The sequence below is a fragment of the Mesorhizobium sp. M8A.F.Ca.ET.218.01.1.1 genome, assembly GCF_004791165.1.
Classification (GTDB): domain Bacteria; phylum Pseudomonadota; class Alphaproteobacteria; order Rhizobiales; family Rhizobiaceae; genus Mesorhizobium.
The window spans coordinates 1-57,671 of record NZ_SRUZ01000005.1; the positions used below are offsets into that span (position 1 = coordinate 1).

At 61.7% G+C, this 57,671-nt stretch carries 49 protein-coding genes (1 of these 49 running past the window's edge); 25 read left to right on the forward strand and 24 right to left on the reverse strand.

Annotated elements, in window-relative coordinates; translation table 11 throughout:
- From EN861_RS18735 to EN861_RS18745, 3 genes are all read left to right on the forward strand, one after another.
- Positions 1-2,705: VCBS domain-containing protein (locus EN861_RS18735; RefSeq protein WP_189343677.1), on the forward strand; the 2,705-nt coding region annotated here is incomplete at its 5' end.
- A gap of 64 nt (positions 2,706-2,769) precedes the next feature.
- Positions 2,770-4,464 (forward strand): type I secretion system permease/ATPase, encoded by a 1,695-nt coding sequence (locus tag EN861_RS18740; RefSeq protein WP_135864898.1) that lies wholly within the window; start codon positions 2,770-2,772, stop codon positions 4,462-4,464.
- 19 nt (positions 4,465-4,483) lie between these two features.
- Complete coding sequence (locus EN861_RS18745) at positions 4,484-5,821, forward strand: HlyD family type I secretion periplasmic adaptor subunit (protein ID WP_135864900.1); 1,338 nt, start codon at positions 4,484-4,486, stop codon at positions 5,819-5,821.
- A 166-nt stretch (positions 5,822-5,987) separates the two neighbouring features.
- Here the strand turns inward: EN861_RS18745 and EN861_RS18750 are convergent, their stop codons facing one another.
- From EN861_RS18750 to EN861_RS18775, 6 genes are all read right to left on the reverse strand, one after another.
- Positions 5,988-6,455, reverse strand: coding sequence for a metallophosphoesterase family protein (locus EN861_RS18750; RefSeq protein WP_135864903.1), 468 nt, complete (start codon positions 6,453-6,455; stop codon positions 5,988-5,990).
- Between the two features lie 10 nt (positions 6,456-6,465).
- Positions 6,466-7,374, reverse strand: coding sequence for an MBL fold metallo-hydrolase (locus EN861_RS18755; protein WP_135864905.1), 909 nt, complete (start codon positions 7,372-7,374; stop codon positions 6,466-6,468).
- Positions 7,375-7,442: 68 nt separating this feature from the next.
- Positions 7,443-8,255, reverse strand: coding sequence for an SDR family oxidoreductase (locus EN861_RS18760; RefSeq protein WP_135864907.1), 813 nt, complete (start codon positions 8,253-8,255; stop codon positions 7,443-7,445).
- Positions 8,256-8,371: 116 nt separating this feature from the next.
- Positions 8,372-8,875 (reverse strand): SRPBCC domain-containing protein, encoded by a 504-nt coding sequence (locus tag EN861_RS18765; RefSeq protein WP_135864909.1) that lies wholly within the window; start codon positions 8,873-8,875, stop codon positions 8,372-8,374.
- A gap of 3 nt (positions 8,876-8,878) precedes the next feature.
- Positions 8,879-9,478, reverse strand: coding sequence for an NAD(P)-binding domain-containing protein (locus EN861_RS18770; protein WP_135864911.1), 600 nt, complete (start codon positions 9,476-9,478; stop codon positions 8,879-8,881).
- Positions 9,479-9,578: 100 nt separating this feature from the next.
- Positions 9,579-10,313, reverse strand: coding sequence for an SDR family oxidoreductase (locus EN861_RS18775; protein ID WP_135864914.1), 735 nt, complete (start codon positions 10,311-10,313; stop codon positions 9,579-9,581).
- A 276-nt stretch (positions 10,314-10,589) separates the two neighbouring features.
- On the opposite strand from EN861_RS18775, the gene EN861_RS18780 reads away from it, so the two are divergent.
- Positions 10,590-11,486, forward strand: a complete 897-nt coding sequence (locus EN861_RS18780) for a LysR family transcriptional regulator (RefSeq protein WP_135865392.1) — start codon at positions 10,590-10,592, stop codon at positions 11,484-11,486.
- Positions 11,487-11,642: 156 nt separating this feature from the next.
- Here EN861_RS18780 and EN861_RS18785 read toward each other — a convergent pair whose 3' ends face one another.
- Entirely contained in the window at positions 11,643-12,668 is a 1,026-nt protein-coding gene (locus tag EN861_RS18785; RefSeq protein WP_135864917.1) for a LacI family DNA-binding transcriptional regulator, read from the reverse strand.
- A 193-nt stretch (positions 12,669-12,861) separates the two neighbouring features.
- Between EN861_RS18785 and EN861_RS18790 the strand changes: the two genes are divergently transcribed.
- The 5 genes from EN861_RS18790 to EN861_RS18810 all read left to right on the forward strand — a co-directional run bounded on the left by EN861_RS18790 (position 12,862) and on the right by EN861_RS18810 (position 17,843).
- On the forward strand, positions 12,862-13,893 hold the full coding sequence (locus EN861_RS18790) for a Gfo/Idh/MocA family oxidoreductase (RefSeq protein WP_135864919.1): 1,032 nt from the start codon (positions 12,862-12,864) through the stop codon (positions 13,891-13,893).
- Positions 13,890-14,798, forward strand: coding sequence for a sugar phosphate isomerase/epimerase (locus EN861_RS18795; protein WP_135864922.1), 909 nt, complete (start codon positions 13,890-13,892; stop codon positions 14,796-14,798). Before EN861_RS18790 ends, EN861_RS18795 begins: the two co-directional genes overlap by 4 nt.
- Positions 14,799-14,896: 98 nt before the next feature.
- Positions 14,897-15,910: a substrate-binding domain-containing protein gene (locus EN861_RS18800; RefSeq protein WP_135864924.1), complete on the forward strand. Its 1,014-nt coding sequence runs from the start codon at positions 14,897-14,899 to the stop codon at positions 15,908-15,910.
- A gap of 86 nt (positions 15,911-15,996) precedes the next feature.
- Positions 15,997-16,794, forward strand: a complete 798-nt coding sequence (locus EN861_RS18805) for an ATP-binding cassette domain-containing protein (protein ID WP_135864926.1) — start codon at positions 15,997-15,999, stop codon at positions 16,792-16,794.
- Positions 16,791-17,843: an ABC transporter permease gene (locus EN861_RS18810; protein ID WP_127275494.1), complete on the forward strand. Its 1,053-nt coding sequence runs from the start codon at positions 16,791-16,793 to the stop codon at positions 17,841-17,843. Before EN861_RS18805 ends, EN861_RS18810 begins: the two co-directional genes overlap by 4 nt.
- Positions 17,844-17,940: 97 nt before the next feature.
- On the opposite strand, the gene EN861_RS18815 is transcribed toward EN861_RS18810, so the two are convergent.
- The 6 genes from EN861_RS18815 to EN861_RS18840 form a co-directional block, all read right to left on the reverse strand.
- Positions 17,941-18,681, reverse strand: a complete 741-nt coding sequence (locus EN861_RS18815; RefSeq protein ID WP_135864928.1) for a ribonuclease activity regulator RraA — start codon at positions 18,679-18,681, stop codon at positions 17,941-17,943.
- A 23-nt stretch (positions 18,682-18,704) separates the two neighbouring features.
- Positions 18,705-19,868, reverse strand: a complete 1,164-nt coding sequence (locus EN861_RS18820; RefSeq protein WP_135864931.1) for a mandelate racemase/muconate lactonizing enzyme family protein — start codon at positions 19,866-19,868, stop codon at positions 18,705-18,707.
- A gap of 31 nt (positions 19,869-19,899) precedes the next feature.
- A complete protein-coding gene (locus EN861_RS18825; protein ID WP_127275491.1) occupies positions 19,900-20,997 on the reverse strand; it encodes an ABC transporter ATP-binding protein in 1,098 nt (365 codons plus the stop codon).
- A gap of 10 nt (positions 20,998-21,007) precedes the next feature.
- On the reverse strand, positions 21,008-21,898 hold the full coding sequence (locus EN861_RS18830; protein WP_127275490.1) for a carbohydrate ABC transporter permease: 891 nt from the start codon (positions 21,896-21,898) through the stop codon (positions 21,008-21,010).
- The gene (locus EN861_RS18835) at positions 21,895-22,854 is read right to left on the reverse strand and encodes a sugar ABC transporter permease (protein WP_127275489.1); all 960 of its coding nucleotides are present in this window, start codon (positions 22,852-22,854) and stop codon (positions 21,895-21,897) included. Before EN861_RS18835 ends, EN861_RS18830 begins: the two co-directional genes overlap by 4 nt.
- Positions 22,855-22,931: 77 nt before the next feature.
- Positions 22,932-24,410: a sugar ABC transporter substrate-binding protein gene (locus EN861_RS18840; RefSeq protein WP_127275488.1), complete on the reverse strand. Its 1,479-nt coding sequence runs from the start codon at positions 24,408-24,410 to the stop codon at positions 22,932-22,934.
- 183 nt (positions 24,411-24,593) lie between these two features.
- On the opposite strand from EN861_RS18840, the gene EN861_RS18845 reads away from it, so the two are divergent.
- From EN861_RS18845 to EN861_RS18865, 5 genes are all read left to right on the forward strand, one after another.
- On the forward strand, positions 24,594-25,304 hold the full coding sequence (locus tag EN861_RS18845) for a GntR family transcriptional regulator (RefSeq protein WP_127275487.1): 711 nt from the start codon (positions 24,594-24,596) through the stop codon (positions 25,302-25,304).
- Positions 25,305-25,361: 57 nt separating this feature from the next.
- Complete coding sequence (locus EN861_RS18850) at positions 25,362-26,528, forward strand: mandelate racemase/muconate lactonizing enzyme family protein (RefSeq protein ID WP_127870437.1); 1,167 nt, start codon at positions 25,362-25,364, stop codon at positions 26,526-26,528.
- Between the two features lie 58 nt (positions 26,529-26,586).
- Positions 26,587-27,945: a mandelate racemase/muconate lactonizing enzyme family protein gene (locus tag EN861_RS18855; protein ID WP_135864933.1), complete on the forward strand. Its 1,359-nt coding sequence runs from the start codon at positions 26,587-26,589 to the stop codon at positions 27,943-27,945.
- A gap of 105 nt (positions 27,946-28,050) precedes the next feature.
- Positions 28,051-28,377, forward strand: a complete 327-nt coding sequence (locus EN861_RS18860) for an NIPSNAP family protein (protein ID WP_127275484.1) — start codon at positions 28,051-28,053, stop codon at positions 28,375-28,377.
- 9 nt (positions 28,378-28,386) lie between these two features.
- Positions 28,387-29,586, forward strand: a complete 1,200-nt coding sequence (locus tag EN861_RS18865; protein WP_135864935.1) for a mandelate racemase/muconate lactonizing enzyme family protein — start codon at positions 28,387-28,389, stop codon at positions 29,584-29,586.
- Between the two features lie 110 nt (positions 29,587-29,696).
- Here EN861_RS18865 and EN861_RS18870 read toward each other — a convergent pair whose 3' ends face one another.
- The 5 genes from EN861_RS18870 to EN861_RS18890 all read right to left on the reverse strand — a co-directional run bounded on the left by EN861_RS18870 (position 29,697) and on the right by EN861_RS18890 (position 34,656).
- Entirely contained in the window at positions 29,697-30,290 is a 594-nt protein-coding gene (locus EN861_RS18870; protein ID WP_135865394.1) for a DJ-1/PfpI family protein, read from the reverse strand.
- A gap of 68 nt (positions 30,291-30,358) precedes the next feature.
- Positions 30,359-31,309, reverse strand: a complete 951-nt coding sequence (locus tag EN861_RS18875; RefSeq protein WP_135864937.1) for a substrate-binding domain-containing protein — start codon at positions 31,307-31,309, stop codon at positions 30,359-30,361.
- A 55-nt stretch (positions 31,310-31,364) separates the two neighbouring features.
- On the reverse strand, positions 31,365-32,363 hold the full coding sequence (locus tag EN861_RS18880; RefSeq protein ID WP_135864939.1) for an ABC transporter permease: 999 nt from the start codon (positions 32,361-32,363) through the stop codon (positions 31,365-31,367).
- Positions 32,351-33,943: a sugar ABC transporter ATP-binding protein gene (locus tag EN861_RS18885; protein WP_135864941.1), complete on the reverse strand. Its 1,593-nt coding sequence runs from the start codon at positions 33,941-33,943 to the stop codon at positions 32,351-32,353. The genes EN861_RS18880 and EN861_RS18885 overlap by 13 nt, the downstream gene beginning before the upstream one ends.
- A gap of 11 nt (positions 33,944-33,954) precedes the next feature.
- Positions 33,955-34,656: a GntR family transcriptional regulator gene (locus EN861_RS18890; protein WP_135864943.1), complete on the reverse strand. Its 702-nt coding sequence runs from the start codon at positions 34,654-34,656 to the stop codon at positions 33,955-33,957.
- Positions 34,657-34,807: 151 nt separating this feature from the next.
- Between EN861_RS18890 and EN861_RS18895 the strand changes: the two genes are divergently transcribed.
- The 3 genes from EN861_RS18895 (at position 34,808) to EN861_RS18905 (ending at position 38,364) form a co-directional block, all read left to right on the forward strand.
- A complete protein-coding gene (locus tag EN861_RS18895) occupies positions 34,808-36,034 on the forward strand; it encodes an iron-containing alcohol dehydrogenase (protein ID WP_135864945.1) in 1,227 nt (408 codons plus the stop codon).
- A gap of 17 nt (positions 36,035-36,051) precedes the next feature.
- Positions 36,052-37,539: an NAD-dependent succinate-semialdehyde dehydrogenase gene (locus tag EN861_RS18900; protein WP_135864947.1), complete on the forward strand. Its 1,488-nt coding sequence runs from the start codon at positions 36,052-36,054 to the stop codon at positions 37,537-37,539.
- A gap of 63 nt (positions 37,540-37,602) precedes the next feature.
- Complete coding sequence (locus EN861_RS18905; RefSeq protein WP_348629800.1) at positions 37,603-38,364, forward strand: alpha/beta hydrolase; 762 nt, start codon at positions 37,603-37,605, stop codon at positions 38,362-38,364.
- A 51-nt stretch (positions 38,365-38,415) separates the two neighbouring features.
- On the opposite strand, the gene EN861_RS18910 is transcribed toward EN861_RS18905, so the two are convergent.
- From EN861_RS18910 to EN861_RS18925, 4 genes are all read right to left on the reverse strand, one after another.
- The gene (locus tag EN861_RS18910; protein ID WP_127275380.1) at positions 38,416-39,684 is read right to left on the reverse strand and encodes an O-antigen ligase; all 1,269 of its coding nucleotides are present in this window, start codon (positions 39,682-39,684) and stop codon (positions 38,416-38,418) included.
- Between the two features lie 176 nt (positions 39,685-39,860).
- Positions 39,861-41,831 (reverse strand): asparagine synthase (glutamine-hydrolyzing), encoded by a 1,971-nt coding sequence (gene asnB / locus EN861_RS18915; RefSeq protein WP_135864949.1) that lies wholly within the window; start codon positions 41,829-41,831, stop codon positions 39,861-39,863.
- Positions 41,832-41,906: 75 nt separating this feature from the next.
- Positions 41,907-42,701 (reverse strand): class I SAM-dependent methyltransferase, encoded by a 795-nt coding sequence (locus EN861_RS18920; protein WP_127275382.1) that lies wholly within the window; start codon positions 42,699-42,701, stop codon positions 41,907-41,909.
- A gap of 199 nt (positions 42,702-42,900) precedes the next feature.
- Positions 42,901-44,181, reverse strand: a complete 1,281-nt coding sequence (locus tag EN861_RS18925; RefSeq protein ID WP_127275383.1) for a nucleotide sugar dehydrogenase — start codon at positions 44,179-44,181, stop codon at positions 42,901-42,903.
- Between the two features lie 238 nt (positions 44,182-44,419).
- Between EN861_RS18925 and EN861_RS18930 the strand changes: the two genes are divergently transcribed.
- Both EN861_RS18930 and EN861_RS18935 read left to right on the forward strand, forming a co-directional pair.
- On the forward strand, positions 44,420-45,550 hold the full coding sequence (locus tag EN861_RS18930; RefSeq protein ID WP_127870447.1) for a glycosyltransferase family 4 protein: 1,131 nt from the start codon (positions 44,420-44,422) through the stop codon (positions 45,548-45,550).
- On the forward strand, positions 45,547-46,395 hold the full coding sequence (locus EN861_RS18935) for a class I SAM-dependent methyltransferase (protein ID WP_135864954.1): 849 nt from the start codon (positions 45,547-45,549) through the stop codon (positions 46,393-46,395). Before EN861_RS18930 ends, EN861_RS18935 begins: the two co-directional genes overlap by 4 nt.
- Here the strand turns inward: EN861_RS18935 and EN861_RS18940 are convergent.
- Positions 46,392-48,200 (reverse strand): ABC transporter ATP-binding protein, encoded by a 1,809-nt coding sequence (locus EN861_RS18940; protein WP_245464227.1) that lies wholly within the window; start codon positions 48,198-48,200, stop codon positions 46,392-46,394. The genes EN861_RS18935 and EN861_RS18940 overlap by 4 nt on opposite strands.
- Before the next feature lie 138 nt (positions 48,201-48,338).
- Between EN861_RS18940 and EN861_RS18945 the strand changes: the two genes are divergently transcribed.
- The 3 genes from EN861_RS18945 (at position 48,339) to EN861_RS18955 (ending at position 52,676) form a co-directional block, all read left to right on the forward strand.
- A complete protein-coding gene (locus EN861_RS18945; protein ID WP_127275386.1) occupies positions 48,339-49,250 on the forward strand; it encodes a hypothetical protein in 912 nt (303 codons plus the stop codon).
- 135 nt (positions 49,251-49,385) lie between these two features.
- Positions 49,386-50,645 (forward strand): glycosyltransferase, encoded by a 1,260-nt coding sequence (locus tag EN861_RS18950; RefSeq protein ID WP_167531362.1) that lies wholly within the window; start codon positions 49,386-49,388, stop codon positions 50,643-50,645.
- 3 nt (positions 50,646-50,648) lie between these two features.
- Complete coding sequence (locus EN861_RS18955; protein WP_127870451.1) at positions 50,649-52,676, forward strand: O-antigen ligase family protein; 2,028 nt, start codon at positions 50,649-50,651, stop codon at positions 52,674-52,676.
- Between the two features lie 100 nt (positions 52,677-52,776).
- Here the strand turns inward: EN861_RS18955 and EN861_RS18960 are convergent, their stop codons facing one another.
- Positions 52,777-54,792, reverse strand: a complete 2,016-nt coding sequence (locus tag EN861_RS18960; RefSeq protein ID WP_167531361.1) for an acyltransferase family protein — start codon at positions 54,790-54,792, stop codon at positions 52,777-52,779.
- A 380-nt stretch (positions 54,793-55,172) separates the two neighbouring features.
- Between EN861_RS18960 and EN861_RS18965 the strand changes: the two genes are divergently transcribed.
- From EN861_RS18965 to EN861_RS18975, 3 genes are all read left to right on the forward strand, one after another.
- Positions 55,173-56,186 carry an NAD-dependent epimerase/dehydratase family protein gene (locus tag EN861_RS18965; RefSeq protein ID WP_135864959.1) on the forward strand — a complete coding sequence of 338 codons (1,014 nt, stop codon included), beginning with the start codon at positions 55,173-55,175 and terminating at the stop codon, positions 56,184-56,186.
- A gap of 158 nt (positions 56,187-56,344) precedes the next feature.
- On the forward strand, positions 56,345-56,971 hold the full coding sequence (locus EN861_RS18970) for an MraY family glycosyltransferase (RefSeq protein ID WP_245464228.1): 627 nt from the start codon (positions 56,345-56,347) through the stop codon (positions 56,969-56,971).
- A 273-nt stretch (positions 56,972-57,244) separates the two neighbouring features.
- On the forward strand, positions 57,245-57,671 hold the 5' portion of the coding sequence (locus EN861_RS18975; RefSeq protein ID WP_135864961.1) for a hypothetical protein. 110 nt of this gene lie beyond the right edge of the window; the window shows 427 of its 537 coding nt (coding positions 1-427); its start codon is at positions 57,245-57,247; its stop codon lies off the right edge, out of view.

The window sequence follows — 57,671 nt, forward strand, 5'->3', positions numbered from 1 at the left end:
TCGGCACCTATGGCACGCTGCATCTCAACAGCGACGGCAGCTACAGCTATACGCTCGACAATGGCCTGGCCTCGGTGCAGCAGCTTGCCGAAGGCGCCACCGTCACCGACGTCTTCAGCTACACCAACTCGGACAACCACGGCGGCTCTTCGTCCGCCAACCTGACCATCACCATCACCGGCACCAACGATGCGCCGGTGGCGGTGGCCGATGCGGCGGCGGTGAAGGAAGACACCAACACGCTGGCCGATCCCAATCCGGTGAGCGGCAATGTGCTTTCCAACGACACCGATGTCGACAATGGCGACACGCACAGCGTCAGCGCCGTCAACGGCTCGGCTGGCAATGTCGGCAACGACCTGGTCGGCACCTATGGCACGCTGCATCTCAACAGCGACGGCAGCTACAGCTATACGCTCGACAATGGCCTGGCCTCGGTGCAGCAGCTTGCCGAAGGCGCCACCGTCACCGACGTCTTCAGCTACACCAATGCCGACAATCACGGCGGCACCTCGAGCTCCAGCCTGACCGTCACCATCAACGGCACCAATGACGGCCCGGTCGCGGTTGCCGACATCAATTCGGTGAAAGAGGACACCGCGCCCAATCCGGTCAGCGGCAATGTGTTGACCAACGACACCGATGTCGACACCGGCGACACCCACAGCGTCACCGCCGTCAATGGCGTGACCGGCAATGTCGGCACCGATGTCACGGGCACCTACGGCACGCTGCATCTCAACAGCAACGGCACCTACACCTACACGCTCAACAATAGCCTGGCCTCGGTGCAGGCGTTGGCCCAGGGCGCCAGCGTCACCGACGTCTTCACCTACACCAATTCCGACAACCATGGCGGCTCATCGACCGCCAACCTGACCGTCACGGTGAACGGCACAGACGACGCCAGTGCAACGTTGATTTCCTCCGTCGTGGACGGCAAGCAGGGAAACAACGCCACGCCAAGCACCGTGACAATAACATTCACGTCGGCTGTCACCGCGAATTTTGCAAATCTATCGGACGTGATGCACGTCACCGGTTTGCCGAATGTCAGCGTGATCGCGGGGTCGGGAAGCTTCAATGCAGCCCACACTCAGTATACGTTCCAAGTCGACAAAGGCGCGGGGAGCAACAACGGATCGTCCTACACGCTTAATATCGACAGCGGAGCATTCACGGACACCACAGGGCATACAAACGCAGCGAAAACCACGTCAGGACTCAAACCCGCCGGCACCTCCGGCGAGCCCATCAACCTCGCCCTCACCGACCCCTCACATGAAGGCGCACTCATCACCGTCACCGTGAAGGACGTTCCCTCAGGCTGGACCATCGACGGCGCGACGCACAACGCCGATGGATCCTGGACGGTGCAGACCAACGACCTGCACGGGCTGACCGTGACCACCCCGGCAGACTTCACCGGGGCAGCCGTGCTCGACGTCCAGATGAGCTGGATCAACGCCGACGGGACCTTGGGCACTGCGTCGATCGCCGATAATGTCGAGGCCTACGCTCCGGGATCGCCGATCTTTGCCTGGTCCGGCGACGACGTGCTGACCGGCTCGCACGGCAACGACCTCTTCGTCTTCTCGCAGCCGATCGGCGCCGACACCGTGCACAATTTCGACGCCGCGGCCGACCAGATCGACCTCATCGGCTACAGTGGATTGGCAGACTTTGCCGACCTCCAGACGCACATCGCCGACGATGCCAATGGCAATGCGGTGATCGCGCTCGGCGACGGACAGTCGATCACGCTGGACGGCGTGCATTCGGGCGCACTCACGGCAAGCAATTTCGTCTTCGACCAGACACCGGTGGTCAACAATTCAGGCACCATGACGATCGGCGACGGCGCGTTGCTGCCGCTGAGCGGCATCATCAACAACAGCGGCCTGATCTCGCTCGGCTCGACCGGCAGCGATACGCTGCTGCAGGTTATCCAGCACGGCGTGACCTTGCAGGGAGGCGGGCAGATCCTGTTATCCGACAGCGCCGCCAACATGATTTCCGGCACCGGGCCGGATGTCACTCTCGTCAACGTCGACAACACGATCTCGGGCGCCGGCCAGCTGGGCGGCGGCATGCTCAGCCTCGACAATAGGGGGACCATCATCGCCTCCGGCTCGAATGCGCTGGTCATCGATACCGGAGGCAGTGTCGTCACCAACTCCGGAACGCTGGAAGCAACGGGTTCGGGCGGGCTGACGATCACCGGCGGCCTGGCGAATTCGGGCATGCTCTGGGCCAATGGCGGTGACATCGTAATCCATGGCCAAGTCACCGGCGACGGCGATGCCACCATCGGCAACTTGTCGAAGTTGGAGTTCGGCGGCGCCTCGTCGACGGACGTCACCTTCGGACACGACGCTGCCGGCACGCTGCAACTCGACGATTCCTTCGACTACAGCGGACGCATCGGCGGCATCACCAATGATGACCGACTGGACCTCGGCGATATCCTGTTCGGTGCGGGAACGACGGCCGTCTATCAGGCAAACCAGGATGGCAGCGGCGGAACGCTGACCGTTTCGGACGGCACCCATGGCGCCGCATTGCATCTGGTCGGCAGCTATGATGCGAACGCCTTCAAGCTTGCCGACGATGGCCAGGGCCATACCGTCGTTTCGTACAGTCCGGCGGAATTCACGCTGACCGGCATCGGCAGTGGGGCGATTTCGAGCGACTTGGTGGTGTGAGCGAAAAGGGCCGCCGGCTGCGGCGGCTCCCTTGACCTGACGAGTATCGAGTGGGGTTCTGGAAGTGGATAGCAAGTCTCGAATTGTGAAGGATGCGCTTCGGGCATGCCGCCGCTATTTCCTGGTTGCGGCGGCATTCAGCCTGGCGATCAACCTGCTTTACCTCGCCTCCCCACTCTACATGCTGCAGATCTACGACCGGGTTGTCACCAGCGGCAGCGAAACCACGCTGGTGATGCTGACCCTGGTGTTGCTGGCGGCGTTCCTTTCGCTGGCCGGTCTCGACCTTGTCCGCGCCTGGATCCTGACGCGTGCCAGCGCCCGGCTCGACCGGTTGCTCTCGGCAAGGATCCTCGCCGCGTCCGTGGAAACCCCATCGCCCGGCTCCTCGCCGAGCCAGCCGATCCGCGACTTCGATACGTTCAGGCAGGTCATCACCGGCAGCGGCATCCACGCCCTGTTCGATCTGCCATGGTCGCCCATCTACATCGGCATCATCTTCCTGCTGCATCCTTGGCTCGGCTTCTTCGCGCTCGGCTGCTCGCTGCTCTTGATCGGCATGGCCGTGCTCAACGAGTATCTCGTGCGCTCGCCGCTGAAGCAGGCCAACGAGCTGGCGACGAACAACTATAACTTCACCGAGATGAGTCTCAGGAACTCGGAAGTCGTTCGCGCCATGGGGATGATCGACGGTCTCATCCGCCGCTGGGGGCGCGACCGCAACTTGGCGCTGCGGCGCCAGGCGGAGGCAAGCGACCGCGCCGCCCTGATGTCGGGCCTTATCCGGTTCCTGCGGCTCACCATGCAATCGCTGATCCTCGGCCTCGGCGCCTATCTGGTGATCGAACGGCAAATTACCGGCGGCACCATGTTCGCGGCGAGTCTCCTGCTGGGCAGGGGGCTGCAGCCTGTCGAGCAGATCGTCGGCCTCTGGCGCAGCCTGATCCTGGCGCGGGCTGCCTTGGCAAGGGTCGAGAAGCTGGTCGACGGCGGCGCGCGCACCGAAAGGGCGTTCAACCTGCCCAAGCCCAGTGGCACGATCTCCGTCGAACAGGTCAGCTTTGCAATTCTCAGCCAGCAGAAGGTGCTTCTGCGGGAGGTGTCGTTTCGGCTGGAGGCTGGCGAGGCGCTCGGGATCGTTGGCCCCTCCGGCGCCGGCAAGTCGACCCTGGCGCGCCACCTTGCCGGCGTCATGCAACCCAGCCGAGGCACGGTCAGGCTGGATGGCGCCGACCTGTCGCAATGGGGGCACGACGCGCTCGGCGATCACATCGGCTACCTGCCGCAGGATATCGAACTCTTCTCCGATACAGTCGCCGCCAACATTGGGCGCTTCAAGACCAATGTCGACCAGGAGGTGATCGAGGCCGCGCGGCTCGCCGGCGTACACGAGATGATCATCCGCCTGCCGCAGGGCTACGAGACGCAGATCGGCGAGGGCGGCGCCGTGCTGTCGGGAGGATACCGGCAACGGATTGCTCTTGCCCGGGCGGTGTTTGGAACGCCGAAACTGATCATTCTCGACGAGCCGAGTTCCAACCTCGACGCCGATGGCGACCGCGCGCTGAGCGACTGCGCGATCGAGCTCAAGCGCCGCGGCAGCACGGTTATCATCGTCTCGCATCGTCCCTCGACCCTGGCGAATGTCGACAAGATACTTCTGTTGCGCGATGGCGCCGTCGAGGCGTTCGGCATGAGAAACGAGATCGTGGCGCTGCTCAACCAGCGCGCGGCTCCAATGGCGGTGGCGACCCAATGAGCCGTGGTCGGAGAGATCGATGAGCGACAGCGCCCTCACTTACCATAGCCTGCCCGGCGAGGCCGGCATCCTGGCTCCGGATTCCATCCGGGTGCCGGCCTATATCGGCCTGCTGATCATAATGGCCTTTTTCGGCATTTTCGGCGGCTGGGCGGCCTTTGCCCCTCTGAACGGTGCCGTGCTCGCCGATGCCATCGTCAAGGTGGAAGGCAATCGCAAGAGCGTCCAGCATTTCGACGGCGGCACGGTGAAGGAGATCCGCGTCAAGGATGGCGACGTCGTCAGGAAGGGCGACATAATGCTGAAGCTGGACGACACCAGGATTCGGTCCGAGTTCAATCTCTATGCCCAGCAATATGCGCTGTTGCGCGCAGCCGATGCCAGGATCCGTGCCGAACTGGACGGCAGCGAGGCTGTTGCCTTTCCCAAGGACATCCTCAAAGAGCACGAGGACTACCTCAAGGACGCAATGGCAAACCAGATCGCCGACCTGGAAAGCCAACGCGCCTCGATGGCCGGCGCCAAACAGATCCTTCAGCGGCGTATTGCCGAGCTCGAGGAGCAGATACGGGGCAAGCAGTCCCGAGTCGAATCCTACCAGGCCCAGCTCAAATCGACGATCGACGAGAAGGCCAGCCTGTCGAAGCTGCTCAAGGCCGGTTTGACGACCCGCCCACGCATCCTGGAACTGGAAAGGTCGGCCTCGGATTTGCAGGGCTTGATCGACGATAATCTCGGCGCCATCGGCGGCAGCCAACAGAGCAAAGCCGAACTCGAGAGCCAGATCGCACAATTGACCAATGAGCGCCGGACCAAGTTGTCGGCCATGTTGATCGATACGCAATCGAACCTGTCCGACCTCATACCCAAGATGTTCGCCGCCCAGGCTGCCATGGACCGGGCCGAAGTGCGCGCGCCCTATGACGGCCAAGTGATGGATCTAAGCGTTTTCTCGATCGGTGCGATCGTGGCGCCGGGCCAGACCATCCTCGACATCGTGCCGACCGAGAATTCGCTGATCGTCCAGGCACAGGTTCGCGTCGAGGATATATCGAACCTGCGTCCCGACATGGCCGCCGAAGTTCGTTTCACATCATACAAGCAGCGTTCGATACCCATCATTCATGGACGCGTCACCCGCATTTCGGCGGATCGCATCACCGACACCAAGACCGGCTTTCCCTATTATCTCGCGGACGTGGCGGTCGATCCGGTGGAATTAGCCGCGGCCCCACAGATCGCGCTTTATCCGGGCATGCCGGCGTCGGTCATGATCGTTACCGAGCAACGCACGGCACTCGACTACATTTTAGGCCCGCTGGTTGTGTCGTTCCACTCCGCGTTTCGCCAGAAATGACGGTTCAGTCCAACACCGCGCGTGGCGAGAACTCCCGACGCGGCGAGAACCCCCGCCGACCTATCGTGGAAAATGCTTCTCTCCGCGTTGCGGCGCGTCTGGCCGTCTGGTGAAGAATCCAAGAGACCGTCGGATATAAGCGTGGACGTGTGTATGCGTGCGCGGTTCAGCCGCTTACCAAGCTCCACATCGAGGGCTGCATGCTGTCCCGGGTGATGTCGACCGTCGCAAGGGTGACAGGCAGCTTAAACCGCCGTGGGCCAGCGCTGCCCGGATTCAAATAGAGCACGCCATCCACTGTCTCCATGCTTGGCACATGCGAGTGACCGGACACGATCAAATCGATGCCCTGGGCAACCGGGTCGATCTGCAGCGTCTTGAGATCATGAAGCACATAGATTGCTCGCCCGGCGAGGCGGACGAGCTCGGTTTCCGCGTATTCCACTGCCCACCCACCGGTGTCCACGTTTCCTCTGATTGCGGTAACCGGTGCGATACCGCGAAGCGCTGCGATGATCTCAGGGCGACCGATGTCTCCTCCATGAATGATGTGGTCGACCCCGGCCAAGCAGCGCAGCGCCTGCGGCCTCAGCAGACCGTGCGTGTCCGAGATGATGCCAATTCTGAATGTCATGGCTCTGCCATCAGACGGTGAGGGTGCTCAAATCCGTTGCGACAAGGCTGTTCGTAAACGTCCGGACGGCTTCCGCGAGAATTTCGTCGTCGGGATAGCGGCCGGAGATGTGCGTAAGAACGAGTTGCTTTACATCACTGGTCGCTGCCAGCGATGCTGCCTCCGCGGCTGTCAGGTGTCCGTAGTCGCGCGCCATCGTTGCATCTCGTTCCAGGAATGTGGCTTCGATGACAAGCAGATCGGCGCCGCTCACCTTGTCGGCCAATCCATCGGTGGTTTCGGTGTCACCTACAATGACCAGCTTCTTGCCAGCCTCGGGTGGTCCGAGAACTGCTTCGGGAGCAATCGTCCTGCCGTCGGGGAGAGAAATTGAGCGGCCTTCGGCCAAGTCCTTCCGGATCGGGCCGTCTGGCACACCGAGAGCTGCCAAGCGGTCCGAAACGAGGTGACGACGCGCCGGCGTCTCGAAGACGAAGCCGTAGCTGTCGGTGTCGCGATGGCGAACTTGAAAGCAGTCGACCGTGAACTCATCCACGTCGAACACGCCTCCGGGCACAAGCGGCACCAGTTGCAGCGGGATCGGCGCGCGTCCCTCACCCCAAAGGCCAGCGAGCATGCGGGCGACGACCTCGAGAGTGTCGGCGCTGCCATGAATGGTCACAAGGTCCTCGCTCTGCCGGAGCCGCAGCGTCGAGAACAAGCCCGGAATTCCGAGCACGTGGTCGAAATGCGCGTGCGTGAGGAGCAGGCGATCAAGTCGCCTGAATCCGGCGCCGCTGCGCAGAAGCTGACGCTGGGTGCCTTCCCCGCAATCGACCAGCACCCGTTGACTGCCGGCTTCAACGAGCAGCGCCGGGTGGTTGCGCTCGGCCGAGGGCACGCTGGCCGAGGTGCCGAGGAAGATGAGCCTGAAGGTCATGCGAGCAGTCTACCTCGCGGGCAACGAGACCTCAAAGCCGGCGAAGGCCCCTAGACTAGTCTAGACGCTTAGGCGACGAAGCGGACCACGCCGCCATCCACGCGCAGAGCCGCGCCAGTGGTTGCGGAAGCCTGCTCTGAGCACACATAGACGATCATGTTGGCGACCTCGTCGGTCGTCGCGAAACGCTGGATGAGGGTGGTCGGACGCATAGCCCTCAAGAAGCCCTGCTCGGCTTCCTCTTGCATGATTCCGTTTGCCTCAGCCTGTTTCGCCATGAAGTCACCCAGGATCTCAGACCGGGTAGGCCCCGGCAGGACGGCGTTGACGGTGATACCCGTGCCCGCGACCGCCTCGGCAAGACCGCGCGAGACCGCCAGCTGTGCGGTCTTGGTCATGCCGTAGTCGAGCATCTCCTTGGGAATGTTGACCGCGGACTCGCTGCTCACGAACACGACGCGGCCCCAGCCCTTCGCCACCATCCGCGGCAGGTAGTGGCGCGTCATGCGCACGCCGCTCATCACGTTCAGCTGGAACAGGCCAAGCCAGTCGTCGTCGGGGATCTTCGCGATGTCCTCGATGCCGTTGTAGTTCCGGATGTGAGCCGTACCCACGTTGTTGACGAGGATATCGGCGTCGGGCGCCTGCGCGAAGAATGTCTCGGCGCCCTCCGCGGTCGAAAGATCGGCGGTGACGCCGGAGATCTCGCTGTCCGGGAAAGACTGGCGCATCTGCCGCACCGCCTCGTCGACCCGGGCATTCCCACGACCATTAATGACGACCGACGCCCCTGCACGAGCTAAACCTTCTGCGGTGGCGCGGCCGATGCCTGCCGTCGACCCGGTGACGATCGCTGTGCGGCCCTTGAGTTCGATATTCATGTCATTCATCTCCTATTGTGAGCAGCTAAGGCGATCGATGCGCCGAAGCGCATCGTTCCCCTCGACCGAGAGCCTTGAAACCTGGCCCGTGCGGCCCAAGCCTCAGGACAAATGCACTAACCTGCCTTTTTCGCGACATCCGCCTCCGCCGCGCGGGCGAGGCTTTCGACCCATTTCTGGTGATAGCGGTAGAGCGCACCGGGATGCTTGTGTCCGAGCTCCTCGATGAACCAGGGCCCTTGTTGCGTTTCCTCGGTCAGCACATGGCAGCCGTTGGCCGTCGGTGTGATGACCCAGCCGTGGTACGCGCTCGAGCCGGTCTCGTCGCCATCGACGGTCGTCGACCACGCAAGCCTGCGGAAGGGCGCGCATTCCGTCACGACCAGACTCATCGGGAATCCGACCGTCACCCGGCTGTATTTGGTTCCGAGCGCCAGTTCCGGCTCACCGGTCAGGATCTTGACCTGGTCTTCGGCAGGAAAGTAGCTCGACCAGTTCTCGGCGTCGGCCAGCAGCCTCCAAACCACTTGAGGGGGCGCCTTCACGTCGATGTCATTGAGCGCATAGATGGCCGACGTTTTGGGATCGTACTTCTCGGGCCAGATCACACGTTCGTACATCGATCACTGCTCCTTCTTGAACAAATCCTGGAAGATGAGCTGGCCCCAAATGCGGCCGCGTGCGTGCACCAGCGCGCCACCCTCGTCGAGCTTTCCCAGCTTGACGGGTGCGAACCCGAGTTGTTTGGCCAAGGCCGCCACGGGAGCGATCGCGTCCTCGTCGTCACCAGACAGAAACACGACCCGGTGGCCGCCCTCCACGGTTGGATCGGCAGCCAAAGTGGCCGCAATCAGGTGATTGAAACCTTTCACGAACTTGGCGCCGGAGAACGCCTTCGCGACGAAGGCGGAGGACAGGAGACCGTCCAACTCCTCAGGGGGGACTAACGCGTTCATCGCGTCGATGACCGTCTTGCCTTTCCAGCTCGGCAGGGCCCTCGCAACCTCGCGGTGCTCCCCGAACGGGACCGCCAGGATGATTGTGTCGGCCTCGAGTGCGTCCCGCAGCGACTTGGCGACGACCGTGGGTCCAATTGCCCCAGCCTGCGGCGCCAACGCCTCGGGCGGCCGGCGGCTCGCGACGGCAACCTTGATGTTTTTACGGGCGAAGGCGTGGGCGAGGGCCTGGCCTACCTTACCGAACCCTACAATTGCGTAGCTCATAATATTTCTCCGATCCATGTTGATATTGATTCCCGGGCCTTCAACGGCGCTGGGTTGTCCGTTCTCGCCGATCAGCCGTTTCCCGCTATCCGGCGCGATTTCAGATCGCCGAGAAGCCTCCGTCGACAGACAACTCCAGCCCGTTCACGAAGCTCGAATCGTCTGAAGCAAGAAACAGCGCGGCCGCCGCAATTTCTTCGGGACGCCCCATCTTTCCCCGCGGAATCAGGGATTCGAACATCCGCTTCGCCTCCTCGGTGAGAACCTGGTCCTGCATCGGTGTGGCGATCGGCCCGGGGTGCAGCACGTTCACCCGGATATTCCTGCTCTTCAGCTCGTTGAGCCACCCGCGTGCGAATGCGTGCAACGCCGCCTTGCTCGCCGCATACACGCTGTAACCAGGAAAACCTTTCACCGAAGCCACTGATCCGGTCATGAAGATCGATCCGCCATCGTTGAACAGCGGCAACGCCTTTTGCACCGTGAACAGTGTGCCGCGCGTATTCAGGCCGAAGGTGGCATCGAAATGCTGCTCGGTAATCTCGCCCAGTGGGACGGCTTCGCCCGTGCCGGCGCTCGCATACAGGACGTCGATCTTGCCCTTTTCCCGCTTGACTGTATCGAACAGGCGGTCGAGGTCGTCGAGATTGGCCGCATCGCCGCGCACGCCGGTCACGTTCCGGCCAACCAGCCTGATGGCCTCGTCGAGCGCCTCCTGCCTCCGGCCAGTGATGAAAACATACGCGCCTTCTTCAACGAACCGTTTGGCGGTCGCCAGCGCCATGCCGCTCGATCCACCCGTGATGACGGCAACCCTACCTTCGAGCTTTCCCATGATTTTTCCTTTCAAACTCCAACTTTGGTCGTTCGGGGAGGCCCCCGAGAACCTCAAGATGGGTTCGCTGCAGCCAGGCGTTGAGTGCGGAAGGGCGCACATCGGTGGTGCAAAATCGATCCGGTTGAACGACTAATGCCAGCCACGGTGATCGGTGTCTGCCGTTCGAAAATTGGGCTGCGCTCATCGACATAGGCTATGATGACGGCCGTACTGCTGTACGATGGCGTTAGATACGGGCTTTGGAAGGCGCACCGCGCGGTGCTGGATTGCACCATGATCGACTGGGATGACATTCGCTATTTTCTCGCCGTCGCGCGCGGAGGCTCGGTGCGGGCAGCCGCCGAGGGCCTCGGGGTGTATCACTCGACCGTGCTGCGACGCATCGCACAGCTCGAGGAACGCCTCGGGGCGCAGATGTTCGAAAAGCTGCCTTCGGGCTACCGCCTGACGGCCGCGGGCGAAGAGGTCCTCGAGCTCGCGAACCAGATGGAAGCGTCCTCGCACCAGCTGGAGACCCGCGTCTTCGGTCGCGACCAGAGTGTGCGCGGGCCTCTTCGGGTGACGTTGGCACCGCCCCTCGCGACACACCTGCTCATGGCGGACTTCGCCGATTTCGCGCGTCTGCATCCCGACATCGAGATGGAAATCTTGTCGGTCGGCGAGCTGGCAAATCTGACCAACCGAGAGGCCGACGTGGCGATCCGCGTCGTCTACGACCGCAAAACCCTGCCGCTCAATCTTCACGGACTGAAGGGACCGGAGCTGTTCGGCGGCGTCTACATGTCCCGCGATCGACTGGCCGCGTGGCGTGCGGGCGCGCCGGATCCCATCCGGTGGATCGTCATAAGCATTCATGGAATACCGGACTGGGCCAGCGAGGGCGAGGTTCGCACAACCGGGGTTCCATTCAGGACCACGGACGGCGAGGCGCAGATCGTTGCCGTTCGGCAAGGGCTCGGGATCACGACGCTGCCGTGCTTCGTCGGAGATGCCGACCCCCTGCTGGTGAGGGTGCCAGGCACCGACCTGCACATGTACGGAACGCTCTGGCTTCTCACACAGGGGGACACACGCAAGACGAAGCGCGTGCGGCTCTTCACGGAGTTCGTATCCGGCAGGCTCGCCGCGTACGCTCCGCTTCTCACGGGGCTGTCCATGTCGCGCGACTGACGCCCGGCAGGTCACCGGCGACGCCTGCCGTGATCCGGTGGAAGCCGAACCGCGATCGCTTGAAGCGGCATCGTTTCCGGGCCACGGACAATTGGTATCCGGCAAAGCTCCTCGTTCAGGCGGCCGCGGCCTCGATCCGAACCGGGATCTGGTACATCAATCGCTATCGCGCGCAATTAGCTCCAGCGGCCAGACCTCGCGCAGGATACGTGGACCCTCCGGGCCGGCGAAGGCAGGAAGCGACGCCAGCAGCATTTCGGCGAGCCGCCGTCCCATCGGCTGCAGCGCCGGGCGGAAAGCAGTCAGCGCCGGCGAGAAATAGCGGCAGAGCGGCGTATCGACGATGACGGTCACCGCCATGTCGTGACCCGGCTTGATCCCCATCTCGGCCAGCGCCTTGCATCCCCCTAGCGCCATTGCGTCATTGTTGAAGATGATGGCGGTCGGCGGGTCCTTGCGGCGCATCACCCGCGGGGTCACTTCGTAGCCACCGGCCTCGTTGATGAAGCCGTCGGCAATCAGGTGGGGATCGACCGCGATGCCATGCCGGCGCAAGGCCTTGCGGTAACCGTCGAGGAACAGATAGCCGAAATTCAGATCGAGCGATGGGCGGATGGCAGCGATGCGGCGGTGGCCGCGCTCCACCAGCCGGTCGACCGCGTCGGCGCCTGCTTTTTCGAAATCGAGATCGAGCGAGGGGTAGGCCTTGTCGCCGGAGCGGCTACGGCCGAGCGTGGCGAAGGGGAAGCCGGCCTGGGTGAGATAGTCGATGCGCTCGTCCTCGCGCCGCGTCCAGGCCAGCACCACCGCATCGGCACGGCGCGTCTCGACGACACGCCGCAGGCGCTCCTGCTGATAGTCGCCCGGCGCGCCCATCACCACGATCAGGTCCAGTCCGCTTTCGGCGAGCCGGCCCTGCAACCCAGTCAGGAACGGAATGAAGAACGGCTCGCCATATTCCTGGTCGCCCGGATGCGGCTGCAGCATGAAGGCGATCGAGTGGGTAGCGCCTTGCCTGAGACTGCGGCCGGACTGGTTCGGCGAATAGTTGAGAGCCCTGGCCGCCTCGAGAACGCGCTGGCGCGTGTCGGCATTGACGTCGGCGCGGCCGTTCAGTGCCCGCGACACCGTGCCGATCGAAATGTTCAGGTGACGGGCAAGGTCGTGAATGCTGGACGCCAAGTGACTGTTCTCCCCTTGCTTGGCTAGCACCGGTGGCCGCCCGGGCCAAGGCGTAACGACGATTTTCGCCGGCGGCCGATTGACATTCTACGCCTTCGGGTGTGTTCTCGTAAACGTTTACGGAAAAACGTTTACGGTCACGCCGTGAATGCCGGAACGATCGGCCTGGAGGGGCCGAGAGGAGGAGAGCTGGATGATCGACGCCGTTCTTGTCGGCTGCGGAGCGATGAGCAAGGCCTGGCTCGATGCCGCGCGGCAGATCGACGGGCTCGCCATTGTCGGCCTTGTCGACCTCGATGCCGACAGGGCGAAGGCGAGGGCGCGCGAATACGATCTCGGTGGTGCCGTCATCGGCACCAGTCTCGACGCCGTGCTCGACCAGACCCGGCCGCAAGCGGTGTTCGATGTGGTGGTTCCCGCCGCCCGGCGCGACGTTGCGTTTTCCGCCTTTGCCCATCATTGCCATCTGCTGACGGAAAAGCCGCTCGCCGATAGCCCGGAGAATGCCCGCGCCATCGTCGAGGCCGCCCGCCAGGCCGGGCGCATCCATGCCGTGGTCCAAAACCGCCGCTACGTCGCCAATGTCCGACGCATCCGGAGGTTTCTGGACTCCGGCGCCATCGGTGCCGCGACCAGCATCCACGCCGACTTTTTCGTCGCACCACATTTCGGCGGTTTTCGCGAAGAGATGGCGCACGTGCTGCTGCTCGACATGGCGATCCACACGTTCGACGCCGCCCGCTACATGGTCAATGGCGAGCCGGCCGCCGTCCATTGCCAGGAATGGGAACCGGCCAATTCCTGGTACCGACAGGGCTCATCGGCCAGCGCGGTCTTCGATCTCGGCGGCGGCAAGATCTTCACCTATGCGGGCAGCTGGTGCGCGGCCGGCTTCCGCACCAGTTGGGAGGGCAGCTGGCGCATCGTCGCCGAGCGCGGCAGCCTGATCTGGGACGGCCATGACGGGTTGAAGGCGGAAGTGGTGATGCCGGGCCGCGACGGCATGTTCGACAAGATCCAGCCAATCGAGGTGCCGGCGCTCGATCCCGCCGACCGCATCGACGGCCATCTCGGCATCATCAGGGATTTCATGCGCGCCATCGAGACCGGCACAGAACCGGAAACGCGCGGCGCCGACAACATCAAGAGCCTGGCCATGGTCTTTGGCGCCATCGAAAGCGCCGAAACCGGACGTCGCGTGATGATCGCAAAGAAAGCACAATGATGCCAAACCCGCTTCTCGACATCAGGATCGGCACCATGGTGCGGGCCAACCTCGACGACCCGGCCGCCTACATCAAGGCAATCCTGCCGCTCGGCTTCGAGAGCATCCAACCCTTCTTCTGGCAGACCCTGGGTGGCAAGGACCTACCCCGGCTGGCCGGACAGATCCGCGAGGCGATCGGCGATGCCGATGTCACGGTGTCCTCGATCGGCGTGTTCGGCAATCCGCTGGAGGGCGGCGATGTCGACCGTGGCGTGCTCCAGGCCTGGGAGACGGTCATCGACAATGCGCATTTGTTCGGCGCTTCGATGGTCTGCGGCTTTACCGGCCGGCTCCGCGGTAAGCCGCTGACAGACAGCCTGCCGCGCTTTCGCGAGGTGTGGGGGCCGCTGGCCAGGCGAGCCGCCGACAAGGGCGTTCGCATCGCCTTCGAGAACTGTGCGATGGACGGCAACTGGGCTGCCGGAGACTGGAACATCGCCCACAATCCGGACGCCTGGGAGCTGATGTTCAACGAGTTGCCTGACGACAATCTCGGCCTCGAATGGGAGCCTTGCCACCAACTCGTCTATCTGATCGATCCGATGCCACAGATCCGCAAATGGGCGCCGCGCATCTTCCACGTCCATGGCAAGGACGCGACGGTGCGCTGGGACGTCATTCGCGAGCACGGCGTGTTCGGCCGGCTGCCATTCGTGCAGATGCGCACGCCGGGCTTCGGCGACAGCGACTGGACGCGAGTGATCAGCGAATTGCGGCTGGCCGGGTACAAGGGCGCCATCGACATCGAAGGCTGGCACGATCCGGTCTATCGCGGCGACCTCGAGATCACGGGACAAGCACGCGCCCTGGAGTATCTCAAGCTATGCCGGGGAGGTGCGAGCTACCTGCCAAATCCGGCGTGAGGACCGGTCGGCGGGAGGAGCCGGCCGTAAGTGGTACTGCCAAGGCAATCGTTCGAAAAACCCCTCGGCTGACGAGGGAAACAATGGGAGGAACGTGCATGAGCATCGCGACCAGAACGACATTTCTGCGCACGACCGTCGTGGCGGCGGCCACGGCGCTTGCCGCCGCAATCTCCATCTTGCCGGCGCAGGCGCTCGACGCCCAATGGTGCAAGGACGTCCACATCCGCTTCTTCGTCGGCGGCGCCGAGGGCGACGCCTTCGGCACAATCGTCTACAATGGCGCCAAGCAGGCCGCGGCCGATCTCGGGCCGAAGGTCGACTACATCTTCTCCCAGTGGGACGCGGAGAAGATGGTGCAGCAATTGCGCGAAGCGGTCGCGGTCAAGCCCCAGGGCATCGCCATGATGGGCCATCCGGGCGACGCCGCGATCATGCCGCTCGCCGAAGAGGCTCATAAGGACGGCATCAAGATGATGTACCAGAACGTCCCGGTGCCGAAGGTGACGGCGGCGTTCGGTGGCGGCTATGTCGGCGCGCAGCAGGAACAGCAGGGCCGCGCGCTCGGCGCCGAAGCGTTCAAGCTCGGCAAGCTCAAGGCCGGCGACAAGGCAATCATGATCGGTCCGTTCGAGAACGAGAACCGCGGCGCGCGCGAGCGCGGCACGGTGGCGGCGTTGAAGGAAGCGGGGGTCGACGTCATCCAGCTGTCCTCGCCGCCGAGCGGCGAATGGGCGTCCGACCCCAACCTCGCCATCCCGGTGATCACGGCGGCGCTCCTCAATCACCCCGACATCAAGGCGGTCGGCTATCCCGGCGGACAGATGCTCGGCAATGTCTCCACCTACATGCAGGCGGCGGGGCGCAAGCCCGGCGATATCTTCAATTTCGGCTTCGACACCAGCCCGCAGATCGTCGAGGGCTTCAAGGGCGGCTGGGTGCAGCTGACGGCCGACCAGCAGCCATTCCTGCAGGGCTATCTGCCGATCCTCAGCCTTTGCCAGCAAGTGGTGCTGGGTCTGGCGCCGATGAATGTCGACACCGGCGCCGGTTTCGTGACGCCCGAAAATTACGCGATCGTCGCAGAACTCGCCAAACAGGCGCTGCGCTGACCTCCCAAGCCGCCGACCGGGATCAGGCCCCGGCCGGTGGCACCGCCGGCGAGAAGGCCGGTGCGAGACAATCAAGCGAGGATCCGATGGCCGAACGTCTCATAGAACTGCGCGATATCGCCAAGTCCTACGGCCACGTCTACGCACTTGGCGGGGTCAATCTCAGCGTCGACCGCGGCGAGGTGGTCGGCCTCATCGGCGACAACGGCGCCGGCAAGTCGACGCTGATCAAGATCCTCTCCGGCGTGGTCAAGCCGACCAGCGGCGAGATCCTCATCCGCGGCAAGCCGGTGACCGGTTGGAATGCGGCACGTTCGCGCGAGGCCGGCATCGAAACGGTGTTCCAGGACCGGGCGCTGGCCGTACAGCAGACGATCGTGCGCAACATCTTCATGGGCCGCGAACTCACCGGTTTTCTCGGCTGGCTGAAGGTCAGCAAGGAAATCGATGAGGCGAGTCGGCTGATGCGCGAGATCGGCTTCACCTCGAAAGTATTCACGCCGCACTCGATCGTCGGCCAGCTGTCGGGCGGCGAACGCCAGGGCGTGGCGATCGCGCGCGCCATCTACAAGCAGGCGGAACTGATCGTACTCGACGAGCCGACGACGGCGCTGTCTCTGACCGAGACCGCCAAGGTCTTCCATTTCGTGCGCCAGGTGCGGGCGAGCGGCCGCTCGATCCTGTTTATCGGCCACAACATCCATCATGTCTTCGACATCGCCGATCGCTTCGTGGTGCTGGACCGCGGCAAGGTCGCGCTCACCTCCGACCGGAGCGAGGTCAAGTCGGCCGAGGATCTCATCAACTTCATGGAAGACGTCGCGCATCCGGGCGGGTTGGCCGGACTGCACGACACCGGCGACGCGGAGCAGAGAGCACGATGAGCAAGACCATGGAGCCCGATCTGCACGAGCCGTCGGCCGGCATCTCCCGCCAAGGCAGTTCCCGGAACGAGTGGAAGCACCCATCCGACCACTGGCTGCGCGGCTTCGTCCTCGACAATCGGGCGTCGCTTGGCACGCTCGCCGTGTTCATCGTCATGATGGCGGTCTTCATGATCGCCAACCCGACGGTCTTCACAACCTGGTATCTCTACAGCGCCGTGCTTACCACGCTTCCGGTGGCGCTGTTCGTGGTCGTGCCGCTGGTCTTCGTCGTCACCTGCGGCGAGATCGACCTGTCGTTTCCCGCGACGATGGGTTTCGCCTCCTGGGTCTTCGCGCTGGTGGTGCAGGCCGGCTATGATCCGTTCCTCGGCATTGCGGCAGCGCTGGTCACCGGCACGCTGCTCGGCTTCCTCGTCGGGTCGCTGGTGGTCTATGGCGGGCTGTCGTCGCTGATCGCCACGCTCGGCATGAATTTCCTGCTGCGCGGCCTGATCCAGATCATCAATGAGGGCAGATCGACCTCGCTGACCAGCCTTGCCGACAGCTGGGCCTACCGGATCTTCTCCAGCCAGATCTGGGGCATTCCGGTGCAGATTTTTTGGGCGATCGCCTTCGTCGTCTTTTCGGCGATGCTCTACAACCGTCACCGCTTCGGCGCGCAGGTGAGGGTGGTCGGTGACAATCCCGACAGTGCCCAGCAGATGGGCATCGACGTCAAGCGCGTGCGGGTGAAAGTGTTCGTCTTCGTCGGCATCGGGGCCGCGATCGCCGGCACGTTCTCCGTAATGATTAACTTCACCTGGTGGCCAACGGCCGGCGACGGTTATCTCTTGCCGGTGCTGGCCTCGGTGTTCGTCGGCGGTACGCCGACCTGGGGCGGCATCGGCACGGTGGCCGGCGGCGCGATCGGCGCCGTCACGGTGTCGTTTATCCAAACCGGCGTCGTGGCGGCTGGCCTGAGCGGCTTCTACGTCCAGTTCTTCAACGGGCTGATCATCATCCTTTCGCTGCTTGGCCACAAATGGAACCAGGCACGGTATCGGTGACACGATCAGCTTGGTGCGAGAGCCGACGGCGCGGCAATAAGCCCGTGCCTGACAAGGCAATGGACGACTGGGAGATACCCGTGACCTCGTCCGTCCATCAAGATTTCGGGTTAGCCTTCCGCCAAGCCTCATACTCATCATTTGCACTTGGGTGCAGCGGATAATAGCGTTGCAACGACCCGCCCTGCATGAGTTTCTCTCGCGAGAACTCCTCCCAGTCGTGATGCTTCTGGGATTCCTCGATCACCTTTGCAGCCATTGCAACGGGCAACACGACCACCCCGTCATCATCGGCGACGATGATGTCGCCGGGGATCACCGTGACGCCGCCGCAGGCAATCGGAACGTTGACGGCATTGGGATAGATGCTGGTTTGCACATGGTAGTTGGGCGTCCAGCCGCGCAGCCATAGGGCCAGGTCGAGTTTTTCGACATTAGGCCGGTCGCGCATGCAGCCGTCGATGACGATACCCGCGCCGCCTCTGCCTTTGAAGTATGTCGACATCATATCGCCGAACACGCCCGAGCTCATGTCGCCGCGCGCGTCGACCACGACCACATCCCCCTCTTGTGCGTGGTACAGCACATGCCGGTGGAGCTGTGTCTCCGGATCGGCATATTCTCCCTCGTTGAAAAGATCGGGCCGCTGCGGCAGGAACTGCAGCGTCAGCGCCGGCCCGACGATCGACTTGCCGTGGTTCTGCGCCACCGGACCGACCATATGCGGATTGCGGAAACCCATATGACCAAGCGTGCCGGCAACCGTAGCGGTGCCGATCTCCTTTAGCGCGTCGATCAGATCTCTAGGCGGCCGCGTGATGTCGGAAGTATGCGTCATTGTGGACTCCGATTGAATGGGAACTACCAGTTCGTGACAGAACCATCGCGGCGCTTGAGGTGGGGCGCTTCCCAGAAACGGAAGCTTTGCGCCTGGACCGCCTCTTCGTTGACCTCGACGCCGAGCCCCGGCAGATCGGTGACGGGATAATCGGGGCCGTCGAGCCGTGGTTGCACCGGAAAGAAGTCGGAATTGTCGAAACCGAGCTTTGCTTCGGGCGCCCTGGTCTCGAGCCACGAGAAGTTGGGCACCGCGGCGGCGAGATGCACGGTCGCGGCCGTGCACACTGGGCCCAGCGGATTGTGTGGCATCAGGTCCACATAGTGCGCCTCGCTCCAGCCGGCGACTTTCATCGCCTCGGTGAAGCCGCCGACATTGCAGATATCGAGCCGGTTGAACTGGTGGATGCCGCGCTCGACATAGGGCAGGAACTGCCACTTGCTGGCAAATTCCTCGCCGATGGCGAAGGGGATCTCGGTCATCTTGCGCAGGGATTCGTAGGCTTCCGGCGTCTCGTCGCGTATCGGCTCCTCGAGGAAATCGAGCACGCCGCGGTCGAGCTTGTTACAGAAGCTCGCCGCCTCCGCCACCGACAGGCGATGATGATAATCGATGCCGAGGACGACGTCGTCGCCCAGCGCCTGGCGCGCCTTGTTCAGCATCGTCGCTGTTGCGCCGATCGACTCGCGCGGCTCGAAGACATCCTTGCTGTTTTGTCCGACGGGAAAGAAGCGGATTGCCTGCCAGCCCTGCGCGTGCAGTTCGCGGGCCCGTTCGATGGCCACGTCGCCCTCGGCCTCGTCTCCGGTCGAGGCGAAAGTGGGGATCCGGTCGCGCTGCTTGCCGCCCAGCAACTCGTAGACCGGTACCCCCAGCGCCTTGCCCTTGATGTCGTGAAGGGCGATGTCGATGGCGGATATCGCCGCCTGCAGAACGCGGCCGCCTTCGAAATACTGGCTGCGATAAAGCTCCTGCCAGATCCGCCCGATCCGCATGGGGTCGCGTCCGACCAGAAACTCGCGATAGTGCTCGACCGCGCCAGCCACGGCCTTCTCGCGGCCGCTCAGGCCGCTCTCGCCCCAGCCGAAGATGCCGTGGTCGGTCTCGACCTTGACCAGCATCTGGTTGCGCGTTCCCACCCACACCGGATACGGCTTGATCGCGGTAATCTTAAGCTTCCTGGTCATCCACACCCACGTCCCACACGCATCCGCCTGCTCAGCTGGCCTCGAGGGCCATTTCGGTTTCGCCGTCGAACAGATGCATCCGCTCCTGGTCGAACTCGAGCCAGATCCGCTCGTCGGGCGTCACGGCAATGTTCGGTGGCACGCTGACGTTGACGATGGCACCGGACAGGAACGCCTGCACGAAGGTCACGTCTCCGGTTGGCTCCACGGTGTAGACCTTGGCCGGGATGCTGCCTGGCACTGCACTCTTGTGCAGCTTGATCGTCGAGTGGCGTGCGCCGAGCACGACTTTTTTGGTCGTTGCCTTCGTGACCTTCTGGACGTTGCGCGGCGAGAGCCCAAGGCTCCAGCCCTCCGCGCTGGTCAACACGGTGCCGCCGTTCGCTGTCGATATCTCCAGCGGAATGAGGCTCATCGCCGGGCTGCCGATGAAGCTGGCGACGAACATGTTCACCGGATGGGCAAAGACCTGCGCCGGCGAATCGTATTGCTGCAGGAAGCCACCGTTCATCACCGCCATCTTGTCGGCCATCGTCACGGCTTCGAGCTGGTCGTGCGTCACATAGATGATCGTCGCCTTGAGGTCCTGGTGGAAGCGCTTGATCTCGGACCGCATCTGTACGCGCAGTTTGGCGTCGAGGTTGGAGAGCGGCTCGTCCATGAGGAACACGGCGGGATCGCGCACAAGGGCGCGGCCGAGGGCCACACGCTGCTGTTGGCCTCCCGAAAGTTCGCGTGGCTTGCGCTCGAGCAGGTGCGTCATGTCGAGCACCCGCGCCGCCTCCTTGACCTTCTTGTCGATCTCGTCCCTTGGCAGTTTGCGCATCTGCAGCGGGAACGCCAGGTTCATGTAAACCGACTTTTGCGGGTAGAGCGCATAGTTTTGAAACACCATTGCGATGTCCCGGTCCTTGGGGTCGAGGTCGTTGACCACCCGGTCGCCGATGACGATGTCGCCCGAGGTGATCGGGGTCAGCCCCGCGACGAGATTGAGAGTGGTTGTCTTGCCGCAGCCTGAAGGGCCGACGAGCGCAACGAACTCGCCGTCGTTGACCGTCAGCGAAACGTCGTTGACGGCCTTGAAATTGCCGTAGGTCTTGACGAGATCTTTGAGGACCACGTGGGCCATCGGCAACTCCCTAATGCTTGACCGCGCCTTCTGTCAGGGCGCGTACGAAGTATCGTTGCAGGACGAGGAACAGCACCACGACGGGCACGCTCATCATGAAGCTCGCCGCCATCAGGCCCGGAAAGTCCGTCGTGTTTTCCGAGAAGAAGCGCTGGATGCCGACCGGCAGCGTCAGCTGCTCGTTCTTGGAGAGGAAGGTGTAGGCGTAGATGTACTCGTTCCAGGCGCCGATGAAGGAGTAGATCGCGGTGGCGATGATCCCCGGCGTCGAAAGCGGCATCACGATCATGATGAAGGCCTGGAACCGTGTTGCGCCATCGATGCGCGCCGCCTGCTCGAGCTGCACCGGAATGTTGTCGTAGAAACCCTTGAGTAGCCAGATTGCCAGTGGCAGGCCGAAGGTGAGGTAGGTGAGAACAAGCGAGCCATGCGTGTTCACCAGCCCGATCGCGCGCATCAGGATGAAGAGCGGCACGAGAAAGATCACCGCCGGGAACATGTTGCGCAGCAGCACTGCGAAGAACAGGAAGTTGCGGCCCGGGAAGGTGAAGCGCGAAAACGCGTAGGCCGCGGGGACAGCCACGATCACCGAGAGGATTGTCGTGACGGTCGACACGAACAGGCTGTTCCAGAAGAAGCGCAGGAAGTCCTGGCCGACGCTGTTCTGCGGATCGAGCAGCTTCTGGTAGCTGGCAAGCGTAGGCTCGTCCGGCCACCATTGCGGCGGGAATTGCGTCGCCGCGAAGCCGGACTTGATCGAGGTGATCAGCATCCAGATCATCGGCAGCGCGGTGTAGAGCAGCATGAACAGAAGAAAGATGCGCCCGGCCCACCGCCATCCGTCCAAGCGCATACGGCGACGGGTCTGGCCTCGAGAGGCTGTCTCGGCGATCGTGCTCATGCGCCACCCTCTTTTCTCTCGTTGCCGCTCAGCGCACGGACGTAGAAATAGCCGAGGGTCATCAGGATGAGGAACAGGAGCACCGAATAGGCCGATGCCACACCCCAGCGTTGCCGGCCGAAGGCGAGCTCGTAAATATGGGTTATCCAGATATGCGATGCGTTCGACGGCCCGCCTGCGGTCATGATCCAGGGGATGATGAAGGAATTGAAATTGGCCACCGCAAGCAGCAGGATCGTCACCACCGAGACGTTGCGCAAGTGCGGAAAGGTGACGTGCCAGAAGCGCTGCCATGCATTGGCCCCGTCGACCTTGGCGGCGCGCAACAACTGGTCGGGAACTGTCTGCAGGCCGGCCATCATCATGATCATGGCAAACGGGAACTCGCGCCAGATATTGACGACGATCAGGGAGGGCAGCACCGTGCTGACGTTGTCGATGAAATTGGGCGGCCGGTCGGTCAATCCGAGGCCGACCAGTACCGCGCCTATGATGCCGAAATCCGAATGGTAGATCCACTTCCAGATATAGGAGGCGGCGACGGCGCTGATCACCCAGGGAATGATCAGGATGGCACGCAGGACGCCGCGACCGATAAAATCTCGATGCAGCGCCAGCGCCGTCGCAAAACCCAGGACAAAGGAGATGAAAGTCGATCCGAATGTCCAGACCAGGGTGTTCCAGGTGACTTTCCAGAACACCTCACTGGTCAGGATGGTGGTGTAGTTGTCGAAGCCGATGAAGGTCTTGTCGCGGAGTTGCAGGCCGGGCGGCGTCTTATAGAACGACAGCTCGATCGTGTAGTAGATCGGATAGGCGATGACGACGAGCATCACGGCGATTGCCGGAAGCACGTATGCGTAGTCGGCGCGATGAGCCCAGATGTTCCGCAATACGCCGGACCTGCCGGGTTGCAATTTTCGGCGAGCCTCGGCCTTGCCGGTCACGATCGTCACTGTGGCGTGCCCTTGTTCTTCGGAACGAACCGGCTGCGCTCTCGGCGCAGCCGGCCAGATCGGAGGTCAGGTCCGGACTAGAGTCCGCCCATCAGGTCTTTGACCTTCTTGGCCGCGTCGTCCGCTGCCTGATCGACGGTCATAGCTCCGGTCAGGGCATTCTGCAGCATGTCCGGGACGATGATGTTCATGATCTCGGGGGACTCCGGCAGCGCCGGGAACGGGATGCCATACGGCAGCATCGAGGTCGTGACATCGAGGAACTTGATATGGTCCAGGCGTTCCTTCATCCATTTGGTCTTGAAGCCGTTGAGATTGCCCGGGTTGGAGCCGGCATAGGCCATTTTCAGCGACCATTCAGGGCTAGCCCACATACAGATCATCGCCTTCGCGGCCGGCTCGTCCACCTTGCCGCCCTCTACATATTCGGGCTTCAGGATGTGAATGTTCGAGCCGCCGAACACGACGGCGCGCTTGCCGTCGGGGCCGGTCGGGATCAGGCCGTAGCGCATGTTGTCGATGACGGTCTGCGCCTTATCCTTGTCGGTCCCGGTCGCCTTTGCCTGGAGGTCGAGCATGACGTTGTAGTCGGATGGGTGGGAGACCATCATGCCCAATTGGCCGGCGACGAACAGAGGCTGGTTGTCGGCCTGCTGGTTGGTAAGTGCAGAGACCGGAACCGACTTGTCGCGGACGTACATGTCATATGAGGCTTGCAGCGCCGCCTTGCTCTGCGGGCTGTCGAGCTCCACCTGCTTGTAGGTCGGGTTCGCGGTGGCCTCGTCGAAGACGCCGCCGCCATAGGCCCACAGCTGCGGCATGAAGCGATAGGGCGTATTGCCGGCATTCTTGCGAGCCACGAGGCCGTAGCCGGCAATGCCGAGCTTGTCGTGGATCTGCTTGGAATATTTGACGACGTCGTCCCAGGTTGCCGGAGCCTTGTCCGGATCGAGGCCCGCACGCTTGAAGATGTCGGCGTTCCAGATGAACGCCATCGTCTCGTTGTTCGTTGGAACGCCGTAGGTCACCCCATCCCAGGTCACCGCCTTCATGGCGCCCGGCCAGAAATCCTCGGTCGAATAGCCAACATCCTCAGGTTTGAGCGGCTGCAGATAGCCCTTCGAGGCGAATTCGGTACCGCCCAGGATCTGCAGACGGACCGCCATCGGCGCGGCATTGCCCAGCAGTGCCGTGCGGAATTTGTCGAGAAGGTCGTTATAGGTGAGGGCCTGTTCCTCGAGCTGGATGTTCGGATAGGTCTTGCGGAAAGTCTCGAAGAAATCCTTGTAGTACTGGCGCAGGAGGTCGGGATCGCCCTCGAACACGCCCTGATACCAGAAAGTCAGTCGCCCCTTGTAATCGAGCGGGGTGACCTTGGCGCAATCGCCGGCCGTGTCGAAATCCTGTGTTCCGGCGATCGAGCGCACATATTCAGGCGACCATTTGCTCAGGTCGACCGGCGGCGCACCCAGCGCCGATGTGGACATAAGCGATGCCGCCAAAACACCGACGACAGTGCCGCGCAGGACCGCACTGCCGAGCATGATCCTCGTCATAGGTATCCTCCCTGGTTCTCCGCCCTGCGATCGCGAGGATGGTTTTTTCAGTACGGTGTATCCTCTCGATCACTTAGTACGTTTTCAGATCACGGATTGCCTGTCAACGCGTCAGATCGTACATTGTTTATGGAAACCGTGCATGATATCGGACTGACTGTGTATTAATTTGGGGAGCCGGCCTTGGCCGAAACAAACGATTTTAAAGCAAAACCACCTCCGGGGATCGACGCTATCGGGGCCTCCAGCGAGGGCGCTTCCCTTTACGAGCTGATAAGGGAAGACATCATCGAGGGACGGCTCGCCGCCAACGAACGGCTTGTTGTCACCGATCTCGCCCGCCGCCACGGCACTTCCACCAATCCCGTGCGCGAGGCCCTGCAGCTGTTGCGGGGCGAGGGATTCGTCATCTTCTCACCCAACCGCGGAGCTCGTGTAAGGCCCATCGATCAGGACTTCGTCCGCGATATCTACGAGATCGGTGTGCTGATCGAGCCGGCCCTGACGCGATGGTTCGTAAATATGGCTACAGGCGAGGACATCGCCGAGCTCGAACGTATTCAGGCGCTGATTGAAGAGAACAATTTCGCCGACACCTTCAGGCACAGTGAACTGGACACCGCCTTTCACACCGTGATGTACCAGCGGCACTATAACCGCCATGCCGCTGAGCTCTGGTGGAAGCATCGCGAAGTGCTGCGGGCGGTGAGCCGGCGCTTCAATTTCACGCTGGCGCGGCGTGCGGCGATCATTCGCGAGCACCGCGAACTCATCGCGCTCATCAAGGCGGGAGAGGCAGACAAGGCAGCCGAACTCATTTCCCGTCATGTCGAGGGTTCCGGCCGGCATGTTCTCGAACAGATGCGTGCGCGCAACGCCGCTCGCGCCGGATAGGACCAGGGGTCAAGTCTGGAACATCGCGGCTGACCATTGCTGACAAAGGTATTGAAAATGAAAATCACGAGCGTTCGGCCGTGGCTGATCAAGTCTGGTGCTTCTTATTGGGGGGAATTCCTGTTCGTCGAGGTGACGACGGACGAGGGGGTGAGTGGCTGGGGAGAGATCACCACCACCACCAAGCTCGCCAACCGCGCGCTCTGCACGATCCTTCGACAGATCGGAGCCGCGGTGACAGGAGAGGACCCGGCGCGCATCGAATACCTCTGGCACAAGATATTCCGCAGCTTCACCTATATGGGCAGCCGTGGCGCCGCGGTCGAATGCGTGAGCGCGATCGACATAGCTCTCTGGGATCTCAGGGGCAAAGTCCTCGGCAAGCCGATCTACGAACTGTTGGGCGGGCCGGTCCGCGATGAAATCGCGCTCTATACCCATCCCAACCAGGCCAAATTCACCAGCAAGGATGCTGTGGTCCGCGAGATCCTGGACATTGTCGAGTCCGGGCACACAGCTCTCAAGTTCGATCCTTTCCCCCACCAGGGTCGCGGTGCCGACGGCGTGTCGCGTGAACAGCGGGACGGCTACCTCGATGGCGGCATGACCCGCAAGGACGAGCGCGAGGCGGCCGAACTCACGGCTCTGATCCGCGAAACGGCAGGCCCCGATGTCGACATCCTTATCGATGCGCATGGCCGCTTCGACGTCCCCACCGCCATTCGCCTCTGTCGCAGCCTCGAGGAAGCCGGCCAGATCGACTGGTTCGAGGAACCTTGCCCGCCCGAGAGCCTTAACGCCCTCAAGCAGGTGCGCGACAAGGTCAGCGCCGCTATCTCGTGGGGCGAGCGCGGCCACACCAAGTGGGATTTCATCCCGGTACTCGAGAACAAGCTCGCCGACTACATCATGCCCGACGTCACCTGGACCGGCGGCATAACCGAACTCAAAAAGATTTCCGCTCTGTGCGAAGCCTACTACATCCCGGTCTCACCCCATGACGCCGCGGGACCGATCAACGTGGTTGCGGGAGCGCAGGTGATGATGACCGTTCCCAATTTCTACAAGCTCGAAACGTCGGAGTGGAATTTGGGCAAGTACGATCATCTTATCGACAGGCCGCTCGACGTTTCGAACGGCAGCCTCAAGCTTTCGTTGAGGCCAGGTCTCGGCATCGAGATGAACCGCGATTACCTGCAAGCCCATGAGATCCAACTGGGCTAGCAACGTCATCGGCAGCATGCGGGGCGACAGGCCCCGCCGACCAGAACGAGGATAAGTCATGCCAAAAACGGATGGAGCCGACGAGGCCCTCAACCGGGTCAACACCAACTCGAAGCCGTCCGAGCTTCGCATCACCGACATGCGGGTGGCCGAAATCGTCGGCGCGCCGTTCACCTCGGCGCTGCTCAAGATCTACACCAACCAGGGCATCGTCGGACTTGGCGAGGTGCGCGACGGCGCCAGCGCCATCTACGCGCTGATGCTGAAGAGCCGGCTGCTTGGCGAGAACCCTTGCGACATCGACCGCCTGTTTCGCCGGATCAAGCAGTTCGGTGGGCATGGCCGGCAGGGCGGCGGCGTCTCGGCAGTCGAAATCGCCCTCTGGGATCTCGCCGGCAAGGCCTATGGCGTCCCCATCTACCAGATGCTTGGGGGACGGTTCCGCGACAAGGTACGTGTCTACTGCGATACCGACGCCGAGAAACCGAGCGGCACCGAAACCGGAAAGCGCCTCAAGCAGCGCATGGACCGGGGTTTCAGCTTCCTCAAGATGGACCTGGGCTTGATGCAGATCGCCCATGTCCCGGGCGCCGTGGCCGCGCCTGCCGGCGCGCTCGAAGGGTTTCATGCCAATCCGCGCGGCCGTGGCGGCACGCTCGAGGAGCGCAAGGCCCGCAATCTCGCTTATGACGCGCAGAACGTGCAGCACCCGTTCACGGGCCTGCATTTCACCGAAAAGGGGATCGACCTGCTCGAGCAGTACATCCACGAGGTTCGCGAGGTGATCGGATACGAGATCCCGCTCGCCATCGACCATGTCGGCCACATCTCGCTGCAGGATGGCATCCGCCTGTCGCGCCGTATCGAGAAATACGTTCCGGCCTGGCTGGAGGACGTGATCCCCTGGCAATACACCGAGCAGTACCGGCAATTGCAGCAGGCTACCACGGTGCCGATCTGCACCGGCGAGGACATCTACCTCAAGGAAGGCTTCGAGCCGCTGCTCAAGAGCGGCGGCCTCTCGGTCATCCACCCGGATCTGCTCACCAGCGGGGGCATTCTCGAGACCAAGAAGATCGGCGATATGGCGCAGGATCACGGTGTCGCCATGGCGATCCATATGGCCGAAAGTCCGATTGCCGCGATGGCCGCCGCGCATGTCGCCACCGCGACCGAGAACTTCCTGGCGCTCGAATACCACTCCGCCGATGTCGACTGGTGGGACGATATCGTCACCGGCCTGCCCAAGCCGCTCGTCAAGGACGGCTTCATCACCGTGCCCGACAAGCCGGGGCTGGGCATAGACGATGTGGTCGACGACGTGATCAGCCAGCGTCTGCAGCCCGGTGTCACGGGGATATGGCAATCCACCGAGCATTGGGACAATGAATATAGCTGGGACCGGACCTGGAGTTAGCCCGGACCCTTTGCCGTCATTCCCCCCAAGGCTCACAGGGCCAACGACCGACCATTGGTGTCGACCTCTCCCAAGGGCGAGGCCAGGAAAGAAACGGACGAAACCATGATCTACGAACTGCGTATCTATGACTGCCTGCCGGGCAGGCTGCCGGCTTTGCTCAAGCGCTTTTCCGACCAAACGCTGGCCATCTGGGAGAGGCATGGCATCCGCCAAGCCGGGTTTTTCACCACGGCGATCGGCGAAAACAGCAATCGCCTCACCTATTTCCTCGCTTGGGAATCGCTGGCCGAGCGTGAGGCGAAATGGGCAGCTTTCGTCACCGATCCGGCATGGCACAGGGCCCGGGACGAGTCTGAGCGCGACGGGCAGATCGTTGCCAATATCAGCAGCCAGATGCTCACGCCGACAGCTTTCTCGTCTGTGAAATAGGACTGCGCCATGAAGATCACCGACCTTCGCTGTGCCGTTATCGGCAAGCATCCCATCGTTCGCGTCGTAACTGACGAGGGCCTCTATGGACTGGGAGAAGTCGAGTTCACCAAGACCTATCTCAAGCCTTGGGTGCTGCATTTCCGCGAAGCGCTGATCGGCGAGGATCCGACCGACGTCGAGCGGGTCATGTTGAAGATCCGCCAGCGCGGCTCGTTCAAGCCTTATGGCGCGGCGGTCAGTGCTATCGAGCATGCGCTTTGGGACATTGCCGGCAAGGCCGCGGGCGTGCCGGCATACAAACTGCTCGGCGGCAAGGTGCGCGACAAGGTGCGCGTCTATAACGGCTCGATCCGCCAGAAACGCACGGGCGATCGGCCGGAGGACTACGCCGCCGACGTAAAATGGATGATGGAGCAGCCGCAGAACTTCTTCATGGTCAAGCAGGGAATCTCGTTCCATTCCAACATGAAGGACACCGTCGAGGACTTCCATTACGGTGTGACGCAAAAGAAGGCCGGCTATCACGGTGCCATGGATCAGGGCATGATCAGTGAGCGCGGTTTCAACCACATGCTCGACTGCGTGATCGCGATGAAGGAAGTGCTGGGGGACAAGGTCAGCCTGGCGCTCGACTGCGGCCCGGGCTGGATGCTGCCCGACGCGATCAAGTTCGCCCGCGCGGTCGAGAAGTACAATTTGATGTGGCTCGAGGACATGCTGACCGGCGATTACGTGCCGTGGGTCAATCCGCAAGCCTATCGGGAACTGACCACCTCGACCTCGACGCCGATTCATACCGGCGAGCAGATTTACCTCAGGCACAATTTCAAGGAACTGATCGAGACCCAGGCCGTGCGCGTCATCGGCCCGGATCCTGCCGACATCGGCGGCATTGCCGAGCTCAAATGGGTCGCCGAGCACGCCTATATGCACTCGATCCTGATGGCGCCGCACGGCACCGCGAACGGCCTGCTGGGCCTCGGCGCGCTGATCAATGTCTGCGCCACCTTGCCCGCCAACTACGTGGCGTTCGAATATCCCAGCGCCTCGGACCCCTGGTGGAACGACATCGTCATCGGCCTGCCCAAGCAGATCGTGAAGGACAGCATGGTCGATCTGCTGGAGGCACCGGGGCTCGGCCTCGATATCGATGCCGAAGGGGCCAGGAAGTATTTGCTGGCGGAGGATGCCGGCTTCTTCGATTGATTGGTAGGGCGGCCCTCGATCTCATCGACCGAGGGCTTGCTTCAAAGAAGCGTGGATGCACATCTTGCCGCAACGCAAATCGGCGCATTGTTGAAATGCGCCGATCGAGTCTAGAGATGGCGGATCTCGGTCCCGAGAACCTTCAGACACTCGCGAATGAAGGCGGCTAACGCTGTCCAACCCTTGGCCGACACCATGGTTCCGTCGACATAGGCCTCCGTCGGCGAGAGGTCGATGTAAGTGCCGCCGGCCAACGTCACTTCCGGTTCGCAGGCGGCGAGCGCGCCAACCTTCTTGCCGCGCACGACGCCGTCCACGGCAATCAGGATCTGAACCCCATGGCAGATCGTGAAAATCGGCTTCTGGGTATCGTGGAAGTGGCGCACCATGGCTTGCACCCGTTTGTCGGTGCGGATGTATTCCGGGCCGCGGCCGCCAGCGCAATATACGGCGTGGTATTGATCGAGCTGCTTTTCCGCCTCGGCGAACGTCTTGTTGATCACCTGAAAATGGCCGAGCTTTTCTGTGTAGGTCTGGTCGCCTTCGAAGTCGTGCAGGGAGGTCTTGATGAGGTCTCCGGCCTTCTTGTCCGGGCAGACCACGTGGACGGTGTGGCCGACGGCTTCCATCGCCTGCTGGTATACGAAGATCTCGTACTCCTCGGTGAACTCGCCGGTGAGCATCAATATTTTCTTGCCTGACATGATCATGTCCTCTGTCGCGTTAAAGGAGTGGGCGAGCATGGCTGCGCCCCGCATTGACTGCGTTCGTCTCAGAACGGGGAGTCGGGGAAATAATATTCCTTGGCGTTGTCCTTGGTGATCAGCGGCGCGTCCAGCTTGACGGCGCCGCGAACCGGGGCCTGGCCAACCAGGTTGGCCATGGTCATGTAGATGGCCGTCTTGATCATGGACGGCGGGTAGGGCGTCTCGACGGGGGTCACGGTGTCGCCGTCGATGACCTTCTTGACGATATCCTTCATGCCGTTACCGCCCAGCGCCAGCTTGATGTCCGTACGGCCCGACTGCTTGACCGCCTCGAGCACGCCCAGCAGCATGTCGTCGTCGTTCGCCCACACCGCGTCGATATGGGGATATTTGGCGAGATAGTCCTGCATCAGCTTGAAGGCTTCGTCGCTGTTCCAGTGGGCGTACTGGATGTCGAGAACCTTGAGGCCGGTGCCGGCGATGGCGTCCTGGAAGCCTTTGATGCGCTCGTCGTCGATCACGGTCGGAATGCCGCGCAGGACCACCACGTCACCCTTGCCGCCAAGCTTGTCGATCATGTATTTCGCCGTGTTGCGGCCGACGGCGATGTTGTCGCCGGCCACATAAAGGCTCTGGACGGTCGGGTCGGTCAGGCCTCGGTCGACGACCGTGATGAAGGTGCCCTTCTCCTTGATGGCCTTGACCGGCTCGGTCAATTCTTCCGACGAGTAGGGCAGGATCACCAGCGCATCGATCTTGCGGGAGGCCGAGAGATCCTCGATCGCCGACACCTGCTCGGCCGCAGAGGGCGATGTCTTCACGATGACCTCGACACCGGGGAAGGCCGCGTTGATTTCCTTGGCCGCCGTCTGCGCGTGATAGACGACGCCGGCGGTCCAGCCATGGTCGGCGGCCGGTATCGAAACGGCGATGACTTTCTTGTCCTCGGCCATGGCATGGCCCGTGAGGAGCAGCGAGCCGAGCGCGGCCGCAGCCATCCATTTTCTACTGAACATTTTCTTCTCCCAGATTGGACCCACAACTACGCACCCGTGTGGTCCGGACACGGGGCTATTTCGAATTCGAAAACCTCTGAATGAGCATCGCGATGATGATGATGACGCCCTGGACCGCTGCGACCAGATACTCGGAGACGAAATCCGACAGCACCATGAGGTTGGCGATCAGCTCCAGAATGACAGCGCCGGCGACGGTTCCCCAGACATGACCCTTGCCGCCGCGCAGCGCCGTGCCGCCGATCACCACGGCGGTGATCACCTGCAGTTCCCAGAGCTGTCCGGTGGTCGGCGTTGCGGCGCCCAGACGCGGCACGTAACAGATCGCGGCGATGGCCACGCAGACGCCCTGGACGATGTAAGCGATGGTGCGCGTCTTGATGATGGAGATTCCGGAATAGCGCGCGACGTCCTCGTTTGCGCCCACCGCGGCGCATTTGCGCCCATACTTCATCTTGTAGAGGACGAACGATGCAATCGCGGCGACGGCGACCGATATCAGGATCGGAATCGGTATACCGCCGACGGTGCCGAAATAGACCGGCCGATAGGCTTCGCGCAGCGACCGGTCGATCGGAATCGTGCCGCCATCGGTCAGATAGGTGATCAACGCGCGGAAAATGCCCATTGTGCCGAGCGTCGCAATGAACGGTTCGATCCGGCCTATGGTGACGATCAGCCCGTTGGCGAGGCCACACAGCAGGCCGACCAGGATCGCCACGAGCATTCCAGCCGGTATCGCCCACAGGCCAGCGTGTGGCGCCACGGCGTTCATGAACATGATGGTGATGCCGGTGACGAAGGCGGCCATCGAGCCGACGGAGAGATCGAGCCCTCCCGACGAGATTACGAACGTCGCACCGACCGCGATGATGGCGATGAAGGCGCTGCGGGTGATGACGTTGGCGAGATTGGTCGCGGAGAGGAAGTCCGGATTGATGAGGAAGCCGGCCACCAGCAGGGCGGCCAATGCCAGGAAGGGACCCACGTCGGTCCAGGTGATGTTCAAATCGCCGGCGCGATGCGTGGATGGGGATCCGGTTATGACAGCCATTCTGTTCCTCCCTTGGCCATTGGCCTCGGTTTCGGGCCGCTTGTCGCCAGCAGCGCCACATTGCTTTCGGTCATCTCGGCGCCCTGGAGTTCGCCGGTCAGACGGCCCTCACGCATGACGAGGATGCGATTGCAGATGCCGATCAGCTCCTGCATTTCCGACGAGATGACGATGCAGGCTTTGCCGCTGCCAACGATGGCGTGAATGAAGGCGTAGATTTGAGCCTTGTTGGCGATATCGATGCCACGGGTCGGCTCATCGATGATGACCACCGAGGGATTGGTAAGCAGCACCTTGGCGAGCAGCAGTTTCTGCTGGTTGCCGCCGGAAAGTTGCCCCGCCTTGACACCAAGGGTCTTGAGCCGGATGTCGTAGCTCCGGACGGCCTCCGCCAGTGCGGCCGCTTCGCGGCTTCTGCCGAGAACCAGTGTGGGATGAAACCGCTCCAATGCCGAAAGCGTCAGGTTGGGCGCCAGGCGCTCATCGAGGAGCAGGCCTTTGCTTTTTCGATCCTCGGTCAGATAGCCGATGCCTGCGTCGATCGCTTCGCGTTGCGAGTGGATCCGGACGGGTCGTCCCCGGAGTTCGATCTCCGCATGGGCCGGCCGCAGGCCTACCAGCCCTTCGAACAGTTCCGTGCGGCCCGCGCCGATCATGCCGGCAAAGCCAAGAATTTCGCCCTTGTGGAGGGTGAAAGAGACATCCTCGGCGTAGCCCGGGACGGTGGCGTTTTTTACGCTCAGCATAGGCTCGCTGGACGGTGTGCTCTTCTGCGGATAGAGGGCTGCAAGCTCGCGGCCGACCATCAGCCGCGCCATGTCCATCTGCGTCAGGGCGGTGCCCGGATAGGTACCGACCATCCTGCCGTCGCGCAGCACGGTTACCTTGTCGGCAAGCTGCCGCACTTCGTCCAGCCGATGGCTGATGTAGAGGACGGCTGTGCCGTGGGCTCTCAATTGCAGGACGATTTCGAGGAGCCGATCCACTTCCGCGCCGGTCAGCACGGCGGTCGGCTCGTCGAAGATCACGACCTTGTAATCGTCGAGCAGGGCACGGGCAATTTGGACCAGTTGGCGGTCAGCCAGAGAGATGTCGCGCACCAGCGCGGTCGGCGAGACCGGGCAGCCGATCTGCGCCAGCTTTTCGGCTGCCAGCCCCCGCATGGCGCGGTCGTCCATGACATGGCGGCGCGAAAGCTCGCGGCCGAGAAACAGGTTGTCCGTCACCGTAAGTGCTTCGGCGAGCAGGATCTCTTGGTGGACGAGGGCAATGCCGGCTTCCTGGGCCTGGTCGGGCTTGGCGAACGTCACCGGCCGACCGGCCATGGACAAGGTGCCACGGGTTGGCTCGGCATAGCCGGACAGCAGCCGCATCAGTGTGGATTTTCCGGCGCCGTTCTCGCCGATAATGGCATGGATCTCGCCCGGCAGGATGTCGAGCGTCACGTCGGAGAGCACGGTGACCGGCCCATATTGTTTCGAGAGACCCTGAGCGCGTAGCACCGGCTCCGCGGCCGCGGGCGCGTTGCCGCCAGGCAGCGCACGTCCTCGCTCTGCGGCAATATTGGCGGTAATGGACATTCGTTCAGGCCTCAATCGAAGGCCGGCAGCAGGCGATCGCGCGAGTGCTCGATGTGGGCGCGCATTGCTTTCGCGGCGGCATCGGGATCGGCTGAGCCGAACGCGGCGAGGATCGCCTCATGCTCGTCCAGCGCCTCCTCGGTGACGCGGGAGTGGTACATCAGGCGGAATATGTGGAAGTGGGTGTGTTGATAACCCAGCGTCTCGCGAATGAGCTCGTTTTCGGCATATTCCATGATCTTGTCGTGGAAAATCGCGTCTTGCCGGGCGAAGTTTGAATAACGCAGGCGCTCGTCCTTGCCTTCGCGGCGCGACATCACGCCTGCCGCCTCAAGCAGTGTGCCGAGTTTGGCCTCGTCCATCGCGGCGGCGGCCTTCGCCGCGCCGTGCGGTTCGAGCAGGAGACGCATTTCGTACAATTCGTCGAAACGGCGCCGGGTGATCTGCGGTGCGGCGCGGTATCCGATCAGATGCGTTTTCAGAACCAGGCCTTCGCCTTCCAGACGCCCGAGCGCCTCGCGGATCGGCGTATGGGAAACGTCGAATTCCTTGACCAGATTGTCGACGGTGATGCGTGAACCGGGCGCGATCTTCAGCGACATCAGCTGCGCGAAGATGGCCTCGTAAACGTCCTCGGCCAGGCTGCTCGCGCGCTGGATGCGACCCGCTCCCGTGGGCGCCTCACCATTATTGCTCAAACTGACAGGTTGCATCTTTCGCCTCTCGACAGGGGAGACTGCTAACACGAGGGTTTGACCGATGCAATACTATATCCTATACGATTTTATCGGCGCCGTTCAGTTCCCTTCGGTGCGGATTTTGCAATGCGAGTTTCTCCGACACCCCTCAAGGATGCAGCCTGTCATGAGCCTTCTCACAGCCCTCCGGCTCCCACGCGAAATTCTATTCGGAAAGGGGCAACGTCATGCACTGCCAGCCGTGGCCTGTCGCCATGGCCGACGCGCCCTGGTCTGCACCGACGAGCGTTTCGCCGGCACGGCGGTGTTTGCCGAAATCATGGAATCCTTGCAGTCAGCGTCGGTCGACGTGCTGGTTCACGACGGTGTCCTCCCTGACGTGCCGCGCGACTCGGTGGCGGTCTGCGTCGAGGAAGCGAGGGGCTTCCGGCCCGACATGGTGATCGGCATCGGCGGCGGCAGCTGTCTCGATTTCGCCAAATGCGCCGCCTTGCTGATCAGCCACGGTGGCGAGCTGCAGGACTACTATGGCGAGTTCAAAGTCCCGGGACCAACGCTGCCGCTCATCGCCATACCGACCACGGCCGGCACAGGATCGGAGGTGACGCCCGTCGCGGTGATATCCGATCCGGACCGGACGCTCAAAGTAGGCATATCGAGCCCCCATCTCATTGCCGCAGTTGCCATCTGCGACCCCGAACTGACAATGACCTGTCCGCGGGGCCTGACCGCGATCGCCGGTGCCGACGCGCTCACCCATGCGATCGAGGCCTTCACGGCCATGCATCGGGACGGTGACTTCAGCCTGCCGCAGCGCCACGTTTTCATCGGCAAGACGCCGTTGACCGATCATTTCGCGCTGCTGGCCGTCAAACTGCTCGGCCGCAGTCTGGAGAAGGCGTGCACCGACGGCGATGACGCCGAGGCGCGCGCCGACGTGATGATGGGAGCGCTGGCTGCGGGTTGCGCCTTCGGCACTGCTGGCACGGCGGCGGCGCACGCGGTGCAATACCCGGCCGGCGCGCTCACGCACACGCCGCATGGGCTGGGGGTGGCGACGATGATGCCTTATGTCATGAGCTACAACAGCCGTGTGGCCGCGGCGGAAATCGCCGAGATAGGGATTGCTCTCGGCCTTGAGGCGAACGGTCGTGGCGCCGACGAAATGGCGGAAGCGACCATCGAGGAGATCAGACGCTTGTTCGCCGCGATCGGTATCACTCCGACGCTGGCCGGTCTGGGGCTTCCGGCCGACAGGCTCGACTGGACCGCCGAGCAGGCGCTTGGCATCGATCGTCTGATCAAGAACAACCCGCGCCCATTCGACCTCGCCGCCATGCGCCGCCTTGTCCAGGCGGCCTATGACGGCGATCTCACCGCCTGCGCCATGTGAACGTCAGGAACAAGACGATGAACCTTCCTTACAATGCCTTCCAGCTCGATCAGGATCCCTACGATGTGCGAGGTTTCCCGCACCGGCTCTATATCGGCGGACAATGGCTGCCGTCTGCCGACGGCAGGCTCATCGAGGTCACCGATCCATCCTCCGGGGCGGTGATCGCGGCGGTTCCCGATGCGACCCTGGAGGACGCCACCGCTGCGGTCGAGGCAGCGGCCAAAGCCGCCAAGGGGTGGCGTGAGACCGCGCCACGCAAACGCTCCGAGATTCTCAGGCGCTGTTTCGAACTGATGGTCGAGCGGTCGGAGACGCTTGCCATGCTGATTTCGCTGGAGAACGGCAAGGCCCTGCGCGACGCGCGCGGCGAGGTGGCTTACGCGGCCGAATTCTTCCGCTGGAACGCCGAAGAAGCTGTTCGCATCACCGGTGAGTTTGGCACCGCTCCGTCCGGGACCAACCGGATCGTGGTCGACTACCAGCCGATCGGCATCTGCGTCCTCATCACACCTTGGAATTTCCCTGCCGCGATGGCGACACGCAAGATCGCACCGGCCCTCGCGGCGGGCTGCACGGTCATTTTGAAGCCGGCCAGCGAGACGCCGCTGACGGCCTATGCGCTGGCCGCGCTCTACAGCGAAGCCGGCGTTCCGGACGGTGTCGTGAACGTGCTGACGACGTCGACCCCAGGCCCCCTGACGTCGGCCATGCTGGCCGATCCGCGCGTCAGGAAGCTCTCCTTCACCGGTTCGACCGGGGTCGGCCGGGCCTTGCTCGCCGAGGCCGCCAAACATGTGATTTCTTGTTCCATGGAACTCGGCGGCAATGCACCCTTCATTGTCTTCGACGATGCTGATCTCGGTGCGGCCCTCGATGGCGCCATGATCGCCAAAATGCGCAATGCCGGCGAAGCCTGTACGGCCGCCAATCGCATCTACGTCCAGTCGGGCATCCACGATGCGTTCGCCGACGGCCTGTCCCGGCGCATGGCCGCGCTCAAGATCGGCGCCGGCACCAAGGCGGACACCGAATGTGGACCCATGATCACCAAGAAAGCGGTCGACAAGATCGACCGGTTGGTCAAGGACGCGGTCAATCGGGGTGCCAAGGTGCTGTGCGGCGGCTCGGTGCTTGAGGGAGATGGTTTTTTCTATCCTCCGACCGTCTTGTCCGAAGTCTCGCCGGACGCTGACATGGCGCATGAAGAAATCTTCGGACCGGTGGCGCCCATCACCCGCTTCGAGAGCGAGGCACAGGCCATCCTCCACGCCAACGACACCGAATACGGCCTTGCCGCTTACCTCTACACCCGCGATGTGGCGCGCGGCATGCGGGTTGCTTCGGAGATCGAGGCCGGCATGATCGGCCTCAACCGCGGCTTGATGTCGGATCCCGCCGCGCCCTTTGGCGGAGTCAAGCAGAGCGGCCTAGGACGGGAAGGGGGCCAGCACCACGGTACCTCCGAGTTCATGGAGGCCAAATACATCGCTGTAACCTTTTGAGCGGACGCCATGTCGAAGGATCCTTTTCGCACCCGCGACCACGTTGCCGATTTCGATGACATCGTGGCCGATATCGTCGCCCGCAGCGCTGCGACGCGGGCTTCGCTGCCTATGCTGGCGGATGTCGCCTATGGTTCGCACGAGGCCGAGCGACTCGACCTGTTCTTTCCGGAGGGACCGCGCAAGGACCTCCCGGTGCACATCTTCATCCATGGCGGCTATTGGCGCATGTTCACCAAAAGCGATTATTCCTACGTTGCCGAAACGGTCACGAGCGCAGGGGCAATCGCGGTCGTGATCGACTATGCGCTGATGCCTGCCGTCAGGATGGCGGCAATCGTCGACCAGGTCCGGCGCGCGAGGCAATGGGTGCAGGATAATATCGCCAGCCATGGCGGCGATCCCGGTCGGCTAAGCGTCAGTGGCCATTCCGCCGGCGCGCATCTGGCGACCTTTTTGTTCAACGAGGATTCGACACATCCCCCCTCGGCGGCACTTCTGCTCGGCGGCCTGTATGATTTGAAGCCTCTTCAGCATTCCTTCCTCGAGCCTTTGATAGGCTTGACCGACGCGGAAGTTGCGGCATTTTCGCCGATAAGCAAATCCCACTCTTCGCGGACAAAAGTCAGGATGTTGGTCGGCGAGCGGGAAACACAGCCGTTTCACCTGCAAGCCAGATTGTTTGCTGATCGTCTGATAGGGCAGGACCTGAGTGTATCGATGGGCGTGCTCACGGCGCGCAACCACATGGACAGCGTACGTGATTTAGGGCTGCGCGGGACAATCGCGGGCGACTGGCTTCACCACGTCGTCGTGGCCGCATAAATTCGACACGCGGCCCGCGAGAACATCACGGGCCTGCCGTCGCGGCAGCCGTTATGTCGTCTGACTTTCACGGATCGGCGAAACGGTTCGTCCGCAAGCCAGGTATGTGCCCGAAATCAGGAAGATCATTAGCGTTGAATCGAGAATGTCGTGGCCGACAAGGATGCCTGTTAGGCCACCAACAAGGTATACGATGACGGCGACCACTATCATGGTCGCCCCGAACCTCTCTAACGGATCGGCACTGAAGCGAAGAACCCTCGTTGCGTTCCAGATCGCGACGATGAAGATCGCCGCCAATGATAACGCGCCAACAAGTCCGGCCTGCACCAAGGCTGTCAGAAAGCCGTTGTGAAAATGGTTGAAGCCCTGGCTCACCCCAAATTGCTTTTTGAAACCCTGCTGTGAAATCGCCCGGCTGGCGGATATGCCGTGGCCGAAAAATGGCGCTTCGCGAAATGCATCCATCCCAATGTCCCAGAGCCCAACGCGTAGCCCGAGCGGAGTGGAATGATCATCCTTGGTGGCGAGGGCGTTCCAGTCATCGAACAGAAAATGAGTGCGACCTACGATGATTGGAGAGGTGATTGCCGCGGTGAGCAGGCAGCAGGCGCCCGCAATCACCAGCAACCGCCTCATATTCGATCGCGTGAATCTCTGGCGATTGATCACAAGGACGGCGACAATGGCGATCAGCAAGGCTACCCAGATCATGCGCGAGCCGGAATAGACGGTCGCTACGGCGCCGGCGAGTACGGCGACGGTGAGTGTCTTCCAGGCTTTCTCTATTCCCGACACAGCGCCCGCAAGGCACATCATCACGGCGAGGCAGGTGACCGTCGCGAACACGATCGGATTTCCAGCCCCTCCTTCGGCTCTCAGCATCCCGATCCAGTAATATTGGACAATGGTCAGCACCAGCGCTCCGGCACATGCTGCCGCGCTGGCCCGCACAGCAATGCGTGCAAGCGTCGCCTTGTCGGTGATGCTCCAGGTCGAATAGGAGATCGGGAACACCAACAAGGTGATCAGCGGCAGGAAGTGCGTGACATCAGCCCGCAGGGTGCCGTTGACGATCGATGCCAGGACCATCGCCGCGCAATAGGCATAGATCGCAAGGGTCATGGCGAGCATCGGCCGGTCGATGTTCAAGCGGCGTCGCCTGGCGACCAGCAACACCACCGACCAGAGCGCTCCACCATGAAATACGAAGCTCACCACCGACCCGAGCACTGGCGGCGAAAAGAAGCAGATGATCGAGAAGCCACGGTTGACCTGTTCTGCCGTCAGGTGGCGCCGCAGCGATGTAAACGAGTTCAATGCCTTGCTTCGCAATGTTCCGGGTCGCGTGCGAATCGTTCGAACGATCCTTGCTCACCCGTGCTTCGCCCCTGTCCTCGAACCCGTATAGCTGCTTGCTCAGGTATCTGATAGTGCGGGACCGTCTCGCTCCCGATCCGGCTGCGCGAGTGAAAAAACCTGGCCCTGATGCCTGTTCAGGCCGCGACCGCCGATGAAGCTCCCTGGGTTCCTTCCTGCCAGGATTGGAACATCAAGACGTCCCAAAGCAGATACTGATTGTTACGGTGTCCGGAGAGGTGTTCAGACCACGCGCGCCGGATTGCATCGGCTCGAAAGAACCCGTCTTCCCGCAATCGGCGCTCGTCGAGCAGCGCCTCCGCCCATTCGCGAAGCGCGCCGCGCAGCCAGGTGTCGATGGGCACGCCGAAGCCCATTTTCGGACGTTCGACGAGCGCTTTCGGAACATGTCGATAAAGCAGTTGCCTGAGCGGCCACTTTGTCTGGTCGCCGGCTCGCAGGATGGAAAGCGGCAGCGAAAGTGCAAAGCCTATCAGCCGGTGGTCAAGCAGCGGCACGCGGGTCTCGAGGCTGACTGCCATTGCCGCGCGATCAACCTTTACCAGGATGTCGTCCGGCAAATAGCTCATCATATCGATGTACATCATCCGCTCGACGTTGCCCGGCAGCGCTGGAAGCGCCTCCAATCCGGTCAGCATGGTGGGCGGCTCGTCCGCATCCGGGATGATTTCGGTCGCTTCCCAGTGCGAGCAGAGGCGGCGGTAGACATCGTCCATTGTTCGCAATGAAAGAACCGATGCCGCCTTGTGGATCTTGTCGCCGACGCGCTCGCGGCGCAGGCGCTGCGGCAGAAGCGGCATGATCCCACCCGCGACATTGTTGTAGAGACCGGGCGAGGGCAGTGTCGCCAGGCTGGCCGACGCGCGGCGCAGCCCCATCGGGATGCGGGAAAGCTTGTTCCATAACGCATCGGCGAGTGCGTAGCGCGTGTAGCCGGAGAACAGCTCGTCGCCGCCATCGCCCGACAACGCCACGGTAACGCTGCCACGCGCCAGTTTGGAGACGAGGAATGTCGGGATTTGCGAGGAGTCGGAGAAGGGCTCACAATAAATGCCGGGCAGATGGGGCACAACCTCTAGCGCGTCCCGCTCGCTGAGATAAAGTTCCGTATGGTCGGTGCCAAGGTGGCGCGCGACTTCCTTGGCATGGCCCGCCTCGTTGTAGCCGACTTCGTCAAATCCGATCGTGAAGGTCCGTACCGGTCGCGAACTGATCGACTGCATGACCGCCACGATGGCGGAAGAATCGATGCCGCCCGAGAGGAAGGCGCCGAGCGGCACGTCAGCGATCATCTGCCCTTCGAGGGCGCGGCGAAGATGACGTTCGAGTTCGTCGACCGCCTCTTCGGGGCTCCCTTGAAAAGGGTCGCGCTGGCCTTGTTCAGCGGCTTCCCTGGCGCTCCAATAGCTCTCGACATGTGGCTCACGCATCGGGTCGGAAAGGACGAGGAGATGGCCGGGTCTTAATTTCCGAATGCCTTGGTAAATGCTGTAAGGCGCGGGGATGTAATTGTGGCGCATCAGCAAAGCCAGCGCATTCCGGTCAATGTCCGGGCGCCAATCCGGCAGCGGTTGAAAGGCCTTGAGTTCCGAGGCAAACGCGAAGGCCTTGCCGATCCGGCCATAATATAACGGCTTTTCCCCCAGGCGATCACGTCCGAGAACGAGCGTTCTCTCCTTGCGGTCCCACAAGCCGAAAGCAAACATGCCGACAGCCAGTCCAAGCGCTTTGTTGGTTCCAAGCTCCTCGATTGCAGCCAGAAAGGTCTCGGTGTCGGAATGACCGCGCCATGCATGAGCGCCGAAGTCCCGATCGAGATGCGTCCGCATCTCGCCGTGATTGTAGATTTCTCCATTGAAGACGATGACATAGCGACCGCTGTGCGAAATCATCGGCTGCGCGCCGGCCGATGACAGGTCGATGATTGCCAGTCGGCGCTGACTGAGCGCGACCCCGGCCTCGGCGTCAGTCCAGATGCCGTCGCCGTCCGGTCCGCGATGCCGGATCATGTCCGCCATGCGGCGCACGCTTGAGGGGCCGCTGCTTGTCGCGGCCACTCCACCCACAATGCCGACGATACCGCACATCCGGCGTTACTCTCCACAATGACCAGGCTCGGTTCTTTCTCTCTCTGCCGCGAAATCAGAGGAGGAAACCAGCGGCTATAAATCCATTCGCTCGAAACACCATTCACCACAGCCGGTGCCGAAGAGGCCAATTCCAGGCACTGCATTGAAGCGCCGCTTCGTGCGAAACCCAAGTTTTTCGACTGACGTCTCCAACTCTTCGGCCGAGGTGGATTGATAGGGATAGCCGCCTAGCCAGTCGTCGACATCCGCCAGGAATTCCATGCCTCGGCGCGCGCGATAGTTCTTTACAAACGAGATCGTGTCCCGATGGCGCAGCGTTCTCGCCGACATGTAGGCCGAGACAAACAGCGCTTTGACCGGAGGCCGCAGCCAGCGATGAGAGGAGTAGAGCCTTTTTTCGACCGTCCACAGTCCGCAAAGTGGCGTTTTCAGGTAGATCGCAATGCCAAATCTTCCGCCGTGACCAACGAGGCCGGCTGCGTTGCTGATCGCCGCCCACATGTCGCCCGTGTGATGCAGGACGCCCCACGAGTAGACGACATCGAACGTCCCGGTCGGAAGCGACGCCCTGTCGAGGATATCGGCACGCTCCACGCTCCATTCGGCTTCCGGCGCGAAGCGAGAAAGCACGGCCTTGGTCGTTTCGACACAACCCGGATCATAGTCAACGGCGTGAACCTTCGCTGCCCCCAGCCGAAGAGCGGCCGCTGAATGCAGGCCCGATCCGCAGCCCATGTCGAGAAATGTCTTCCCCTCCAGATCGCCCACCAGGCGGCGAAGATCCTCGCAAGCCCGATCCAGATGCTCGTCCTCGAAGCGCGCGGCAAGCTCGGACCAGTTGCGGCCGAAATCATAACGCGCGTTCATAAGCTTCCCACCGTCGCCCTTTCCGAATGACCGAAGCCTTAGCTGATGCCAGATAGAAGTCCCGAAACGAATGCGTTCAGCCTGTCGAGCCACGCCCGCCTCTTGTGGAGATGGAATCCTCTAAGACCGGCTGCGTCGGTGGTCAGAATCGGCCTGCTTAACCTCACGGTAGATCCCAGTGTTGAATTCAGGCCGAGCCTTACAGACTCCAATACTTTAAATTGTCAGGGATTTCATTCGGCTTGATGGCAGACTTGATGTCGAACAGCGTCCCGCCCTGCTTGATCATTTGAAAAAGACGCGCTCTCTCACTGGTGAGATAGACGTTGTGCGGTACCGCCAAGACAAGCGCCTGCAAATCGCTTATCTCATCGAGCGGCAGGATCGTTTCGCCGTGATCGCGTCGAGCGGATTCGGCGTCGGCAAGGGGATCGTGAAGCTTGGGCACGATGCCGAACTGTCTCAGTTCCTTGACCATGTCGAACACACGGCTGTTGCGCAAATCCGGAACGTCCTCCTTGAAGGTCAGTCCGAGAATGCCGACGGAAGCTCCTTTGACTGATATGTCCGAGCGGATCAACTGTTTGACGACTTGCTGGGCAACGAAGGCTCCCATGCCGTCGTTGATGCGGCGTCCGGCGAGGATAATCTGCGGATGGTAGCCTTCGGCCTCCGCCTTGGCAGTCAGATAATACGGATCGACGCTGATGCAGTGACCGCCGACGAAGCCCGGCTTGAAGGGGAGGAAGTTCCATTTTGTCGATGCGGCATCAATGACATCCTGCGTGCGGATCTCAAGCCGTTCAAAGATCATTGCCAGTTCATTCATCAGCGCGATGTTGAGGTCGCGCTGTGTGTTCTCGATGACCTTCGCCGCTTCGGCCACCTTGATCGACGGCGCGCGGTAGACGCCGGCATCGATGATGCTCCCATAGACGCTGGCTACGCGCTCCAGCGTCTCTGCGTTCTCACCGGAGACGACTTTGATGATCCGCCGCAGCGAGTGTTCCCGATCGCCTGGGTTCGCCCTTTCAGGCGAATAGCCGAGCGCGAAGTCATGAGGATGCCGCAGGCCGGATATATGCTCGATGATCGGCCCGCAAAATTCCTCGGTCACGCCTGGATAGACCGTCGATTCGAAAACGACGACGGCGCCTTTGCTCACCGCTTCACCGACAAGCTCCGATGCCAGTTTCAAAGGCGAAAGATCGGGAGCACGGTTGATGTCGATAGGCGTTGGCACGGCAACGATGAAGAAAGTCGCGCCTTTCAACATCTCTCGGTCGGTCGTAAGCGCGATCGAGGATTCCTTGATCGCCGCCGTGTCGACCTCTCCGGTGCGATCGACGCCGCGACGCAATTCCTCAATCCGGCTTTCGCTTATATCGAAAGCAATGGTGCCCGGGAAAACCTTCCCAAACGCGACGGCTACCGGCAGGCCGACATATCCCAGACCGATAACGGCGATGCGTTCGGACATCGGCGGAGTTCCTAAGTCACTTATGTCCAGCGCTTGTATGGCAGGCTGCACGCCAATTCAACGATGTGTAGTTGCGAAGTGGGAACTCTCCACTCAAAATAGCGCCTGATCGATGCGCGTGCCGCCATCGTCTCGTGGCGCTCGATGTTGTGGATAAGATGCGGCAGGATTGGGTTTCGAGCCTCAAGACCCTACAAGAGCCGAATGGTCTGGACCAGTCAGCCAAGAACCTGAATGCATGGATCGCATCGTTGTTGTCGTAAGCGAACCAAGATCCCTTGCAACCACGCGGGGACATCTTCTGCTTGCGCTGCGCGCCGCCGGATACGAAGTACATGCCCTGGCGCCAGTCGATGCCATGACCGTTCGTTGGCTGACCGAGAACGGCATCCGTTTTCATCCATTGCCCATGGAGCGTGCGGCTATTGCGCCATTCGGCGATACGCTTTTGGCTTTTCGTCTTTGCAGGAAGCTACGAGAGCTCAAACCCCAGGCCGTGCTGACCTGTGCGATCAAGCCGATCGTCTATGGCATACCCGCGGCGCTGATTGCGGGGGTACCGCGCCGGCACGCGCTTGTCACGGGCCTCGGCTATGCGTTCACGGACCGTCACAAATCTCTACGGTGGAGGATGGTCAATGCGGTGGCCCGGCTTCTTTATGCCGCGAGCCTGCGTGTTGCCACCACGGCCACCTTCCAGAACGACGATGACCGCAATGACTTCGGTCGTCTGGGACTGCTCGGACGTACACCAGCCAATGTAGCCAACGGTTCAGGGGTAGATCTCGATCGATTCAAGGTTGCGCCATTACCAGAGAAGCCGCGATTTCTTATGATCGCACGCCTGCTTCGCGACAAAGGCCTCGGCGAATATCTGGGTGCGGCAAGGCTGGTTAAGGCAATTCGACCTGAAGCCCGTTTCGACCTGGTCGGCGATACGGATCCAAATCCCGCGGGATTTCCGGTATCGGAAGTTGAGGCAGCGGTCGCGGACGGAACCATCCGCTATCACGGGCCTGTGGAAGACGTCCGCGGGGTGATCGCCGATTCGCGTATCTTCGTGCTTCCATCCTACCGCGAGGGTACGTCGCGATCTGTCCTGGAGGCGATGGCAATGGGGCGCCCGGTGATCACGACAGATGCGCCGGGTTGTCGCGCGCCGATCGTTCCCGGCGTGAGCGGCCTGCTGGTGCCGGTCGGCGCCGCGCCCCGCTTGGCGGAAGCCATGATCCGCTTGATCGACAACCCAGGTGAAGCCGAATGCATGGGCAAAAACAGTCGATCGATCGCGGAAGAGCGCTATGATATTCGGAAAGTTACCGCTCATATGATGGAAATCATCGAAGCCCGGCACCGAGCCACAGAATGACGTTCGCGGGAAATCCATCGTCGAACCGATACGAGTTCGGAGCCAATTGGGCGTCGTTCATCGACAAGCACTACTCGGCGGAACGCCGCCGCATGGCGGCGGAGAAGCTCTTGTCCTTCCTCGGCAAGCAGACCCTCGAAGGCTTCGACTTCCTCGATATCGGCAGCGGCAGCGGGCTGCACTCGCTTGCCGCCTTCGATGCAAAAGCGGATAGGATACAGTCCTTCGACTTTGACCCGCTCTCGGTAAGCACAACCGGCAAGTTGCGGCAATTGGCGGGTGAGCCGACGAACTGGATCGTCGAACGCGGCGACGTGCTCGACGCCGACTATATGGAGAAGCTAGGCACCTGGAACCTCGTCTATTCCTGGGGCGTGCTCCACCACACCGGCGCGATGTGGCAGGCGATCGAAAATGCGGCGCGCACGGTTGCCCCCGGCGGTCTATTCTTCATCGCTCTCTATTCGTCGAATGTCGTGAAGCCGTCCGCGCAATTCTGGCTCGACGTGAAACGGCGATACAACGGCGCCAACCCTCGCCAAAGGCGGTGGATGGAGTACTGGTACATCTGGCGCTTCGGGCTCGGTCGCAATCCACTTCAACTGCCCTTGCTCGTGAAGCAGATCTATCAAAAGAAAAAAGGTCGCGGCATGAGCTACATGACCGACATCCGCGACTGGCTGGGCGGCTGGCCTATGGAGTTTGCCGACGACCAGGCGGTGATCGATTTCCTGAAGAAACGGTTCGATTTCGAGCTCGTCAGGATATCTACGGGTGAGGCATGCACGGAGTTCCTTTTCCGGAGCCCGAACAGTCGGCCGCCCAAACGGAGCAAGTCGCTTTAAGCGGTCTGTCCGCCGGCTCTCGTCCAGATATGTGGCCGGCCGTTTTCGAGGGTGACGATCTCGTCGCAATTTTCGACTGTTGTGAGCCGGTGCGCGATGATCAGCACCGTCAGGCCGGCGGGCAGCTCGCGGATCGCCTCCATGACCGCGGCCTCGGTCTCCGTGTCGAGCGCGCTCGTGGCTTCGTCGAAGACGAGCACGGAAGCCTGTCTGTACAACGCCCGGGCGATGCCGATGCGCTGGCGCTGACCACCCGATAGACGGACTCCACGCTCGCCGACCCGCGTCTCATAGCCTTGCGGCAAACTTTCGATGAAATCCGCCAGTGCGGCCTGCTGCGCTGCATTGCGCACGCGGTCGCGGTCGATGTTGGCGGGATCGATGCCGAAGGCGATATTGTCGGCGATCGAGGCGTCCGCCAGGAAGATGCTTTGCGGCACATGGGCAATCTGTCTTTGCCAGGCACGCCGTGTGGTTCCGTCCAGCCGCTGCCCGTCGATCTCGATCACTCCGCCAGTCGGCTCGAGCAGACCCATTATCAGATCGACCGTCGTGCTCTTGCCGCTGCCCGTCTTGCCGATGAACCCGACCTTGCTTCCTTTCGAGATCGTGAGATTGAATCGCTCGAGTATCGGCGCTTGGTCAGAAGCGTAACGGAACGACACATCCTTGAGCATGATCGCTCGATCGAATGGGAGACGCTTAGGTGGCGGCTGGTTCCACTCTGGGCCGAGTGGTGCCTCGAGCGCCTGGAGCACGACTTCGGCGCCGGCAAGATTGCTCAGTATCAGGGCCCAATTGCCGTATACAAGCTGCATGGATGGGAGCAGACGCTGCGCTCCAAGGACAAATGTTCCAAGTATCGGCAGAACCTGGCCGGCATCGTTCGAGCGGGTGATGAGGAAATAAGCAAGCGCCGCGATGATCACCATACCCGCAGCTTCGATCGCGAAACGCGGAGCGCCCGCGGCAAGTGCGTTCATTGCATTCGCGCGCTGCAGGCGTAAATCGAGTTCGGTGTACCGCAACAGAAAATACGGTTGGGTGTCGTTGATGATAACATCGCGGATGCCACCCAGTCCCTCTTGGACAGATCGGATGCCTTCCGCCTGCGCGCTGGCGATAATTTGCGCATTCTTCTTGAGGTGCTTGCGGATGACGAGCGACATGGCGAGGTAGACCGCCCCAAAGCCCGCGAAGATAACGAAGGTGATGAAAGAACTCAGAGCAAAAAGGGCAGCGACGATGAAGACGCCGATGACTATGCCGCTGATCGATTGCAACAGGGGCAGCATTACACCCGCGGTAATGGCTTGAACCTGGCGAAGCGCGGCCAACACCGAACTGGAATTGCGCGAAACGTGGTAGCTGTAGGGTTGGCGGAGTACTTGGTCATAGACCTTCACGCCCACCTCATGTCCCAGCGAGAAGACATAAGAGTTCGTGGCCCAGGCAAGGAATATGCGCACGGCGCCGGCTATGATCGCCACCACCGAAAACAGAATCGTCAAATCGAGAAGGCTGTCTGAAGAGCTGGTCAGCCGAAAGCCGGCAAGCTGGCGAGCGAGGAACGACTGGCCGCCAACCGCCTCGGGATTGGCGATGCGCGCAAGAAACGGCAGCAAGGCACCAAGCGTAGCGGCTTCCGCAAGTGCTCCGAACATCATCAAGACAAGGAGGCCGAAAAACTGCCTTTGTCTAGGCTTCGATACCTGCCGCCACAAGCGTCGCAGTGTGTCGAGAGTGCTGCCCGAGTTTCGGTTTCCGCTCAATGCCAAATCGATGTCCGCATTCAGAGCGCTCAATGCACACGTTCGGCGCTCCACGACAAGTCACAACAGATGCCCGCTGGCAACTTTATCACAGAAGCGCGAAGGTGACCTGTCCACAACTGCGCGTATGGGCCAGAGACCGTGATTGCGGTGAGGTGATATGCTTCAATCATGGGTGACGCTATAAAGATTCGGGATCGAAGGCAGCGGCTGGCCTTAATTGCGGCATTGCTTCGTGCACTCGGCGTGTTCTCGGCAGGGGTGGGGACGGCATTTCTGTTCTTTGTGTCGGCATACCCGCTCGGATTGGTCAGCGCCTACCCGGCACCACCTGCTTCGGCAATTGAGGGGCCACTGGGGTTTGCACAGAGAGTTGCGGACGTTGATGATCTCTATCGCCGCACGGGTGAGCCGATGCAGCCATATCTTGAGCGTCTGACAACGGCGGTCGCGCGTGGAATGGTACACTATTGGACAGAAGGTGACCGCTGGTCGGAGGCCGATGCGTCCTACACCCGGATCGGGGTTTTCGACAATTACTTGCTCTGGATGCTCAGCTTTCTTTCGGAATATCGGGAAAACCTGGGGAACTATGAATTTGTAACTCCCCGAAAGGCACTGGATCGGGGCTATGGGTTCTGTTCCCAGGTTTCGAAGATCGTCTACTCTGTCCTTGCCGATCAGGGCATCGAAGCGACGATCTACAGTGCCCCCGAGCACACTGTAGTTGAGTCAAATGGCAACATTCTCGATTCCGACTATGGTGTCTTCGTTCCTCACTCGCTTGAGGATGTACAACAAGACCCGTCGATCATCGACACGTACTACGCGCAATTCGGGCCGATGCTGCCTTTGCTAAGAAGGGCGTATGGTCAGGACTGGCAACCGCTCGGAACTGCCGAAGACTTCAACGGCGTGCGTGCGTACGAGGCAAAGTTCGAACGCCTGAAATGGGCTCCGCCGCTTGCGTTCCTTGCCATTGGTATTTTACTCGTCACCATCGGCATTCTGCTCCAGTATCTTCTTTTAGGACGCGGCCGGCTTGTGCTGCAGCGGGTTCGCGGAATTGCTCGGTCCTCTTGATTTCGTTTGCTCGTGACCATTTCTATAAGCCATCGCCTCGCAGAGGCTTCCGCTTGCAAGCGGCTGCGCCTAGCGGCAACCGGCGACCAATGAGGAAAGGCGGCGGAGCGGATGACGCTGCGAGAGAAATTTCCGATGACTGATGCTGAAGGCCAACAGTCGGCTGCCGGGCCTTCTGCCGCACTGGCTAGAAAGCCTCGTCGCAAAGTACTCTTTGTCATCGGAACGCTTGACCTGGGCGGCACCGAGAGCCAGCTCGTGCTGCTTGCCAAGGAATTGAAGCAGCGCGGCTGGAAGGTAGAAGTCTTTGCGCTTTCACAAGGAGGTGTTCTCTCGGAGACGCTGAATCGCGCCGGGATCCGGGTATTGTACGGACTTCATCGGCCGAATCCCCTACCTGCGTCGCCGACAGTGGCCAAAGTGGGTGCCAAGTCGGGCGCGGCGCCGACGAGGCGCCCGAGTGTGAAGGCGATGCTGGTTCTCGGCGCAGCCGTCACTTCGCTTGTCCTGCGCATCGTCTTGACCCGGCCGCGCGTGGTCCACGCCTTCCTGCCGCTGACCAATTTCCTGGGCGCCTTGGCGGGGCGGGTTGCGCTGGCGCCATTTGTCATCACGTCGCGACGCGGTCTCGGCAACCATCAGGAACGGTGGCCCAGGCTCAAGCGAATGGACCGGATCGCCAATCGGCTTTCCCATGTGGTGGTCGCGAATTCGCATGCGGTCGCGGCCGATATGGCGGCTCGCGACGCCTATGATATCGACAGAATAAGGGTGATCCCGAACGGTCTCGATCTCAGCCGCTTCGATGACATCGTCCATCGCCGGGACGAAACCCGGCGGCGGCTCGGCCTCAGCCAGGACGAAGTCGGCATCATCATAGTCGCGAATTTAATCCCATACAAAGGGCACAGGGATCTCATTCAAGCATTCGCTCTTGCGAGCGAAAGCCGGCCGAATCTGAAGCTGTTCATGGCGGGACAGGACCGAGGCATCGGGCCGGGCCTGGCGGAAGAGGCACGGCGGCTCGGCGTCGGATCGAAAGTCCATGCATTGGGATCACAGAGCGAGGTGCCGGAATTGCTCGCCGGCATGGATGTTGGCGTGATCGCCTCCCATGAGGAAGGTTTTTGCAATGCCCTGATGGAAAAGCTCGCGGCGGGTCTTCCTGTTGTCGCCACCAATGTCGGCGGAAATCCGGAGGCTATCTCCGGTATGCCGGGTTGTGTATTGGTGAAACCTCGTGACCCTGCCGATCTGGCTCGCGGGCTTCTAGCCGTTCTCGACCGATTGCCGGAGCCGACAGCCGACCGGGAATTTAGGCAACGGATGATGCGCGAGCGGTATTCGACAGGAGCTATGGTCGACGCATATGAACGCCTCTATCTCGTGGGCTGACGAATGAGCGGGATTGCCCACTCGGAACGCTCGGCGAGCTCAACGCATCCGCTGCGGGCGGTCCTGACGAACATTTCGGCCGGACTCTGTGCGTTCCTCATCGTCATCTGCCAGTCCTGGTTCTTGCCATACTTTATGCCGTTCTTCACCGGACGGGACGAGTTCGCCAGGCTGGTGTTCCATGCGCTCTATGGCGGAGTGCTGATTGTTTCGGTGGCCGTTCTTGTGACGCGTCGAGACGTGCGTAGCGCGATCCTTCTGCTTGCTATCACCGCCGCCATGGCAGTCGTCCCGGTTGCGCTTCATCCGATCGGGATCGTCGCCAAGTGTTACCTGATCACACTTTTCCTCGGCGGCGCGGCGATTGTGCTCATGCTTGCCTCAGCTCCCGCAATCGTGTTGCGCCTCTCGGCGTCAGTCACAGCGCTCAATGCGGTGGTTTGCTTGCTCGACCTCCTCTTTGCCAGCGGCTTCACCAACACGCCTGGCCGGGCCGCCGGTTTGGCGGTCAATCCCAATGTCGCAGCGGCCGGACTTCTGCTTGGGGCTGCGGCGAGCTACCGCGCCGTCGCACAAAAGTGGCGTGCAAGCTTCCTCGTGCTCGTAGCCATAACGCTTCTCGCGACGCTTTCTCGCTCGACCCTTCTTGCCGCCCTTGCAACGGTGGCGGTTCCGATTGTCGTCCGCATTTGGCAACAATTTCGCAGCGGCCGTCGTTTTCAGATCGATCTTGGGGGCTTGGGCCGTGCGGTCGTCGTCGCTTTTGCACTGCTGGGGGCGATCGGCATCGCGTTGACCACAAATGCTTCCTTCCGTATTGCCACGGACGAATCCTATGCCGGAATTTTGTCTGTAAGCACGGCGCTCAACGAAGCATCGAAGGCTGTCGATCGATCTCCGCCAGCCGCTACGGTGTCAATTGCGCCACCGCCTGAAGGGGCGTCGGCAAATCAACCGGCTCCGCCTCGGGCAAGTTCTGCTGACACTACCACGCCCCTCGCCGTCGAACCCCCGAGCGGTTCGGCCGCCGCTAAGGGCGGTGCATCCGCGGACGCCGTAAATTCGTCTCCTCTGCCATCCGGCCCCGCGCCCGCGGCTAACCAATCCACGAACGTCGCCAAGATGCAGGCGCTCGGCGAACGCCTGACCGATGAAGGCAAGAGGAACTCGATTTCGGCAAGGGCTCTCTTTCTCGAGCGCGGCCTGCTCGCCTATCGAGAAGGCGGTTTTTTCGGTCGCGGACTTGAACAGGCGCAAGCCCTTGCGCCGCACAACACCTTCGTCCTGTTTGCAATCGCTTTCGGTCACCTCGGCTGGCTGATTCCGATTGGCTTGGTCTGCTTCGCCTTTTGCTTTGCCCGGAACGCCGGTGATCTTGCCCTTGGTGTCGCGGTTCTAGGGGTGATGCTGACCTCGCATGACCTCTTGCTGACACCAAGTCTCTTTCTTCCAATCGCGCTCGGAATTGGCGGCATGCTCGCCGCACGAAAAGTGGCTGCCTCAAAGTCGTCGCCGACAGAGAAAGGCGAGCCTTGGAGCTTTGCTTGCGGAACAGTGGCAGGCGTCGTCGCCTTCGGGGCCGGCTGCATCGCGATACTGCTCGTCACACCACCGCTTATTACCGGGCGGCTGCAGAACGAAACCATGTTTGCCGCCCGAGGCGGATACGAAACGCTGCTTCCGCGGCCACCATTTCCCGGCCTTTTCCAGTTAGGCAACCTGTCTGACATTCCGCCTTTGCAAGCATCCAATCTGCGCGAAAACGGAACATCGCTACATCGCGTCGGCTGGTCTTCTCACGCATGGCCTGCCGTCAGGCAGGGCGAGTATACTTTTCGCCGGCCGGATGCTGTGCTGTTCGCGCCCACGGATTCGAGCGACCCTCGCAGCAATGACCGAACCTACGAGGTCGCCGTTCCGCTGTCGGTCAGTGCACTATGCTTCATTCTTCTGGGCACGATCATTGCATGGTCGATTGCAACTGTGGCTGCCGTGACGCCACTAACAAGTCGGTCTAAAGCCTCCGGATGATTTTCGGAACAATAAGCCTCGCGCCGAAGATCGACAGGTGATGATCTTCGACGTAGAGGCTATGTCCGGCGCTGTCGTCGCATGGCACAGAGCTGCGGGCTCAATTGCTCATGCTGGTTGTCGAAGGCTGCATGGCGTTCGCTGTCGATACACGAGTTCGCCCGTCGGCTGCGGCTAGGGCCTGGTGGAGACCGATCGTTCGCGCAAGGCCGACGTCGGTCTCCGGTGTCAAGTTTCGGCGCAGGTGAGCTTTGTCGCGGTAAATGAACTCGCCATTGATGTAGGTGGCGCAATGCCTGTCCGGACACATGCCTTTGAGTGGATCGACGAAGAACACCCCATTTTCATCCGCAAGCGACTCTAACGCGGTCACCACCGGCGACCAACGCCGTAGGATTTGCTCGCTATCCATGTCTGTCGGACAACGTCTCAGCATGCCGCTTTCGCGCATTGCCGCGCAGGACGTCAGATCCACGCCTGGCACAGGCACCTGTCCAATGATTCCGATGCGTCGTTGCCGAGCGGTGATTTCTTTTACGAGGCTGAGCAAGCCATCGCGCAACAGCAGGACCCTGTCCGCCTGCCGGCCGTCATCGGCGACGACATTGGTGTCAGCAAGGTTTGTCCAGGCGGAAGACAGGACCACGAGGTCGATATCTTTTCGCTGTCTCAGCATATGGACGACCGCCTTTCGGGAAGACGCGCAGCTTTCCTGGTAGTCGGGGTGCTCTGGAAAATCGCGATGGACACCTTCTCCGAATGCGGCCGGGCACGCGCGATAAAGAAAGAAGGCGGTATTCTCGTGCTGGCCGGCAGCATCGAACAGCGGGGCGAGGTGTTCGGCGTGGCTATCGCCCCACAGGACGGCGTGATGTCTCGCTTTGCCCCAGGGGGCCCCAAACGCGCAAAACGTGCTGCCCAGCTCAGGAATGACGACCGTCTGTGGACACGGCCAGTCCCACATCACCTCGAGGCTGCGCATTGCCTCGGCTTCTTTCGGAATCCTGCTGGTGAAACCGCCGGCTTCGAAGATCGCATTGCCGCTCAGGCAAACTGTCACCGCGGCGGCAACACCGGCGGCAAATGCCCTGGATGGAGGCGCCCGCGGACGGCGAACGGGTTCCTCGACGAACCGCCAAGAGAAATACGCCGCCAGCCCTGCCACGGCGACAAGGACAGACGCTTCGGCCGCCGTCGGCATTTCGGTGCCTGCATAGTGACGGAAGAAAACCAGGATCGGCCAATGCCAGAGATAAAGGCTATAAGAAATCTTGCCCGTCGATCGCAAAGGTGCGCTCGCAAGCAGCGCCGAGATCATTGACTGCGAACGCGGCCAGATGAGCAGGCCAGCGCCGATCACCGGGAAGAGAGCGCTCAGCCCCGGAAACGGTTGGTTCGGCGACAGCCAGATGGTGCTGGCGGCGACCAGGCAAAGGCCGACCAGTCCGAAAGCTTCGGAAGTGCCTCGGTGGCGAACGGGCGCCGCAAAGACCAGCAGGCCGCCGAGAGCCAGTTCCCAGGCTCGGCCGAAGGGAAGATAGAACGCCTGTTTTGGATCGATCGCCACCAGATGGAGGGCAATCGAGAAACTAATCAGTGCGACGGCACCGATGAGCGCGATGACCGGCAGATGGCGGCCCCGCGCCAACCGGTTCGCGGCCAGAAGCAAAACCGGCCATGCCAGGTAGAATTGCTCTTCGACGCCCAGCGACCAGAGATGGAGCAGCGGCAGAAGCGCCGACTCGCGATCGAAATAGCCCGTGTTCCAGAGAAAGTAGTAGTTCCCCAGCCCGAACGTCGAATAGGTGGCACTGCGCCCCAAGTCGGCATAGTCCCCGGGGAGCAACAGAAACCATCCCGCAATGAGCGAGAAGCAGATCGTTACCAGCATCGCCGGCAGAATGCGGCGCATGCGCCTGGCGTAGAACTCGATCAGGGACAGTTCGCCGCCTTCAGCCACCAAAAGGCGGGTGATCAAATAGCCAGAAATGACAAAGAAGATATCGACGCCGACGAAGCCGCCTCGAAAGCCGGGCACGTCAAAATGGAAAAGAATGACGGCGACCACTGCGATTGCGCGCAATCCGTCGATATCTGGCCGATAGTCGGACTTCACGGCTCCCTCCGGGTTATTTCCCGGCCTCACAGCCCAATTGCGTATCATGAGTCGATGGCCGGACATATGCAACGGCGGCACCCGCGATTCGACTTACAAGTCGCATTTCGAGAAACGTGGGGATACCCTCACAATTTGTTTCGCGCTGGAGCGACGAAAACCTAAACATTGGTGCGCGTGTGCCAGAATCAGTCCTGCTCCTGGACCGGGGCATCGGACCAGTGGCGGCTTTTCGGAGGGAGTATTCATTCGTTAATGATATCGGGGCGATGAAAACTTGCTCGCTTGATAGAAAAACGGGTTGTTCGTCCCGTCCCTGACTGTATAGAAGATTGTCCCGTGCGTTGCGAGGCCACGGGTCGTTCTGGAGGCTGTCAACGTTGGACAACCATAGCGCGGACATGGTTGAATTCGGCCAGCACGGACATGTGTTGGTTACTGGTGGCGCAGGCTTCGTAGGTTCGGCACTGGTCGATATGTTGCTTGCGCGCAATTGCACCGTGACCGTTGTCGATGATCTTTCGAACGGCCTGCTTCGCAATCTGCCGACTGGTGACCCTCGCCTGACGATCCGTACCTTCAGGGTCGGCGATCCGGCATATAATGGGGCGGTCCAGGATGAGGTTGGCCTTGCCGATGCCGTCTTCCATCTGGCGAGTCCGATCGGCGTTGAGCGTGCTCACAAGGAACGCTTCGCCGTCACCAGCGGCATTCTCGAATCAGGTTGTTCAATCGTCGAAGCATGCCGGCTGCACAGGCGCCCGCTTCTTTATACGTCGAGTTCAGAAGTTTACGGCTCCGGTCGGGACCGGCCAATCACAGAGTCCGATCCAGTTATGACGGATCTCCGACCGCGATGGGGTTATGCCGCTGCCAAGGCAGCCGTTGAGCATCTGGTTGCTGGACTGTTTTTCGATTTGGGCATCCCTAGCTGGATCGTTCGACCATTCAACATGGCCGGACCGCGCCAGCGCTCGGCGACCGGCCTCGTATTGCCAGTGTTTGTCAACGCGGCGTTGCGGGGCGAACCGCTTGTGGTTCACGACGATGGCGAGCAGAGGCGCGCGTTTCTCCACGTAGCCGATGCCGCCGAGGGGTTGCTTCTGGTGATGCAGTGCCGGTCGTTGCGAGGCCGGCCAGTCAACCTGGGCGGCAGCGAGGCGGTTCAGATTGGAAATCTCGCCAAGATGGTCGTAGACGCCACCAGGACGAGTGCGCCCATCGTTATGAAACCTTCCAGTGCGGTCTTTGGTGAGCGGTTTGCCGTGACGCATGACCGCGTGCCTGACACAAGTCTGTTGACCTCCATGACCGGATGGCGACCACTGCGAAGCACCAAACAGACAGTGGTCGACTGCATCGAGCACATGCGTGCCGAACGAGCAATGGCTTGACACCTGGTCCATTGGTCCCGTTCATCGGGGCTCTGCTCATATCGGCCGTTTGTGTGTGGCTGTTTGCGCGTCTGGCGATACGCATCGGAGCGGTCTCAAAGGTTAAGAGCGACCGATGGCACACATCGGGCGAGGTTCCCCGGCTGGCAGGGCCGGCCATGCTGATCGCGATGTCTCCGTGGCTTCCGGTTGAGTATATTCTTCTGCTGGCTGTTTTCTGCCTGATCGGCGCGCTGGATGACGTCCGATCCCTTTCCGCCGGTGTCAAGGCAGCGGCATTGGCCGCTGCCGCGATTTTAGCTGGCATCATTACAGGTCTGTGGTGGGTCCCGATCGTCATTTGGATAGCTTGCAACGCGGTCAACATGCTCGACCATGCGGATGGTCTTGCCGCGAGTGCAATCACGGCCGCCTTCCTGGGGCTCGGCGGCGATATCGGGATGGCCGGCGCGGGTGCGTGTGTCGGGTTCCTTTGCTTCAACTATCCGCCCGCCCGCGTTTTCATGGGCGACAGCGGCAGCCTTCTCCTCGGGGCGGCAATCGTGCTTCTTGCCTCGAAAAGAGGTTTTGACGCCTCGTTGGCGTGGATTGCCGTCCCGCTGATTGATGCAATATTCGTAACGACTCGCCGCTTGCTACAGGGGCGCAGGCCCTGGATGGGCGGCACGGATCACCTTGGTCATAGCTTGCTTCGGATTGGTGTGAACCGTCAGGTTTTGCCGGCTATCTACGCAGTGACGGCACTGGCGATAGGGCTGACATTTTCTGCTTTGGCTAATCCTTAGGCCGCTCTTCGCGATACCGATGGATCAGACTCGGCGGCTCCGCTCATTGTCCGCTACGAACGCCTGCCGGACCCACATCAGCGGCTCGCTGGCTGCCGAGCTCACGCAGATTTGCAGAATCGGCTTGAGGGCGGAGACGCGAGGCCGTCGTGGCACGGGTGGGCCCCGACACTGATCGCTACGGGCAGACGCTGTTGATTTGGCAAGCAAAACGCACCGTTAAGCTTCGTGCAATCTATGCAGCATAGACTGCCCGCCAGATTGCGAGGCACCATGAAGCGCAAACCATTATTGCTTTTCGCCTTCCCGGCCTTTGTCCTGCTGATCCTGGCGGCGGAGCGGATAGCCACGATCCTGCTCGGGACCTATCCCGCAAGCCCCGGTATGTGGAAGGTCTGGCTCACCTTGCACCCATCGTCCGGAATGGTCTGGCAGCAGGTCGATGTCTATCTGGGAGGGGCGATGGTCCTGGATTTCGCCCTGCTGGGTGCGGCGCTGGGGATCTGCTGGATGGCAAGTCAGGCCAGAAGGTCGGCCGCTTTCTTTCTTGCCAACCATGGCACCTTGATCCTCGCGGCGTTGATGATTTTGATCGGCGGCCACTCGCAGACCGCCAGCACCATTGCCGGGTTCTCGGCGCCGAGCGGCTTTCAGTTCTCACTGACGATGGACTTCACCTGGCTGAACTGCCTGCTGGCGG

Bases quoted from the DNA above. Each gene is read 5' to 3' on its own strand.
- EN861_RS18935 (WP_135864954.1), top strand. From the start codon at position 45,547: ATGACGTTCGCGGGAAATCCATCGTCGAACCGATACGAGTTCGGAGCC.
- EN861_RS18970 (WP_245464228.1), top strand. From the start codon at position 56,345: ATGCTGATCGCGATGTCTCCGTGGCTTCCGGTTGAGTATATTCTTCTG.
- EN861_RS18780 (WP_135865392.1), top strand. From the start codon at position 10,590: ATGATCGACTGGGATGACATTCGCTATTTTCTCGCCGTCGCGCGCGGA.
- EN861_RS18895 (WP_135864945.1), top strand. From the start codon at position 34,808: ATGAGCCTTCTCACAGCCCTCCGGCTCCCACGCGAAATTCTATTCGGA.
- EN861_RS18765 (WP_135864909.1), bottom strand. From the start codon at position 8,875: ATGTACGAACGTGTGATCTGGCCCGAGAAGTACGATCCCAAAACGTCG.
- EN861_RS18850 (WP_127870437.1), top strand. From the start codon at position 25,362: ATGAAAATCACGAGCGTTCGGCCGTGGCTGATCAAGTCTGGTGCTTCT.
- EN861_RS18790 (WP_135864919.1), top strand. From the start codon at position 12,862: ATGATCGACGCCGTTCTTGTCGGCTGCGGAGCGATGAGCAAGGCCTGG.
- EN861_RS18745 (WP_135864900.1), top strand. From the start codon at position 4,484: ATGAGCGACAGCGCCCTCACTTACCATAGCCTGCCCGGCGAGGCCGGC.
- EN861_RS18810 (WP_127275494.1), top strand. From the start codon at position 16,791: ATGAGCAAGACCATGGAGCCCGATCTGCACGAGCCGTCGGCCGGCATC.
- EN861_RS18920 (WP_127275382.1), bottom strand. From the start codon at position 42,701: ATGAACGCGCGTTATGATTTCGGCCGCAACTGGTCCGAGCTTGCCGCG.
- EN861_RS18820 (WP_135864931.1), bottom strand. From the start codon at position 19,868: ATGACCAGGAAGCTTAAGATTACCGCGATCAAGCCGTATCCGGTGTGG.
- EN861_RS18840 (WP_127275488.1), bottom strand. From the start codon at position 24,410: ATGACGAGGATCATGCTCGGCAGTGCGGTCCTGCGCGGCACTGTCGTC.
- EN861_RS18865 (WP_135864935.1), top strand. From the start codon at position 28,387: ATGAAGATCACCGACCTTCGCTGTGCCGTTATCGGCAAGCATCCCATC.
- EN861_RS18770 (WP_135864911.1), bottom strand. From the start codon at position 9,478: ATGAGCTACGCAATTGTAGGGTTCGGTAAGGTAGGCCAGGCCCTCGCC.
- EN861_RS18755 (WP_135864905.1), bottom strand. From the start codon at position 7,374: ATGACCTTCAGGCTCATCTTCCTCGGCACCTCGGCCAGCGTGCCCTCG.
- EN861_RS18870 (WP_135865394.1), bottom strand. From the start codon at position 30,290: ATGTCAGGCAAGAAAATATTGATGCTCACCGGCGAGTTCACCGAGGAG.
- EN861_RS18875 (WP_135864937.1), bottom strand. From the start codon at position 31,309: ATGTTCAGTAGAAAATGGATGGCTGCGGCCGCGCTCGGCTCGCTGCTC.
- EN861_RS18760 (WP_135864907.1), bottom strand. From the start codon at position 8,255: ATGAATATCGAACTCAAGGGCCGCACAGCGATCGTCACCGGGTCGACG.
- EN861_RS18795 (WP_135864922.1), top strand. From the start codon at position 13,890: ATGATGCCAAACCCGCTTCTCGACATCAGGATCGGCACCATGGTGCGG.
- EN861_RS18885 (WP_135864941.1), bottom strand. From the start codon at position 33,943: ATGTCCATTACCGCCAATATTGCCGCAGAGCGAGGACGTGCGCTGCCT.
- EN861_RS18830 (WP_127275490.1), bottom strand. From the start codon at position 21,898: ATGAGCACGATCGCCGAGACAGCCTCTCGAGGCCAGACCCGTCGCCGT.
- EN861_RS18925 (WP_127275383.1), bottom strand. From the start codon at position 44,181: ATGTCCGAACGCATCGCCGTTATCGGTCTGGGATATGTCGGCCTGCCG.
- EN861_RS18860 (WP_127275484.1), top strand. From the start codon at position 28,051: ATGATCTACGAACTGCGTATCTATGACTGCCTGCCGGGCAGGCTGCCG.
- EN861_RS18800 (WP_135864924.1), top strand. From the start codon at position 14,897: ATGAGCATCGCGACCAGAACGACATTTCTGCGCACGACCGTCGTGGCG.
- EN861_RS18815 (WP_135864928.1), bottom strand. From the start codon at position 18,681: ATGACGCATACTTCCGACATCACGCGGCCGCCTAGAGATCTGATCGAC.
- EN861_RS18950 (WP_167531362.1), top strand. From the start codon at position 49,386: ATGACTGATGCTGAAGGCCAACAGTCGGCTGCCGGGCCTTCTGCCGCA.
- EN861_RS18880 (WP_135864939.1), bottom strand. From the start codon at position 32,363: ATGGCTGTCATAACCGGATCCCCATCCACGCATCGCGCCGGCGATTTG.
- EN861_RS18900 (WP_135864947.1), top strand. From the start codon at position 36,052: ATGAACCTTCCTTACAATGCCTTCCAGCTCGATCAGGATCCCTACGAT.
- EN861_RS18775 (WP_135864914.1), bottom strand. From the start codon at position 10,313: ATGGGAAAGCTCGAAGGTAGGGTTGCCGTCATCACGGGTGGATCGAGC.
- EN861_RS18825 (WP_127275491.1), bottom strand. From the start codon at position 20,997: ATGGCCCACGTGGTCCTCAAAGATCTCGTCAAGACCTACGGCAATTTC.
- EN861_RS18930 (WP_127870447.1), top strand. From the start codon at position 44,420: ATGGATCGCATCGTTGTTGTCGTAAGCGAACCAAGATCCCTTGCAACC.
- EN861_RS18945 (WP_127275386.1), top strand. From the start codon at position 48,339: ATGGGTGACGCTATAAAGATTCGGGATCGAAGGCAGCGGCTGGCCTTA.
- EN861_RS18890 (WP_135864943.1), bottom strand. From the start codon at position 34,656: ATGCAACCTGTCAGTTTGAGCAATAATGGTGAGGCGCCCACGGGAGCG.
- EN861_RS18750 (WP_135864903.1), bottom strand. From the start codon at position 6,455: ATGACATTCAGAATTGGCATCATCTCGGACACGCACGGTCTGCTGAGG.
- asnB (WP_135864949.1), bottom strand. From the start codon at position 41,831: ATGTGCGGTATCGTCGGCATTGTGGGTGGAGTGGCCGCGACAAGCAGC.
- EN861_RS18855 (WP_135864933.1), top strand. From the start codon at position 26,587: ATGCCAAAAACGGATGGAGCCGACGAGGCCCTCAACCGGGTCAACACC.
- EN861_RS18955 (WP_127870451.1), top strand. From the start codon at position 50,649: ATGAGCGGGATTGCCCACTCGGAACGCTCGGCGAGCTCAACGCATCCG.
- EN861_RS18805 (WP_135864926.1), top strand. From the start codon at position 15,997: ATGGCCGAACGTCTCATAGAACTGCGCGATATCGCCAAGTCCTACGGC.